The 57,671-nt window shown below is 34.5% G+C and carries 57 protein-coding genes, 1 tRNA gene and 1 riboswitch; of the genes, 43 read left to right on the top strand and 15 right to left on the bottom strand.

The features are described 5' to 3' along the window. Positions 1 to 63 precede the first annotated feature (63 nt). The 5 genes from ADIWIN_RS03235 (at position 64) to ADIWIN_RS03215 (ending at position 5,376) form a co-directional block, all read left to right on the top strand. A complete protein-coding gene (locus tag ADIWIN_RS03235) occupies positions 64 to 987 on the top strand; it encodes a hypothetical protein (RefSeq protein ID WP_040756440.1) in 924 nt (307 codons plus the stop codon). Positions 988 to 992: 5 nt separating this feature from the next. After that, the gene (locus tag ADIWIN_RS03230) at positions 993 to 2,978 is read left to right on the top strand and encodes a TonB-dependent receptor plug domain-containing protein (protein ID WP_040756456.1); all 1,986 of its coding nucleotides are present in this window, start codon (positions 993 to 995) and stop codon (positions 2,976 to 2,978) included. 76 nt (positions 2,979 to 3,054) lie between these two features. Continuing rightward, positions 3,055 to 3,369 carry a hypothetical protein gene (locus ADIWIN_RS03225; protein WP_020896106.1) on the top strand — a complete coding sequence of 105 codons (315 nt, stop codon included), beginning with the start codon at positions 3,055 to 3,057 and terminating at the stop codon, positions 3,367 to 3,369. A 41-nt stretch (positions 3,370 to 3,410) separates the two neighbouring features. Then, the gene (locus ADIWIN_RS03220; protein WP_020896105.1) at positions 3,411 to 4,277 is read left to right on the top strand and encodes an MbnP family protein; all 867 of its coding nucleotides are present in this window, start codon (positions 3,411 to 3,413) and stop codon (positions 4,275 to 4,277) included. A 73-nt stretch (positions 4,278 to 4,350) separates the two neighbouring features. Continuing rightward, positions 4,351 to 5,376, top strand: coding sequence for a cytochrome-c peroxidase (locus ADIWIN_RS03215; RefSeq protein ID WP_020896104.1), 1,026 nt, complete (start codon positions 4,351 to 4,353; stop codon positions 5,374 to 5,376). On the opposite strand, the gene ADIWIN_RS03210 is transcribed toward ADIWIN_RS03215, so the two are convergent. Then, positions 5,373 to 5,747, bottom strand: a complete 375-nt coding sequence (locus ADIWIN_RS03210; protein WP_040756436.1) for a Fur family transcriptional regulator — start codon at positions 5,745 to 5,747, stop codon at positions 5,373 to 5,375. The two genes, ADIWIN_RS03215 and ADIWIN_RS03210, sit on opposite strands and share 4 nt — an antisense overlap. A 123-nt stretch (positions 5,748 to 5,870) precedes the next feature. Between ADIWIN_RS03210 and ADIWIN_RS03205 the strand changes: the two genes are divergently transcribed. The 9 genes from ADIWIN_RS03205 (at position 5,871) to ADIWIN_RS03165 (ending at position 16,324) form a co-directional block, all read left to right on the top strand. Then, positions 5,871 to 6,260, top strand: a complete 390-nt coding sequence (locus ADIWIN_RS03205) for a MerC domain-containing protein (protein WP_081669518.1) — start codon at positions 5,871 to 5,873, stop codon at positions 6,258 to 6,260. A 48-nt stretch (positions 6,261 to 6,308) separates the two neighbouring features. Beyond that, positions 6,309 to 6,602, top strand: a complete 294-nt coding sequence (locus tag ADIWIN_RS03200; RefSeq protein ID WP_152487206.1) for a hypothetical protein — start codon at positions 6,309 to 6,311, stop codon at positions 6,600 to 6,602. Between the two features lie 250 nt (positions 6,603 to 6,852). Next, complete coding sequence (locus tag ADIWIN_RS03195) at positions 6,853 to 9,222, top strand: TonB-dependent receptor (RefSeq protein WP_020896099.1); 2,370 nt, start codon at positions 6,853 to 6,855, stop codon at positions 9,220 to 9,222. Between the two features lie 59 nt (positions 9,223 to 9,281). Beyond that, positions 9,282 to 10,064: a DUF4625 domain-containing protein gene (locus ADIWIN_RS03190; protein ID WP_040756455.1), complete on the top strand. Its 783-nt coding sequence runs from the start codon at positions 9,282 to 9,284 to the stop codon at positions 10,062 to 10,064. 55 nt (positions 10,065 to 10,119) lie between these two features. Next, entirely contained in the window at positions 10,120 to 10,599 is a 480-nt protein-coding gene (locus ADIWIN_RS03185; RefSeq protein WP_020896097.1) for a DUF4625 domain-containing protein, read from the top strand. 250 nt (positions 10,600 to 10,849) lie between these two features. Next, positions 10,850 to 11,080, top strand: a riboswitch (cobalamin riboswitch). A gap of 82 nt (positions 11,081 to 11,162) precedes the next feature. After that, on the top strand, positions 11,163 to 12,950 hold the full coding sequence (locus ADIWIN_RS03180) for a TonB-dependent receptor plug domain-containing protein (protein ID WP_020896096.1): 1,788 nt from the start codon (positions 11,163 to 11,165) through the stop codon (positions 12,948 to 12,950). A gap of 3 nt (positions 12,951 to 12,953) precedes the next feature. Further along, positions 12,954 to 14,042 (top strand): YncE family protein, encoded by a 1,089-nt coding sequence (locus ADIWIN_RS03175; RefSeq protein WP_020896095.1) that lies wholly within the window; start codon positions 12,954 to 12,956, stop codon positions 14,040 to 14,042. Positions 14,043 to 14,066: 24 nt separating this feature from the next. Then, on the top strand, positions 14,067 to 15,353 hold the full coding sequence (locus ADIWIN_RS03170; RefSeq protein WP_020896094.1) for a DUF5074 domain-containing protein: 1,287 nt from the start codon (positions 14,067 to 14,069) through the stop codon (positions 15,351 to 15,353). Continuing rightward, complete coding sequence (locus tag ADIWIN_RS03165) at positions 15,350 to 16,324, top strand: T9SS type A sorting domain-containing protein (RefSeq protein ID WP_020896093.1); 975 nt, start codon at positions 15,350 to 15,352, stop codon at positions 16,322 to 16,324. The genes ADIWIN_RS03170 and ADIWIN_RS03165 overlap by 4 nt, the downstream gene beginning before the upstream one ends. Positions 16,325 to 16,499: 175 nt before the next feature. Here the strand turns inward: ADIWIN_RS03165 and ADIWIN_RS03160 are convergent. Further along, positions 16,500 to 16,574 (bottom strand) — tRNA-Pro (locus ADIWIN_RS03160). Between the two features lie 103 nt (positions 16,575 to 16,677). Here ADIWIN_RS03160 and ADIWIN_RS03155 point away from each other — a divergent pair. The 15 genes from ADIWIN_RS03155 (at position 16,678) to ADIWIN_RS03085 (ending at position 32,493) form a co-directional block, all read left to right on the top strand. Beyond that, positions 16,678 to 17,778, top strand: a complete 1,101-nt coding sequence (locus tag ADIWIN_RS03155) for a PQQ-dependent sugar dehydrogenase (RefSeq protein WP_020896092.1) — start codon at positions 16,678 to 16,680, stop codon at positions 17,776 to 17,778. After that, positions 17,775 to 18,218, top strand: a complete 444-nt coding sequence (locus ADIWIN_RS03150) for a c-type cytochrome (protein WP_020896091.1) — start codon at positions 17,775 to 17,777, stop codon at positions 18,216 to 18,218. The genes ADIWIN_RS03155 and ADIWIN_RS03150 overlap by 4 nt, the downstream gene beginning before the upstream one ends. A 58-nt stretch (positions 18,219 to 18,276) precedes the next feature. Continuing rightward, positions 18,277 to 18,882: a uridine kinase gene (gene udk, locus ADIWIN_RS03145; RefSeq protein ID WP_020896090.1), complete on the top strand. Its 606-nt coding sequence runs from the start codon at positions 18,277 to 18,279 to the stop codon at positions 18,880 to 18,882. After that, on the top strand, positions 18,882 to 19,208 hold the full coding sequence (locus ADIWIN_RS03140) for an FtsB family cell division protein (RefSeq protein ID WP_040756433.1): 327 nt from the start codon (positions 18,882 to 18,884) through the stop codon (positions 19,206 to 19,208). Before udk ends, ADIWIN_RS03140 begins: the two co-directional genes overlap by 1 nt. Beyond that, positions 19,201 to 20,589, top strand: coding sequence for a methylmalonyl-CoA mutase subunit beta (locus tag ADIWIN_RS03135; RefSeq protein WP_020896088.1), 1,389 nt, complete (start codon positions 19,201 to 19,203; stop codon positions 20,587 to 20,589). The genes ADIWIN_RS03140 and ADIWIN_RS03135 overlap by 8 nt, the downstream gene beginning before the upstream one ends. 55 nt (positions 20,590 to 20,644) lie before the next feature. Further along, positions 20,645 to 22,768 carry a methylmalonyl-CoA mutase gene (gene scpA / locus ADIWIN_RS03130; protein ID WP_020896087.1) on the top strand — a complete coding sequence of 708 codons (2,124 nt, stop codon included), beginning with the start codon at positions 20,645 to 20,647 and terminating at the stop codon, positions 22,766 to 22,768. Positions 22,769 to 22,821: 53 nt separating this feature from the next. After that, complete coding sequence (locus ADIWIN_RS03125) at positions 22,822 to 23,760, top strand: alpha/beta hydrolase (protein ID WP_020896086.1); 939 nt, start codon at positions 22,822 to 22,824, stop codon at positions 23,758 to 23,760. Between the two features lie 100 nt (positions 23,761 to 23,860). Continuing rightward, complete coding sequence (locus tag ADIWIN_RS03120) at positions 23,861 to 26,704, top strand: M16 family metallopeptidase (RefSeq protein WP_020896085.1); 2,844 nt, start codon at positions 23,861 to 23,863, stop codon at positions 26,702 to 26,704. A 138-nt stretch (positions 26,705 to 26,842) separates the two neighbouring features. Further along, positions 26,843 to 27,610, top strand: a complete 768-nt coding sequence (locus ADIWIN_RS03115) for a ParA family protein (protein ID WP_020896084.1) — start codon at positions 26,843 to 26,845, stop codon at positions 27,608 to 27,610. Then, entirely contained in the window at positions 27,610 to 28,512 is a 903-nt protein-coding gene (locus tag ADIWIN_RS03110; protein WP_020896083.1) for a ParB/RepB/Spo0J family partition protein, read from the top strand. Before ADIWIN_RS03115 ends, ADIWIN_RS03110 begins: the two co-directional genes overlap by 1 nt. After that, positions 28,502 to 29,089, top strand: a complete 588-nt coding sequence (locus ADIWIN_RS03105) for a DUF5683 domain-containing protein (RefSeq protein WP_040756432.1) — start codon at positions 28,502 to 28,504, stop codon at positions 29,087 to 29,089. Before ADIWIN_RS03110 ends, ADIWIN_RS03105 begins: the two co-directional genes overlap by 11 nt. Before the next feature lies 1 nt (position 29,090). After that, positions 29,091 to 29,792 carry a 4-hydroxy-tetrahydrodipicolinate reductase gene (gene dapB, locus ADIWIN_RS03100; RefSeq protein ID WP_020896081.1) on the top strand — a complete coding sequence of 234 codons (702 nt, stop codon included), beginning with the start codon at positions 29,091 to 29,093 and terminating at the stop codon, positions 29,790 to 29,792. Between the two features lie 63 nt (positions 29,793 to 29,855). Further along, positions 29,856 to 31,460: a signal peptidase I gene (gene lepB, locus ADIWIN_RS03095; protein ID WP_020896080.1), complete on the top strand. Its 1,605-nt coding sequence runs from the start codon at positions 29,856 to 29,858 to the stop codon at positions 31,458 to 31,460. A 21-nt stretch (positions 31,461 to 31,481) separates the two neighbouring features. Then, positions 31,482 to 32,102 (top strand): WbqC family protein, encoded by a 621-nt coding sequence (locus ADIWIN_RS03090; RefSeq protein ID WP_020896079.1) that lies wholly within the window; start codon positions 31,482 to 31,484, stop codon positions 32,100 to 32,102. Positions 32,103 to 32,184: 82 nt separating this feature from the next. Beyond that, a complete protein-coding gene (locus ADIWIN_RS03085) occupies positions 32,185 to 32,493 on the top strand; it encodes a DUF6122 family protein (RefSeq protein WP_020896078.1) in 309 nt (102 codons plus the stop codon). 1 nt (position 32,494) lies between these two features. Here the strand turns inward: ADIWIN_RS03085 and ADIWIN_RS21125 are convergent, their stop codons facing one another. The 8 genes from ADIWIN_RS21125 to ADIWIN_RS03045 all read right to left on the bottom strand — a co-directional run bounded on the left by ADIWIN_RS21125 (position 32,495) and on the right by ADIWIN_RS03045 (position 39,081). Beyond that, positions 32,495 to 32,830 carry an endonuclease/exonuclease/phosphatase family protein gene (locus ADIWIN_RS21125; protein WP_235046990.1) on the bottom strand — a complete coding sequence of 112 codons (336 nt, stop codon included), beginning with the start codon at positions 32,828 to 32,830 and terminating at the stop codon, positions 32,495 to 32,497. Beyond that, positions 32,770 to 33,516: an endonuclease/exonuclease/phosphatase family protein gene (locus tag ADIWIN_RS03080; RefSeq protein ID WP_235046988.1), complete on the bottom strand. Its 747-nt coding sequence runs from the start codon at positions 33,514 to 33,516 to the stop codon at positions 32,770 to 32,772. The genes ADIWIN_RS21125 and ADIWIN_RS03080 overlap by 61 nt, the downstream gene beginning before the upstream one ends. A gap of 5 nt (positions 33,517 to 33,521) precedes the next feature. Beyond that, a complete protein-coding gene (locus ADIWIN_RS03075; RefSeq protein WP_040756431.1) occupies positions 33,522 to 34,394 on the bottom strand; it encodes a rhomboid family intramembrane serine protease in 873 nt (290 codons plus the stop codon). 2 nt (positions 34,395 to 34,396) lie between these two features. Beyond that, entirely contained in the window at positions 34,397 to 35,149 is a 753-nt protein-coding gene (locus ADIWIN_RS03070; RefSeq protein ID WP_040756430.1) for a rhomboid family intramembrane serine protease, read from the bottom strand. Between the two features lie 3 nt (positions 35,150 to 35,152). Further along, complete coding sequence (gene mutL, locus ADIWIN_RS03065) at positions 35,153 to 37,012, bottom strand: DNA mismatch repair endonuclease MutL (protein WP_020896073.1); 1,860 nt, start codon at positions 37,010 to 37,012, stop codon at positions 35,153 to 35,155. A gap of 290 nt (positions 37,013 to 37,302) precedes the next feature. Beyond that, on the bottom strand, positions 37,303 to 37,518 hold the full coding sequence (locus ADIWIN_RS03055) for a hypothetical protein (RefSeq protein ID WP_020896072.1): 216 nt from the start codon (positions 37,516 to 37,518) through the stop codon (positions 37,303 to 37,305). Between the two features lie 288 nt (positions 37,519 to 37,806). Beyond that, the gene (gene ribH, locus ADIWIN_RS03050; RefSeq protein ID WP_020896071.1) at positions 37,807 to 38,313 is read right to left on the bottom strand and encodes a 6,7-dimethyl-8-ribityllumazine synthase; all 507 of its coding nucleotides are present in this window, start codon (positions 38,311 to 38,313) and stop codon (positions 37,807 to 37,809) included. Positions 38,314 to 38,316: 3 nt separating this feature from the next. Further along, the gene (locus ADIWIN_RS03045) at positions 38,317 to 39,081 is read right to left on the bottom strand and encodes a tetratricopeptide repeat protein (RefSeq protein ID WP_020896070.1); all 765 of its coding nucleotides are present in this window, start codon (positions 39,079 to 39,081) and stop codon (positions 38,317 to 38,319) included. Positions 39,082 to 39,221: 140 nt separating this feature from the next. Here ADIWIN_RS03045 and recF point away from each other — a divergent pair, with 140 nt between their 5' ends. The 8 genes from recF (at position 39,222) to ADIWIN_RS03005 (ending at position 46,730) form a co-directional block, all read left to right on the top strand. Continuing rightward, positions 39,222 to 40,301 carry a DNA replication/repair protein RecF gene (gene recF, locus ADIWIN_RS03040; protein ID WP_020896069.1) on the top strand — a complete coding sequence of 360 codons (1,080 nt, stop codon included), beginning with the start codon at positions 39,222 to 39,224 and terminating at the stop codon, positions 40,299 to 40,301. Continuing rightward, positions 40,298 to 40,498 (top strand): hypothetical protein, encoded by a 201-nt coding sequence (locus tag ADIWIN_RS21115; RefSeq protein WP_020896068.1) that lies wholly within the window; start codon positions 40,298 to 40,300, stop codon positions 40,496 to 40,498. The genes recF and ADIWIN_RS21115 overlap by 4 nt, the downstream gene beginning before the upstream one ends. A 271-nt stretch (positions 40,499 to 40,769) precedes the next feature. After that, positions 40,770 to 41,066: a DciA family protein gene (locus ADIWIN_RS03030; RefSeq protein ID WP_020896067.1), complete on the top strand. Its 297-nt coding sequence runs from the start codon at positions 40,770 to 40,772 to the stop codon at positions 41,064 to 41,066. Positions 41,067 to 41,491: 425 nt separating this feature from the next. Next, complete coding sequence (locus ADIWIN_RS03025) at positions 41,492 to 43,903, top strand: penicillin acylase family protein (RefSeq protein ID WP_020896066.1); 2,412 nt, start codon at positions 41,492 to 41,494, stop codon at positions 43,901 to 43,903. Continuing rightward, on the top strand, positions 43,903 to 44,262 hold the full coding sequence (locus tag ADIWIN_RS03020) for a hypothetical protein (protein ID WP_040756428.1): 360 nt from the start codon (positions 43,903 to 43,905) through the stop codon (positions 44,260 to 44,262). The genes ADIWIN_RS03025 and ADIWIN_RS03020 overlap by 1 nt, the downstream gene beginning before the upstream one ends. Positions 44,263 to 44,426: 164 nt before the next feature. Further along, positions 44,427 to 44,726 (top strand): type II toxin-antitoxin system RelE/ParE family toxin, encoded by a 300-nt coding sequence (locus tag ADIWIN_RS03015; protein ID WP_020896064.1) that lies wholly within the window; start codon positions 44,427 to 44,429, stop codon positions 44,724 to 44,726. Between the two features lie 3 nt (positions 44,727 to 44,729). Beyond that, positions 44,730 to 45,059 carry an addiction module antidote protein gene (locus ADIWIN_RS03010; protein WP_020896063.1) on the top strand — a complete coding sequence of 110 codons (330 nt, stop codon included), beginning with the start codon at positions 44,730 to 44,732 and terminating at the stop codon, positions 45,057 to 45,059. A gap of 462 nt (positions 45,060 to 45,521) precedes the next feature. Further along, the gene (locus ADIWIN_RS03005) at positions 45,522 to 46,730 is read left to right on the top strand and encodes an MBL fold metallo-hydrolase (protein WP_020896062.1); all 1,209 of its coding nucleotides are present in this window, start codon (positions 45,522 to 45,524) and stop codon (positions 46,728 to 46,730) included. Positions 46,731 to 46,904: 174 nt separating this feature from the next. Here ADIWIN_RS03005 and ADIWIN_RS03000 read toward each other — a convergent pair whose 3' ends face one another. Both ADIWIN_RS03000 and ADIWIN_RS02995 read right to left on the bottom strand, forming a co-directional pair. Then, entirely contained in the window at positions 46,905 to 48,377 is a 1,473-nt protein-coding gene (locus tag ADIWIN_RS03000; RefSeq protein WP_020896061.1) for a T9SS type A sorting domain-containing protein, read from the bottom strand. A gap of 278 nt (positions 48,378 to 48,655) precedes the next feature. Then, a complete protein-coding gene (locus tag ADIWIN_RS02995; RefSeq protein ID WP_020896060.1) occupies positions 48,656 to 49,588 on the bottom strand; it encodes a peptidylprolyl isomerase in 933 nt (310 codons plus the stop codon). 137 nt (positions 49,589 to 49,725) lie between these two features. Between ADIWIN_RS02995 and ADIWIN_RS02990 the strand changes: the two genes are divergently transcribed. Then, positions 49,726 to 50,184 (top strand): hypothetical protein, encoded by a 459-nt coding sequence (locus ADIWIN_RS02990; RefSeq protein ID WP_020896059.1) that lies wholly within the window; start codon positions 49,726 to 49,728, stop codon positions 50,182 to 50,184. A 202-nt stretch (positions 50,185 to 50,386) separates the two neighbouring features. Here the strand turns inward: ADIWIN_RS02990 and ADIWIN_RS02985 are convergent, their stop codons facing one another. Next, positions 50,387 to 52,588, bottom strand: a complete 2,202-nt coding sequence (locus ADIWIN_RS02985; protein ID WP_020896058.1) for a RecQ family ATP-dependent DNA helicase — start codon at positions 52,586 to 52,588, stop codon at positions 50,387 to 50,389. A gap of 88 nt (positions 52,589 to 52,676) precedes the next feature. Between ADIWIN_RS02985 and ADIWIN_RS02980 the strand changes: the two genes are divergently transcribed. The 5 genes from ADIWIN_RS02980 (at position 52,677) to ADIWIN_RS02960 (ending at position 56,683) form a co-directional block, all read left to right on the top strand. Then, positions 52,677 to 53,642, top strand: a complete 966-nt coding sequence (locus ADIWIN_RS02980) for a KpsF/GutQ family sugar-phosphate isomerase (protein WP_020896057.1) — start codon at positions 52,677 to 52,679, stop codon at positions 53,640 to 53,642. Beyond that, positions 53,642 to 54,484 (top strand): twin-arginine translocase subunit TatC, encoded by an 843-nt coding sequence (tatC, locus tag ADIWIN_RS02975; protein WP_020896056.1) that lies wholly within the window; start codon positions 53,642 to 53,644, stop codon positions 54,482 to 54,484. Before ADIWIN_RS02980 ends, tatC begins: the two co-directional genes overlap by 1 nt. A 3-nt stretch (positions 54,485 to 54,487) precedes the next feature. Further along, positions 54,488 to 54,844, top strand: coding sequence for a carboxymuconolactone decarboxylase family protein (locus ADIWIN_RS02970; RefSeq protein ID WP_020896055.1), 357 nt, complete (start codon positions 54,488 to 54,490; stop codon positions 54,842 to 54,844). 73 nt (positions 54,845 to 54,917) lie between these two features. Beyond that, positions 54,918 to 55,658 (top strand): LPS export ABC transporter ATP-binding protein, encoded by a 741-nt coding sequence (lptB, locus tag ADIWIN_RS02965; RefSeq protein WP_020896054.1) that lies wholly within the window; start codon positions 54,918 to 54,920, stop codon positions 55,656 to 55,658. Between the two features lie 86 nt (positions 55,659 to 55,744). Continuing rightward, positions 55,745 to 56,683 (top strand): carboxypeptidase-like regulatory domain-containing protein, encoded by a 939-nt coding sequence (locus ADIWIN_RS02960; protein WP_020896053.1) that lies wholly within the window; start codon positions 55,745 to 55,747, stop codon positions 56,681 to 56,683. A gap of 267 nt (positions 56,684 to 56,950) precedes the next feature. On the opposite strand, the gene ADIWIN_RS21735 is transcribed toward ADIWIN_RS02960, so the two are convergent. Together ADIWIN_RS21735 and ADIWIN_RS02950 are read right to left on the bottom strand one after the other, a co-directional pair. Next, the gene (locus tag ADIWIN_RS21735) at positions 56,951 to 57,085 is read right to left on the bottom strand and encodes a GIY-YIG nuclease family protein (RefSeq protein WP_020896051.1); all 135 of its coding nucleotides are present in this window, start codon (positions 57,083 to 57,085) and stop codon (positions 56,951 to 56,953) included. Positions 57,086 to 57,400: 315 nt separating this feature from the next. Continuing rightward, the coding region (locus tag ADIWIN_RS02950; protein WP_040756427.1) for a GIY-YIG nuclease family protein at positions 57,401 to 57,671 on the bottom strand (271 nt) is incomplete at its 5' end.

Raw genomic sequence — 57,671 nt, 5'->3', positions numbered from 1 at the left:
AGCGTTTAAGTATTAAAATAGCTGCAGCTACATCTTATTTTTTTAATAAAACACTTATAAGTGATGAAGAAAAGCATTTTTCTCGTGGCTGCAATTCTTGTTGCGGTTACATCGTGTACTCTAGATAAAACCGATTACGAATCTGAAATAAGCACTATAGTTACAGAGCATTTTGAATATCTCGAAGTCATTTCCTTCACTAAAAATGACTATCAGATTAGTATTGAAGCCTTAAACGGAACCTTCTATAAAGGTTACAATGACTTCCGTTTAAAAATTACCAACATTCAAACTAACGAAAGTTTAAATACGTCAGAAATCACATTCTTACCTATTAGCACTAATTATAATGGTAATAATTCTTCGGGTCCACATCGTTATAATTTAAATTATAATTCCACAGAGGATTATTATTCTGGCTACGCTGTCTTCACCAATGAAAGTACCGATTCAGAAAACTGGAAACTATACCTCTCATTTACCGACAATGACCAAACGTATACGGTTGACCAAGATATTATTGTAGAAGCGCAAACTAATATGAATTTAAACATGACCTCCTTTACAGGAAGTGATGGTGAGCAATATTTTATAGCTTTAGTAGCACCACAGAAACCCAAAATTGCACAAAATGAATTGGTTGCAGGCATCTACACATACAATCCACCTAGTAATGAGGCTGATACTTTTCCTGATGCTTCTCAGTTTTCATATTCTGAAGTTGCTGATTACACCTTATTATTAGATCCAAGAATGCCAGAACCCTCAATGGGGAATCATTCCTCTTTAAACAATGAAGATTTAACTCAGCAAGAAGATGGTTTGTACTATGGAATCGTCAATTATACTATGACAGGTAACTGGACTTTAAATTTCAGGTTGCAAAACCAATTTGGTGAAATTATAAAAGGCACAGAAGTATCTACCGAATTCACACCAGGAATTGAAGGAGCAAGAAGCGAACTATATATCGATATATTATTCTAATAATGATGAAATTCCTACCCCTTATACTATTGCTTTTTGCAGGATTATTCGTCCAGGCACAAAACACAGAAAAAAAGAAAGACAGCATTATAGCACTCAGCGAAGTAAAATTAATATCTGTCGTTAAAAAGAAGATTGAAACGGAAATGAAAATGGCCGTTTCTGTTGATGAGTTTTTAGCGTCTTCAGAAAATATCAGTTTCATTAAACGCGGTGCGTATGCTTGGGAACCTTTACTAAACAATATGAGTTCGGAACGCTCTACAATAACCATTGACGGTATGCACGTTTTTGGTGCGTGTACAGATAAAATGGACCCTATAACTTCATATGTAGAGAGTAATAATTTATCTGCGATTGATATTAAATCTGGGCAAGAAGGTAATATGCATGGTGCAACCGTTGCCGGAAGTATTGATTTAAAACGAAAAAGCACACCTTTTGGTTTATCAAAGCAATGGAATGGTGCTTACCAGACAGGTTTTGAATTTAATAATAAGCAGTTTTTCAACCTTGCGAATGCCTCCTATTCTGGTGATAAATTTGTCGTAGATGGAAGTTTAGCATTCCGTAACGCAGAAAATTATAGGGACGGAAATAATGATGATGTTAACCATTCACAATTCACCAAATTCAATGCGTCTTTAGGTTTAGCGTACAAAACAAGTGAGTTATCTTCTGTAAAGTTAGAAGCAATCTATGACCAAGCGAATGATGTTGGCTATCCTGCGTTACCCATGGATTTATGGTTATCGCGTGCCTTAATTACCTCAGCAACATACAAACAAGTCTTTGAAAAGGGTTTATTCAGAGCCTTAGATACTAAGATTTATTTTAATGCTATTGAACATTATATGGATGATACCACACGTCCTGAAAACTTGGTCCATATGGATATGCCAGGCTGGAGTACCACGTATGGTTTGCTCTCTAAAGCCAATATTAAAAAGAATCGTTTTAGCTCTGAAATTCAGCTAAATGCTTATAATAATTTATCTACAGCCGAAATGCGCATGTATCCTCAAGACCGAAGCGAGCGTAGCATGTTTGCTTACAGTTGGCCTGGAGTTACGACGACTTTTGCCGGACTTTCTATCAACAATTCTTGGGAAATGTCTGAGAAAAGTCAACTGAATTTTGGTGGCTCTTTGGGAGTCAATTACAACCATTCGAAATATGTAGAATTCAATTGGATATTTCACCCAGGCACACCACAAGAAAAAACGAGACTACTCCCTAGCCTACACGCAGGTTATCAATTAAACATCAATAAATTTAATTTTTCTGTAGGAGGTGGTTACGGTCACAGAGCACCATCGGTTTCCGAAGGCTATGGCTATTACATTTATAATAGTTTTGATCGTTACGATTATATTGGAAACCCTGATCTTGATAACGAAATATCATACGAAGGCAACGCCAGTGCTGGTTATAAAGATGATAAATTTAGTATTCAAGCTAATGTGAATTATTTCTACATTGAGAATTATATTATTGGTAGAATTTTAAGTTTAGGTAGCCCAATGAACTATCAATCTATTGGTGTTAAAGGCTACACGTCTTTGGATTATTCAACGTTATTCAATTTCTCACTGAATGGAAGTTATTCAATTTTAGATAATTTACATTGGAAAGGGGTTCTAACTTACGCACGTGGAAAGGACGAAAACGAAAGCAACTTACCGTTTATTAGACCTTTAAGTTATCAAACAGCACTTCATTATCAGTATCATAAACTAAGTTTTCAAACATCGATAAATGGAGATTTAGAACAAATCCATTACAGTCCAGAATATGGTGAAGACCAAACACCGTCTTATACCATTTGGAATTTATCTGCAGATTACACCTTCCGCATTAAAGACTATAAAACCGTCGTGCAAGTTGGTGCTGAAAATGTATTGAATGAATATTACAGCACGTATGCCGATTGGGGAAACATTCCGAGAATGGGACGTAATATTTTCACTTCTTTAAAATTCAATTTCTAAAGAGATGCGCAGTGTTTTTAGTTTCATAATGACCTTTATATTTCTGTTTGTTGTTTCGCAGCAAGCCGTCGTTATTATGAACTTTAAACTCAACCAACAAGCCATTATAGAACAATTTTGTATCAATAAAAGCAAACCAGAACTACAATGTAATGGTAAATGTCATTTAACGAAAGAATTACAAGAAACCGAAGATAGCCCTTCAGAAAAAATTATTAATACAAGAAATTTCGATTTGGCATTCAGTTCAAATTTCGAAATTGAATTAAAAATTCCAAAAATCTCAAAGAAGCGAGAGTTGGTGATTTATAAAGAATTTCAGCATACCGAACCCTATTTAGAAATCCTGGTACCACCGCCAATATATACACAGGGTTTTAATCGCACTTAATATTATTTAAAAACAAATTACCAATTATTACAAATTTAAAAATGAAAAATCTTAAAAAATATATTTTATCAGCAGCAGTACTTGTTGCTTTTATGTCTTGTAGTTCTGATGACGACAACCGCGTAGCAAACAATGTGACTTTAGAATTCAGCAATACATTTAACAGTACGCCTATTGTTCTTGGTGCAGCAACTTCTGCAGAAGCTACCGTTAATACTTCGGATGCAGGACAAGTTCACCATTTTTCTGAATTAAAATACGTAGTCAGTAACATTCGTCTTATAAAAGCTGATGGTACTGAAATTCCTTATAACGTCAACAATTTAGATACAGGCGCAACGGTGGTTAACCAAGCAAAACCAGAGACTTTAAGCTACGTTTTAAGTGATATTCCTGTTGGAGATTACACGGAAATCAAATTTGGTTTAGGTGTAAGATCAGACTTAAATACCTTAGACCAAGTTAGTTTCCCAACGTTTTATGATAACGCAGGATCAAATGATACTGAAATGCATTGGGAATGGGGAACAGGATACCGTTTTACTAAAATTGAAGGCTTCTATGATACAGATAATAAAGAATTGTCTTTCCATTCTGGAAGCACCTTAGAAGGTGACGAAGAAAATTATACACAAGGAGTTGATGCTTATAGAGATATTACACTAAGCTTACCTGCTACTGCAACTGTTGGTAATAGTGCACCAACAATTGCTATTAATGCAGATTTTGATTATTTATTAAGTGGAAATAGCCACACAGTAACGTTGGTTTCAACTGAAGATATAACTAACAACGCAACACCAAGTGCTCATACAGCTACTGAAATGATGAAGTTTGTAGAGAATATTGGAGGTAACGGTACAACAGATGTTACAGGAATGTTTTCTATTACATCTGTAGAAAACTAAATCTAAAATTAATGAGTCGGCTATGAGGCCTACCTCTAGCCGACTCTTTTTACTAGTTTCATACTATTTTTTCATGAAAAAACTCATACGACATATCGCTATAGTATTACTAATTACGAGTTGTAATAACGATGATTCAGAGCTTGTTTCTTATAGCAATCCTGAGGTGTCATTAAATATTCCTAGTGATTTCCCTGAACTAAACAGTTCATTTTACACCAATATACCTACAGAATTTGGTGTTGAATTAGGGAAAAAACTATTTACTGATGTACGTTTAAGTACAGATAATACGATTTCGTGCTCTAGTTGCCATATTCAAGAAAGTGCTTTTGCGGATCATAACCCTAAGGGAATCGGTATTGAAGGACGCATAGGACTTCGTAATGCGCCACCTGTTCAAAACATGGCGTTTATGCAGTTTTATAATTGGGATGGTAATAAACTTCAATTAGAAGATCAGCCACTAGTGCCTATTATAACACATGAAGAAATGGATTCTTCAATTTTAGAAGTGATAGGTAAACTTGAAACAGATCCATCTTATATAGAGCTTTTTAATAAGGCATTTGAAGGTGAAGGTATTACCGCTGATGGTATTTATAATAGTATTGCACAATATGAATACACCTTAATTTCGGCAAACAGTAAATACGATAAAGTAAAACGCAATGAAGGTGAAACATTTACAACAAGTGAAGCACAAGGTTATGCTGTTTTTCAAGATAAATGTATCAGCTGTCATAGTACAGAATTATTCACGGATCAAAGTTTTAGAAATATTGGATTCCCTATAAATCCGGATCCCGAAGAAGGCGGACGCACAAGAATTACAGGTCTTGTTGAAGATTATATGCGTTTTAGAGTGCCTAGTTTAAGAAATATAGAATTTACTGCTCCTTACGGCAGCTTCGGACAATTTGCAACATTAGAAGATGTGCTCAATTATTTAGATACTGGTGTTTTAGAAGCCGATAATTTAGATCCTATTTTAAAAGATAATAACAACAGAATACCGCTTTCAACTCAAGAAAAAACAGATTTAATTGCTTTTATGAAGACTTTGAGTGATGCTGAGTTTTTAGGTTTTAACGATTAAGAACACTTTTTACACACTCCTGTTAAAACACAATTTACGTTCTCTACATGGTAACCTCTTGGGATTGAAAAATTAACCTCATTAGGAAGACATTCTAATGTTTCACAAACCGTACATTTAAAATGAAAATGTTGATGCTTTTGATGTGTTTTATCACAACCATCGCATAAAGCAAAATACTGTTTACCATCTTCTGCAATAACTTTGTGCAACACACCATCCTCACAAAAACGATTTAACACACGATAGATTGTTGCCCTATTGATATCAATAGAAATTTCGCCTTCAATCGCATCCTGACTCATGGCTTGTCCGGCTTTAGTAATAACACTTAAAACGGCTTCTTTAGTCGGTGTATTTCTTCTTTTCATCATTAATGCGATTTATTTGCAATAATTTATTGCAACAACATTGCAATATTATAAATAAATAATATATTTGCAAAACCTAATAATGCGACATAGTCGCTTTTAAATCCTTTAACGTTTAGTAAAGTGAATAAAATAAAAAATAATACCCTAGATATAATAGCACTTTCAAGCTCATTAATTTGTGCCATTCATTGTGCTATATTCCCTATTTTACTTTCGTTTTCGTCATTGAGTAGCTTATATTTTTTAAATAATCCAATCATTGAGTGGGTATTCATAAGTTTAGGAATTGTGTTTTTATTAACCTCGCTTTGGCCAAGTTATAAAACAATTCACTATAAAACCAAACCTTTAAAGATTGCTTTATTAGGGTTTTTATTTATAGCTATAGGCAGACTTCACTTCACAAATTTATGGGAGGTTAGTAATACGGTTATAGGGGCAACGTTACTCGCTTTAGCACATTATGCTAATTGGAAATTATTACGCATAGCGACTAAGCAAAACCACTAATTAAAACTTACTAAACAAATTTAAAAACGTAAATATTTTAATTACTAAATGAAAAACAGCATCACATACTTCTTTATTATTCTTTTTCTTTCCTTAAAAATGGTTGGGCTTCACGCCTTAACTCACGATGAGGATAAGGAGCAAGATTTACATTGTGAGGTTTGTGATTATGCTACAATTAATAACGTAACACCTATCCTAACTCCAGAGACACAAGAGTTTTACATTGAAAACACAGAATTGGTCATCGTTAGAGACAACTTTAACGCTTACAGTTTTGTAACTCCTAAGACGATTACTTCTAGTCAACTACTGTCTAGACCTCCTCCCTTTTTGCTATAAGTCTCTCTCTATATACCTTTTAGCTTTTGAAGCATTAGTTCCATTTTTAGAATTATGCGCTTCAATATCGAGATACTCAGAGACCCCATGATTTAATGCGTTTAGACGTTTTCATCTATAGTGAAGTTCTAAAACTTTAACTATTTAAATCATTTGATTCGTTATAGAAAACCCGATTTCATTCAAACCAAATAGATTTTATAATGGATCGTCCGTTTGACGAATCTCACAAATCTTATTGTATCATATTATGTTATACAAAACCCTGAGCTTATGGCTATTTTTTAGCCTAAGCACAATCGCTATTGCACAGAATTCTTTTCAAATAAAAGGATCCGTAATAAGCCAAAACACTTTACAACCCATCGAAGGCGCCACTATTAATGGCGAAAATCTTCATGCGATTTCATCTCCTTCAGGAACATTCACCATTCCTAATGTTGCTGAAGGTACCTACTCCTTTACGATTTCGCATTTAGGTTACGCTTCTAAAACAATCACTATAAAAGCAAGCTCAAATAACGAAAACCTTAAAATTTTATTAGAGGAATCTACCACCGAACTCAACGAAATAAAGGTCAACGGAAAAACTAAAAAGAGAGAACATAAAGAATCGCCTGTCGTTTCTCAATTGGTCTCCAAAGAATTTCTTACTAGCAATAGAGAAAATAGCTTGATGCAAACCCTAAGTAAAATTCCGGGTGTAAGTACTATTAAAATTGGCTCCGGACAATCTAAACCTGTCATTCGAGGTTTAGGATTTAATAGAGTTGCTGTGGTTCAAAATGGTATAAAACACGAAGCACAACAATGGGGAAATGATCATGGTTTAGAAATAGACCAATATGGCATTGAAAATATTCAGATTGTAAAAGGACCAGCTTCTTTGGTTTATGGTTCTGATGCTATTGCTGGTGTTGTAGATATTCAACCGAATAAAATACCACTTGCAAATTCCTTTAGTGGTGAAGTGAATGTCTTAGGAGAAAGCAACAATGATTTATTAGGTATTTCAGCAGGAATCCAAGCCAGAAAAGAGAAATGGTTTTACCATGGACGCGTCACCTATAGAGATTATGGCGATTATAAAGTTCCTACAGACCAAATAAATTACGAAAATTACATTTTTACGCTACACGACAATAATCTACGTAACACCGCAGGAAAAGAAGCTAACGCTAGTATAAGTGTCGGGTATATTTCAAATCGTTTAACGACAGAAACTACAATGAGCAACGTCAATGCTAAAAATGGCTTTTTCGCTAATGCCCATGGTTTAGAAGTGAGAACATCGCGCATTGATTACGACCAGTCTAATAGAGATATTGATCTACCTTATCATAAAGTGAACCATTTTAAAATTACTAATAATACGTCGATAGCTTTAGATAAGCACAGTATTAATCTCGATTTCGGTTTTCAAAATAATTTAAGAGAGGAGCATTCCGAGCCAATACCGCACGGTTATATGCCAACACCTTCAAATAGCAAGGAACGTAGTTTTCAAAAAAACACATTGACCCTAAATGTAAAAGATGCCTTTACGTTAAATGATGATCATCATATCGTTGCCGGTATTAATTTAGAATTTCAAGATAACAACATTGGCGGCTGGGGATTTTTAATACCCGAATTCACCCGACTTACGATTGGTGCTTTTGCTTTTGATCAGTTTGAAATCAATTCAGATTTACATCTTTTAGCTGGAGTTCGTTATGATTTTGGACAAATAAAGAGCAAGTCATATTTTGATTGGTACCCTTCCACCATTAATAATGCCAACGGTTCTACCTCATATGTCTATTTACAAAGAGCTGAAGATAAAACGCTCAATTTTGGAAATGTGAGTGCTTCTGTAGGCTTAAGTTATATTCTAAACAATACCACCTTTAAAATAAACGCAGGAAAAAGTTTTAGAATGCCTTTACCTAATGAATTAGCTTCAGATGGCGTGAATTATCACATGTACCGCTATGAGCAAGGTAATCTCAATTTAGATCCTGAAGAATCCTATCAATTAGATATTGATATCGACCACACCACAAAGGATTTTAGCATCGGAGTTAGTCCATTCGTCAATTTTTTCGAAAACTTTATCTACCTGAATCCGACTTCAAATTATTATGAGACCTTACAAATTTACGAATACACACAAAACAAGGTTTTTAGAGCAGGCGGAGAATTAAGAGCGAGTACAAGTGTTATTCCTAATTTAAAATTAGATGCTTCTGCTGAATACGTTTACTCTAAACAAACCAGTGGACCCAAAGAAGGTTTTACTATTCCATTTTCTCCACCATTATCCGGATTGTTTTCTGCAAACTATCAGTTTAAAGATGCACTCTTTTTTAAACAACCTCAACTAAGGGCCGATTACAGAATTACGGCAGCACAAGATGACATTGTACCACCAGAAGAACAAACAGAGGGCTACCAGGTCCTAAACATGGCATTACTCACACAAATCGATGTCTTTAAAACTCAGACACCATTGGAATTAAAGTTTAAACTCAATAACGTCTTCAATACTAAATATTACGACCATACGAGTTTTTACCGCTTAATCGATGTGCCAGAAGCCGGAAGAAACATCTCTATAGCACTCACACAATCCTTTTAATAACCATAAATAATTTATAAACCATGAAAACAACCATTATGAACACAAAAACAAAACTTATGAAATCAAATTTTAAATTTTTAGCGCTTATCGCGTTTTTCGGAATCCTTTTAAACTCATGTAGCAGTGATGATGACGCTAGTTCTCCTAGTCTTAATGCACCAGAAATAACGAATTTTGAATATGGGGAAGGCAGCGTACACTCTACAGATCAGGTTGCTTTTAAAGGATCAGACATTCATTTAGAAGCCGAATTAAATGCAGAAGCTGTGGTCAGTAGTATTACGCTTTCGATCCATGCTCACGATTTACCTCTAGCTGATGGTGAAGTTGAGTGGGATTTTTTCCAAGAATACTCAGGGAGTAATTATCAAGTCATCAATCCTACATTTCATGAACATGTAGATGTACCAACTAATATTCCTTCTGGTGAATACCACATTGAATTAACTGTTATTGACGAGCTTGGAAATAGCACAGAAATAGAAGGTCATTTAGAGATTTTAGATTCCATCATATTAAGTGGTTTCTCTGTAGATGCTGCTGTAGCTAAAGGAAGCGATTTTCATGCTGAATTTATGATTAATGCACTTAATGGCATTCACAATATTACAGTAGATATCCATGCGCACGGTCTTCCTGTTGGTGCTGGTGAAGTAGAATGGGATTCTGAAATCATATTCTCAGAAGGTTATCATGGCTTAACAGACGTAGAATTCCACGAGCATATTGATGTCCCAGCAACTGCACCTGCAGGGGAATATCATATAACTTTTACTGTTGAAGATGAAAATGGAAACACAAAATCTTACGAAACACATATCGATGTTACAGCATCTTAAACATTAATTATTCCGCATAGTATCGCACATACTATGCGGTTTCAAACTTTTTACCATGAAATGGATTGCCAAATATTTTAATCTAATCTTAGTGATAGTACTTTTTACTTCATGTTCTAGCGACGACAGTAATACTATTGATGAAGAAAAGCCTACTATAAGTATTAATTACGCTGAAGGTTTTCCGCAAGCTTGCGAACAACTCCTAAAAGGGGAAACTTATATCTTTAAAGCACAGGTCGCAGACAACAAAGTAGTGGCTTCATATAGCTTAGACCTTCACCATAATTTTGATCACCATACTCATGATGACCAAGGAGAGACTTGTGATTTAGAATCTTTAAAAGGAGCCGTAAATCCATTCATATACATGGAAAATTTCGAAATCGAAGGAGGATTAACAACTTATGAGATTAACATCAGTATTACTATCCCAGATGATATAGACACAGGAGATTACCATTGCTCATATTCAGTAACCGATGAAACAGGTTGGCAAAGCAGAACTTCTGTTGACATCAAAATCATAGATTAGATATTTACCTATTAAAAGACATAAACAATTACATTAAAATTGGGTTAGATTTTTGATGTTTTTTTAGCAGTGCCAGAAACCACATACTGGCACTGTTTTTTTTATGTGAAAATTCTTCTACTCACGACGATTTACCCATTATAATCGAGATCTAAAAATGCCACCAAAAAGGCATTTAATCTATCATCATACAATTTCAATATTCACACTAAATAAGAAGGTGTTTTCATCTAAATAAGAATACAATTATCTACCTTTGCACTTTATTGGTTTACGTCTATAATTTTATAGATATAATTAAAAGGGAATCAGGTAAAATAGTTATTAACTTAATAATCCTGAACTGTTCCCGCAACTGTAAGTTTAGTCCCTTTTTGGGATGCCTCTAATGAAAATCTTCAACATCCACTGTTCTTTTTAGAATGGGAAGGACCATTAGTAGGACACGAGTCAGGAGACCTGCCAATTTTACCAACAATTAACACAACCGCTTTCGGGTAAAAGGCATCGGGTTTATGAGATATTTTGTATGCACCATTTTGTTTTGCATAGGTTTTTGTTCTATGCTTCATTCGCAAACCGACTCTATAACGGCTTTGAGAGAGGTACGTCTTATTGCTTATCGACTTAAAGATTCTACTTACACCAGAAACGTTATTGTAGTTAAAGACAGTGTTCTAAAACAAAACCAAGCTTCATTAACCAATTTTCTAAACTTTAATAGTACTGTTTATTTTAAGGAAAATGGTTTAGGTATGGTTTCTTCTCCGTCGTTTCGAGGGACTACAGCATCGCAAACCTCAGTGCTTTGGAACGGTATTAACATCAATTCACAAACTACTGGTCAAACTGATTTTAACACTATTAATACACGTGGCTATAACAAAATAGAAATAAAACCAGGAGGTTCTAGTGTTGCTGATGGTAGTGGCGCTATTGGAGGCTCTATTAATTTAGTAAATGAATTGGGCTTTAACAAAGGATTTCATAATGAACTCTTTGCTAATTATGGTGAGTTTAATACCTACGGAATAGATTACCAAACCAATTATTCTTCAAAGAAATTCAGTATGCTTTTAGGTATTACAAGAAATGCTTCTGACAATAATTATCCGTATCCCAAAACCGAACGCATCAATATTAATGGCCAATACCACAATACTAATGTCAGTTTTGCAGCGACTTCAAAATTGAATTTAAATAACACACTTAAAGTTTTTGCTAATGTTTATGATGGTAGACGGAATTTTTCAGTACCAACACCAAATGCTTTAAAAACAAAATATACCGACTTCAACACGCGCTCATTAATAGAATGGGAAAGTCATTTTAGTGCATTTAAATCCAATCTTAAAGTTGCCAGCACCACCGAAGAATACCGTTATTTCGGAAATATTGATAATAACTTCTATACCTATGGAAAGGTCACTAGTTTCATAGCTAAATACGGGCTAGACTACGTTCTGTCTAATAAAATGTTACTTACCGCTGGACTTAATTACACACACAATGATGGTCAAGGTTCTAATATCGCTTCAGAAACCCGCAATTTGTCTGCTGCTTTAGTGAGTTTTAAACATGTGCTTTCAGAAAATTTTCTATACGAATTAGGATTACGCCAAGAAACCAATGAGCAGTATGGGAATCCACTTTTATATTCTGCAGGTTTTAGTGCTAAACTCACCGACGTTTATCAATTAAAGGTTAACACGTCCAAGAATTTTAGAATCCCGACTTATAATGATCTGTATTGGCAAGGCGTTGGAAATACGGATTTAAAACCCGAAACCTCTTATCAAGGTGAAATCAGCAATAATTTCAACTTTAAAAACCTATCCATTTCGTTAACTGGTTATTATAATTATGTCGAAAACTTGTTGCGTTGGGTTCCGGATAGTTCAGGTATTTTTAGGCCAGAAAACACGAATAAGGTTGAAATTTACGGATTAGAATCGGTCGTTACGCTTCAAAAATCATTTGGAAATCATAAATTCACAGGTTCTGCAACCTTTGCATACACGGTTTCAGAGAATAAAGAAACAGGAAAGCAGCTAATTTATGTGCCGTTTTACAAATTCACGTCTTCAGTGGGTTACAATTACAAAAGAATTTCAGCTTATTACCAATACCTCAATAATGATGAGGTATTTACAACTACCGACCATGCTACCGAACATATTTTGGACAGCTATATGGTGGCTAATTTGGGAGCAGAATACACATTAGGAAAAAAACGTGACTATAAACTAGGTGCGCAAATACTAAATTTCTGGAACGAATCTTACGAAAGCGTTCTCAACCGACCAATGCCTGGGCGGAATTTCAACTTCTATTTACATCTAAAATTTTAAAATATGAAAAACCATTTTCACAAATTAGCAAGCCTCTTAATCATAGCGACACTAAGTATAACATCCTGTACTAGTGATGACAGAGACGATCCTATTACTGTACAACCACCCTCTGGAAATTATACGGACGGTATATTTATTTTGAATGAAGGTGGGTATGGCTATTCTAATGCTTCAGTTTCTTTTTTTGCAGAAACAGGAGACGTTTATAATTCCATTTATACTGAAGTTAACAGTATGAATCTTGGAGACACCGCACAAAGTATGGGTTTTAATGGTGACAATGCCTATTTAGTAGTCAACAACTCATCTACCATTGAGATTGTTAATCGCTATACGTTTGAATTTATCGCTACAGTAAGTGATATGATTGTTAACCCAAGATACATTGAATTTAGCGACAACAAAGGCTATATAACTAATTGGGGAGATCCAAATGACGTCAACGATGACTACATCGCAGTTTTAAATTTAGATACAAATCTTATTGAAGCCACAATTCCGGTAGCTGAAGGTCCGGAAAAAATACTATTGAATAATGATAAACTTTACATAACGCACAAAGGTGGCTATGGCTATGGCAATACTGTAAGTGTCATTGATGTGGCATCACAAAGTCTAGCAAATACTATTTCGGTAGCAGATGTACCTGATGGCATGGTAATAGACAACGGATATCTCTACGTCATTTGTTCTGGTAAAGCCTCTTGGACTGGGGATGAAACTCTAGCCAAACTTTTTAAGATTAATCTATCTGACATTAATGGTGTAACGGCGCTCACTTTTTCAGCAGGTCAACATCCTAGTCATCTTGAATTTGAAAATGGAATATTGTATTACACTATGGATAATGCTGTATACAGTTTAGACAGCAATGGTTTTCAACTTCCAGAAACCCCTTCTTTTTCAACAGCAGCAGATGGTGTTGAAATTCTTTATGGTTTTGAGGTGCACGAAGGTGCTATCTATATCGCTGATGCTAAAGATTATGTTTCCAATGGAGAAGCATTTATTTATAATCTTAATGGCGATTTACAGAATCAATTCTCAGTTCAAATCATTCCGAATGCATTCTATTTCAACAACTTATAATAATTATTTAAAAACCATTAAACTATGAAAAACTATTACAAAAAAACACTTTACATTCTATCCGCTGTTTTATTATCTGCGACAACCTACGCTCAAGACTACTCTGATGGTCTGTTTATTTTAAACGAAGGTTTATTTGGCACCAATACGGCTTCCGTTTCACATATTGATGCCAATGGAACATTAGAAAATGATATTTTCACGACTCAAAATCCAAGTATGACATTAGGAGATACAGGACAAGGAATGGGCTTCTATGGCGATTTTGCTTATGTCATCCTTCATTATAGTGACGAAATAAAAGTAATGAACAGTACGACTTTTGCTTTTTCGGCTAGCATTACAGATCAATTAAGTGCCCCACGTAATATCGCGTTTTATGATGGTTATGGTTATGTGACTAATTGGGGAGATCCATCAGATACAACTGATGATTACGTTGCTGTAATAGATTTAGCAACAAATACCATTGCTGAAACTATTCCTGTAGCTGAAGGTCCTGAAAAGATTGTTCAGAAAAACGGAAAATTATTTGTGGCGCACCAAGGTGGCTATGGTTATGGTAATTCTGTTTCTGTAATTGATATAGCAACAAGTGCTGTAGAATCAATCACTGTAGGCGACGTACCATCATCATTAAAAGTTGACAATGATTATTTATATGTACTTGCTAGTGGAAAACAAGCTTGGACAGGTGATGAAACTTTAGGTAGTATTCACAAAATAGATTTATCAGATTATCAAAACCATGTTACCATTGATTTTCAAACGTCAGAGCACCCAAGTTTTTTAGCATTAGATGCTACTGATTTATACTATGTTTTAAATGGAGATATTTATAAAATGGCTACAACCGATACAACACTTCCAACAGTTGCCTTTAATACAACGAGTGACGCACAACTCACTTATGGTTTTGACAAGGTTGACGACAAGCTCTATTTATTAGATGCTATAGATTATGTAAGCCCAGGAAAAGTATTTGTATATGACGAAAGCGGACTTTTACTAACACAATACACCGTAGGACCACTTCCTAATGGAGTTTACAAAAACGAAGGAACTCTAAGCGTTAATAACTATGCTTTTGAAAATACAACTCTATTTCCTAATCCTGCATCAGGAAGTTTTGAATTAAACCTTACAGAAAATGCTACTGTAAAGCTATACGATGTATCAGGGAAATTAGTAAAAGACGTAAAAAACACAAACATGCAACCAATCTCTTTAGAAGGTATAGAAACCGGAATGTATTTAGTTAATGTTGAAGTGGAAGGACATACTACAACTCTAAAACTAATTGTGAAATGATAAAAACGGTTCTTCTCTTTCTGTGTTCTAGCTTTATTTTACAAGCCCAAAGTTACGCTCCTGCCGCAGGTGAACCAGGTTCTACTGCTATTTCTGCTGATAGTCCTGTTTTTGTAGCTTGGGCAACTGGCATAGAAGTACAACGCGGACATGTTGATATTTCTAACCCTACATTTGAACATGAGGGTAGCAACTATGCGACGTATGGAACTGCTGAAGACGCTCTAGGGCCCGCAACCAATAGCGTGGTAAGCTTAGGAGATGCTGGTGAAGCCACCTTAACCTTTGAGACACCAATTACCGATGGTGATGGTTTTGACTTTGCTGTTTTTGAAAATAGTTTTAGTGCTACTTTTTTAGAATTAGCCTTTGTTGAAGTGAGTTCTGATGGTGTGAATTATTTTAGGTTTCCGTCTCATAGCGAAACGCAAACAGAAACACAAGTTGGTGGGTTTGGAACTATTGATCCTACATATATCAACAACCTCGCAGGAAAATACAAAGGGTTATTCGGAACACCTTTTAATTTATCAGACTTAGAAGAGGATGCTTTATTAAACAAAAATAATATTACGCACATCAAGATAATTGATGTTGTCGGAAGTATTGATCCAGCTTATGCCAGATATGATAGTTTTGGCAACGCTATTAATGATCCTTTTTCAACCCCTTTTTATTCTAGTGGGTTTGATTTGGATGGCATCGGAGTTATCAATCAGCAATCATTAAGTATAGATAATGAAGAATATCTAGCGATCTCTATTTATCCTAATCCTGCTTCAAATGAATTACACATCAATTCTACTGAAAAAGTTGATGTAAGTATTTATGACATCCTTGGTAAATTGGTAATTTCAGAAAAAGTTGATTCTAATAATGCTATTGAAATATCAGAGCTTAAAAGTGGTATTTACCTAGTTAGAATTGCACTAAATGGAAAAATAAGTCAACATCGACTCATTAAAAACTAGTAGATAGTTTATAAAATGCTTTCCTTTTTACTTTGGAAAGCATTTTTTTTATATAAAAACGTATTGATTACAAGTAGATTATTCATTAATAATCAACAACTTATAATCATAATTAAAAACAAAAAACTCTGTAAATCTTTAGACTTACAGAGTTTCTTTATTTGGGATAAAGTAGTCGGGGTGGCAGGATTCGAACCTGCGGCCTCCACGTCCCAAACGTGGCGCGATAACCGGGCTACGCTACACCCCGAATTTTGGTTTCCCTATTTCGGACTGCAAATATATAATTTTTCTTTACAATCCAACAACAATTGTCTAACTTTAAACTCTTAATCTTTTTTAGACAATAATCTATGGATACGAAAACTATCATTATCGGATTAATCCTCTCTAGCACACTAGCTTGTGCACAAGATCAAAATCCTAAAAATTTAGAAAACACACACGAAGTTATAGTTTCAGACCTTAATATTCCTTGGGGTTTTGCATTTCTTCCTGATAATTCGATGTTAATTACCGAAAAATCAGGTGAGCTTATTCATTTTAAGAATGGAACAAAAACAAGTATTTCCGGACTGCCAGAAATCTATGTTCGTGGGCAAGGCGGTTTATTGGATGTTATTCTACACCCTAATTACGATAAAAATGGTTGGGTATATTTTTCTTATGCCTCCTCTGAAGGTGATGATTCAGGTGGAAATACAACTATAGCAAGAGCGCAACTAAAAGACAATACCTTAACTAATTTACAAGTTTTATATAAGGCTTCACCCGACACTACCAAAGGTCAACATTTTGGCTCTCGTTTAGCTTTTGACGATGATGGTTATTTATACTTTTCCGTCGGAGACCGAGGAAATAGAGATGAAAACCCACAAGATATCACTAGAGATGGTGGAAAAATTTACCGTCTTAATGATGATGGCTCTATCCCAGAAGACAATCCCTTTATTAATGAATCTGAAGCAAAAACAGCTATTTATTCTTATGGCCACAGAAATCCTCAAGGCATGACAATTCACCCAGATTCAAGACAAATATGGACTCACGAACATGGCCCAAAAGGTGGTGACGAAATAAACATTATCAAAGCTGGCAAAAATTACGGTTGGCCTGTAATTAGTTACGGAGTCAATTATATTGGTACAAAATTTACCGATATTACCGAAAAAGAAGGCATGGAACAGCCAATTCACTATTGGGATCCTTCTATTGCACCAAGTGGAATGGCGTTTATTAAAAGTGACAAGTATGGTGATTGGGATGGAAACCTACTCGTAGGCTCCCTAAAATTTCAATATTTAGACATGTGTACTCTCAAAGATAATAAGGTAATAAAAGAAGAACGCTTGCTAGATGGATTAGGACGCGTAAGATGCGTAGAGCAAGGTCCTGATGGCTTCATTTACGTAGCTATAGAAAATTTAGGAATTGTAAAATTGATAAGAAAATGAAAAACATAATTATTCTCGGAATTTTGATGCTAACTGTTGTATCATGTAATTCAAACACTAAAAAAACGAATACAATAGCTCAAAATTATAATACCGTAAGTCAAGACAATCCTAAACTTACAGCAAGCATTGAACGTGGCAAAATTACCTATAATGATATGTGCATCACTTGTCACTTACCAAACGGTGAAGGTGTGCCTAGGGCGTTTCCTCCCCTAGCCGATTCAGATTTTTTAAGAGAAAACCAAACCGAAAGCATCAAAGCTGCAAAATACGGCATGTCTGGCGAAATTGTAGTAAACGGCATCACTTACAATAGTACAATGGCACCATTAGGCCTTTCAGATAAAGAAGTCGCTGATGTTATCAATTACATCAATAACAGCTGGGGAAATGCTATTAACAACTTTGTAACACCCGAGAAAGTTTCCGAATTATAAATGAACTATACTACATAAATAATTAAATTTGTAGCATTCAAACAAATCAAAATTAAATATGCTTATTATAGGAATTGCAGGTGGTACAGGCTGCGGAAAAACAACAGTCGTAAACACTATTTTAAAAGAATTACCTGAAGGTGAAGTTGGAGTAATATCCCAAGATTCCTATTATAAGGATACCTCGCATTTAAGTTTTGAAGAACGTGTTAAAATTAACTTTGACCATCCAAGGTCTATCGATTTTGAATTATTAGAGCAACATCTCATAGAATTAAGAGCAGGAAACAGTATTAATCAACCTGTATATTCATTTGTAAAACACAACCGAACAGGCGATGTTATTGTTACAAAACCAAGGAAAGTTATGATTGTTGAAGGGATACTAATACTATCTCATGCTGAGATCCGAGATCTTTTTGACATCAAAATATATGTACATGCGGATTCCGATGAACGTTTAATACGACGTTTAAGACGAGATATTACAGAACGAGGCCGTGACATCAACGAAGTGCTTCAACGCTATCAGTCGACATTAAAACCCATGCATCAGCAATTTATTGAGCCAATGAAAGAATACGCTGATATCATTATACCAAACAACAAATACAACACCGTTGCTGTAGATATCGTTAAAACCATAATCAACGAACGCTTATAATGTCTAAATTCAATATTAAATATCTAAAACCTCTTAAGAACATCTATGTTATAGTTCTTGTCGTTTTCATGGTTTGGATGTTATTTTTTGATGCGCATTCATGGTTATTTCATCATGAGTTAAATGGAGATATTAACGAATTAGAATACCAAAAAAAACACTACCGTAAAGAGATGGCTAAAGACAACAAAGCCATTAAAGAACTAAGTACAGACGAAGGTATTGAGCGTACAGCGCGCGAAACTTACTATATGAAGAAATCTAACGAAGATATTTTCATTATTGAATACGAAGACAGTATTCCGAAAAACAAACAAGATGAGTAAATCATTATTTAAAGATTTTGATTCTGTGTCTTCAAAAGCATGGAAACAAAAAATACAAGTCGATCTCAAAGGTGCAGATTATAACGATACACTAATCTGGAAAACCAATGAAGACATCAATGTAAAACCGTTTTACCATGCAGATGAATTTGAAACCTTACCTGAAGTTTCAAAAAGCAAGGCAACCAAATGGAAAATATGTCAATCTATTGTAGTTACAGATGCTAAAGTCGCTAATTTAAAAGCTATAGATGCTATTTATCGCGGTGCTGAAAGTTTAATTTTCAATATTGAATCAGAAACTGTCTCCACTAAAGATTTGTTTCAAAATATTGATTTAACTAAAACAAGTGTTGATGTTAAGTGTGATTTTCTTTCTAAAGACTATATTGAAAACACCCTTTCTGCTACTCGGAGCATGATCACTGAGCCAAGTCAAAGTGAAATTCATATCCACACAGACATCATAGGAAATCTAGCCAAAACAGGAAACTGGTTTAGCAACCTCAATGATGATTTTAGTAAATTTAAAGCGATTGTAAAATCAACAAAACAAATCAGTATAGATTTGGGGTTATACCAAAATGCCGGAGCTACAATTGTACAGCAATTAGCATACAGTTTAGCTCATGTTAATGAGTATTTAAATATCTACGAAGAACATAAAGACACGTCTTTAAGTGAAGTAAACGTGACATTTAACATATCAATCGGTTCAAACTACTTCTTCGAAATAGCAAAAATTAGAGCTTTACGCCAATTATGGTCAACACTAGCTTCCGAATATAGTGTAAATACAGAATGTAGAATCATTGCCACACCGAGTAAACGCAATACAACCATTTACGATTATAACATTAATATGTTGAGAACCACAACGGAATGCATGAGTGCCATTCTTGGTGGTGCAAATGTAATTTGCAACCTACCTTATGATGCTTTATTCCATAAACCAAATGAATTTGGAGATCGCATTGCCAGAAACCAGCTCTTAGTTTTAAAGAATGAAAGCTACTTTGACAAAGTAAATAATCCTGCAGATGGAGCTTATTATATTGAAAGTTTAACTGAACAATTAGCCGAAAAAGCATTAGAACTTTTTAAAGATATTGAAGCGAATGGAGGTTTTTTAAGTCAGATGAAAGAAGGCACCATTCAGCGAAAAATTAAAGAAAGTGCCGCTAAAGAACAAGCCGATTTTGATGCTGAAAAATTAGTCCTATTAGGCACCAACAAGCATCCCAATTCAGAAGACAAAATGAAAGCTGACCTAGAAGTTAGTCCATTTTTAAAAATCGAAAAGCGCAAAACTTTAATTGAACCAATTATTGAGAAAAGATTATCTGAAAAATTGGAAATCAAAAGATTAAGCAAGGAGTAAAACTCACTATAGAAAAAACCTATAGTAGCTTTACACCCTTAAAAACACATTCATAATGTCAAGAAAAAACCTTCAACATATAACCCTAAAGAACGAAGCGAGAAGCATAAATCCTGAAGAAGAAAACGACTTTTTAACAGCCGAAAATATCACCGTAAAATCGTACTATTCAAAAGCTGATATTCAAGATTTAGAACACCTCAATTTTGTTGCTGGCATCGCACCAAATCTTCGTGGACCATATTCAACTATGTATGTCCGCAGACCATGGACGATTAGACAATATGCAGGCTTTTCTACAGCAGAAGAGAGTAATGCTTTTTACAGAAGAAATCTAGCCGCAGGCCAAAAAGGATTATCAGTAGCCTTCGACTTAGCCACACACAGAGGCTATGATTCTGATCACGAACGTGTAGTTGGAGATGTTGGTAAAGCAGGTGTAGCCATAGACTCGGTTGAAGACATGAAAATTCTCTTCGACCAAATCCCATTAGATAAAATGTCGGTATCCATGACAATGAACGGAGCCGTGTTACCCATTATGGCATTTTATATTGTAGCTGCAGAAGAACAAGGAGTTCAACCAGATCAACTCGCAGGAACGATTCAAAATGACATCCTAAAAGAGTTTATGGTGAGAAATACCTACATCTACCCACCTACTCCATCTATGAAGATCATCTCTGACATATTTGAATACTCTAGCAAGAATATGCCAAAGTTCAACAGTATTAGCATATCAGGCTACCACATGCAAGAAGCAGGAGCCACTTGTGATATCGAATTAGCATACACCTTAGCAGATGGCCTAGAGTATATAAGAAAAGGGCTTGAAGCAGGTATGGACATTGACACTTTCGCCCCGAGATTATCCTTTTTCTGGGCAATTGGCATGAATCACTTTATGGAAATCGCCAAAATGCGTGCTGCGCGAATGTTATGGGCAAAACTCGTAAAGCAATTCAACCCAAAGAATCAGAAGTCGTTAGCACTAAGAACCCACTGCCAAACGTCTGGCTGGAGTCTTACCGAGCAAGACCCTTTTAACAACGTAGCAAGAACCTGCATTGAAGCCTCAGCAGCAGCCTTTGGCGGCACACAAAGCTTGCACACTAACGCTTTAGACGAAGCTATTGCTTTACCAACAGACTTTTCTGCTCGTATCGCAAGAAATACACAGATATATTTACAACAAGAAACGCAGATCACAAAAACTGTAGATCCCTGGGCTGGTAGTTATTATGTTGAAAAACTGACTGACGACATTACGAAAGAAGCGTGGAAACTTATACAGGAAGTCGAAGAACTAGGTGGCATGACCAAAGCTATTGAGGCTGGCATACCCAAACTACGCATCGAAGAAGCTGCGGCTCGCAAACAGGCCAGGATAGACTCAACACAAGACATTATTGTTGGAGTTAACAAATACCGCTTAGAACAAGAAGACCCAATATCCACTCTCGAAGTAGACAATCAAACCGTAAGACTACAGCAAATTGAGCGCTTAAACAGCATAAAAGCAAGTCGTGATAATACCGCCGTCACAGAGGCATTGTTAAAACTAACAGAATCCGCAAAGACAAGTGAAGGAAATTTATTAGCTTTAGCAGTAGATGCTGCAAGAAAACGTGCAACTTTAGGAGAGATAAGCGATGCTCTAGAAGTTGAGTTTGGCAGATATAAAGCACAAATTAAATCATTTTCAGGCGTGTATAGCAAAGAAATAAAAGACGACAAAAGCTTTCAAAAAGCAAGAGAATTAGCAAATCAATTTGCAGAGCAAGACGGACGAAGACCTCGAATTATGATTGCCAAAATGGGACAAGATGGACACGACAGAGGTGCTAAAGTTGTTGCTACGAGTTATGCAGATGTAGGGTTTGATGTAGACATTGGACCACTCTTTCAAACACCAAAAGAAGCCGCAAAGCAAGCCGTTGAAAATGACGTTCACATACTTGGCATATCTTCCTTAGCAGCAGGACATAAAACTCTAGTGCCTCAAGTAATAGAAGAACTAAAAAAATACGGTAGAGATGATATTATGGTCATCGTTGGTGGTGTGATACCGAAACAAGATTACCAATATTTATTCGACGCTGGTGCTGTTGCTGTCTTTGGGCCGGGAACTAAAATTAGTGAAGCCGCTATTCAGATTTTGGAAATACTGATTGACTAGTATATCGCTTTTCTTTTCAAATTTCATACCCCACTAAATAGCTCCAATCCTGCATGAAAAAAAACAGAAAAACAAAATTCATAAAACGTGTTTTACTAATTCTAACTATAGCAGGATTAATACTTATACATTTTGTTTTCCCTCGTTTTATAATGCAAACAAGAAATCCTATTGCTCAACTGTTTAAAACAGAAAAAGTTATAAATGCCCAATTAGAATCTAACGACAACTCTAAATTCAAAAGAAAGAAGTTAACGATTATAACCTTTGACAACCTTAAGCTATCTGCCCTATTAACATACTCGAGCTTACAAAACACTAAAGGCACAATAATATTATTGCATGGTAGTAGCCATAATAAAGATCATTTTCTCGGGTTAAGTGAATTTTTAGCTACAAATGGCTTTAACTCGGTAGCGTTAGATTCTAGAGGGTTTGGCGAAAGCGAAGGTCAGTTTCTTACGTATGGAGTTAAAGAAACAAAAGACATTCAGACACTAATTAGCCAATTAATTAAAGATGAAAATTTAGGCAACATCGGTCTTTGGGGACAATCCATAGGAGGTGCGTTTACATTACAAGCAATGGGAATGGATAAGCGTATTAAATACGGCATTGCAGAAAGTTCATATAAAAACTTAAAAACAAATATTCAATATTATTTTAAGCGTCACGCAGGGTTCAACCTAGAATTATTCAGTAATTATTTAGTTGACAGAGCAGGACGTATTGCCGATTTCAATCCCGATGACGCTAACCCATACAAATACAGTGAAAATATTACACAACCGATACTAGTTGTTCACGGCGGAAAAGACAAACCAATCCCAATCACAAATGGCAAAGCGAACTTCTCTAGGATTAAAAGTATTGATAAAGAATTTATAGAAATAGAATCAGCTGGCCATTCAGATCTTTGGGAAACTGGAGGCGAAGATTACTTTAATTCAGTTCTAAAATTTTTGAACAGACAAGCTCTATCTTCAAACTAAGTGTTTAGTTAAAATATCGTTATTCCTTTAACTTTCATGATTTTATGTTTAAATTAGTGGAAATTTCTTATAAACACTAATCCATTAAATCCAGCAATCAATGAAAAAATTTAGTATTGGTACATTAGTAATAATGTGTCTAACCTTTGTATTTCCCTTAAATGCTCAGGTTGTAGCCACAACACCAGATTCAAAAGTTACTTACAATCCATCAGATCTCATTCCCACAGACCCTAATGTAAAAACAGGCACTTTATCAAACGGTCTCACTTATTACATTCAAAACAACCCAAAACCTGAAAACAAAGTCGAACTGAGACTTGTTATTAATGCTGGTTCTATTCTAGAAGACGAAGACCAATTAGGCTTAGCACACTTTATGGAACATATGTGCTTTAATGGCACCAAAAATTTCAAAAAAAATGAGTTAGTTGATTACCTTCAAAGTATTGGTGTAAAGTTTGGAGCGCACCTAAATGCTTATACTAGTTTCGATGAAACTGTTTACATCCTCCCTATTCCTAGCGATGATCCGGAAAAACTTGAAAAAGGTTTTCAAATCATAGAAGATTGGGCGCACAACGCGCTTTTAACCGATGAAGAGATAGACAATGAACGTGGTGTTGTTTTAGAAGAATACCGTTTAGGTAAAGGAGCTGACGAACGCATGATGCAAGAATACTTACCAAAAATGATGCATGGTTCCATGTATGCAGAACGACTTCCTATTGGCACAAAAGAGAATTTAGAAACTTTTAAATACGAAAGCCTAAAGCGTTTTTATAAAGATTGGTACAGACCAGATTTAATGGCCGTAATTGCCGTGGGAGATATTGATGTATCAGTATTAGAAGAAAAAATAAAGTCACATTTCGGACATATAAAAAATCCGAAAAACCCAAAACCAAGACCATCATTCGATTTACCTAACCATAAGGAAACCTTTGTTGCCATTGAATCCGATAAGGAAGCACCATTTTCAAACGTACAATTAATGTTTAAAGATAAAGTAAACTCTAAACCAGATGTTACTTACGCTGATTATAGAAAATCTATGGTTGAGAATTTATTCTCTCAAATGATAAATAATCGACTAGATGAAATTAGAAATGGAGACAATCCTCCTTTTGTATATGGCTTTACTTACTACGGCGGCACGTATGCACGTACTAAGAATGCTTTTCAATCTTCTGCTATGACGAGTCCGACCGGACAATTAGACGCATTAAAAACACTTTTAGTAGAAAATCAACGTGTTCTTCAACATGGCTTTTTTGAAGGAGAATTTAATCGTGCTAAAAAAGACATCATTGCCAATATGGAACGCGCCTTTAAAGATAGAGACAAAATGGAATCTAACAGAATTGTCGGCCGTTACGTTAGTAATTTCTTAGAGCAAAACCCTATTCCTAGTATGGATTGGAGATTCGACTTTATGAATGCACAATTACCAACTATTACATTAGATGAAGTTAACGCATTGATTAAATCTTATATCAAAGAAGACAACCGCGTTATTATACTTACAGGTCCAGAAAAAGACGATTTAGAACAAGTTAAAGAAGCGGAAGTATTAGAATTATTAGATTCTGTTAATGCAATGGATTTAAAACCTTATGAAGACAAGGCTGTTGCTTCATCTTTAATGACTAAAATGCCATCAAAAGGCAGTATCGCAGACTATAAAACAGATGAAACACTAGGCACAACCACGTTATTATTAAGCAATGGAGCTACAGTAACTTACAAAAAGACTGATTTTAAGAATGATGAAATTTTATTTGACGCGTTTAGCTATGGAGGAACTTCGTTATATACTGATGAAGACTACAAAGCAACTTCTAATGCTAATGGAGGTTTAACAGAAGCTGGAGTTAATGGTTTTGATAAGATTGAATTAGGAAAAATGATGTCTGGTAAAATTGCAAATGTAAGATTGTCAATTGGCACTTATAGCGAAGGGTTATCAGGCAATACAACACCTAAAGATTTAGAAACACTATTTCAATTAACGCATCTACACTTTACGGCTTTAAATAAAGATGAAAACGCCTTTAAAAGTTTTGCTGATAAACAAAAGGCGTTTTTAGGCAATCTTCTATCTAGTCCACAATTTTATTTTCAAGATCAATTGTCAGAGTTTATTTATGGAAAAAACCCAAGATATACCGGATTCCCAACTGCTGAAGACATGGATAACGCAGATTATAATTTAGCATACGAAAAATACAAAGAACGTTTTGCCGATGCAGGTGATTTCCATTTCTATTTTGTAGGTAATATTGACGAAACTAAGTTTGTTGAATTATGCGAAACTTATTTAGCTAGTTTACCTTCAACTAAAAGCAACGAATCTTATAACGTAAGCGATTTTAGACCCTTAACAGGTTCTCATAAAAAGATTATTGAGAAAGGCGAAGATCCAAAAAGCTCAGTAAGAATAACTTATCACGGTCCAACCGATTACAGTGAAAAAGAAGCTCATGCCTTAAAAAGTTTAGCTGAAGTTTTATCAATTAAATTAATTGAAAAGTTACGTGAAGAAGAAGGAGGCGTATACGGAGCTGGTGCCAATGCGAGTATTAGTAATATGCCTTATGATTGGTTTAGGTTTAACATTAGCTTTCCTTGCGGTCCGGAAAATGTTGATAAACTTATAACAGCAACGATGAAAGAAGTCGATCTTTTAGTAAAAGAAGGCCCAACAGAAAAAGATTTAGAAAAAGTAAAAAAAGCTCAAATCTTAGATTATAAAGAAGATTTAAAAACCAATAGATTTTGGTTAGGGCAGCTTAAAAATGCAGACTACCTCAAAAAAGATGCACATAACATTTTAAAATTTGAAGATGCTGTAAATAGCTTAACCGTAGCCGACCTGCACGATGCGGCAAAAAAATATTTAACTCAAGGTTATATCACTGGTATTCATAATCCAGAAAAATAAAATTATCCTCTTAATATTAAGCAGCCTTTTATATTTCTATAGAAGGCTGCTTTTTTTTATAGAACTGTTAACAACTTCAATTTCTTAAAGTCGTAAATAATCGTAATTTTAAGCCCTTATATTTAACCAAATCATTTAATGGGTAAAATCATTGCGATAGCAAATCAGAAAGGAGGAGTTGGTAAGACAACAACCTCAGTAAATTTAGCCGCTTCACTAGGTGCCCTAGAGAAGAAAGTGCTGCTTATAGATGCCGATCCTCAAGCCAACGCAAGTTCGGGTTTAGGTATTGATGTAGACGCTGTTGAGATAGGCTCCTACCAGGTTTTAGAACACACTGCTTTAGCAAAAGACGCCATTGTAGCTTCTAATGCACCCAATGTAGATATTTTACCTGCTCATATCGATCTTGTAGCTATAGAAATTGAGTTAGTAGATAAAGAAGAGCGTGAATACATGCTTAAAAAGGCTATTACCGATTTAAAAACGGAATATGATTACATTTTAATTGATTGTGCGCCGTCCCTAGGATTACTTACGTTAAATGCCTTAACAGCCGCAGATTCAGTAATTATACCTATTCAATGTGAATATTTTGCATTAGAAGGTTTAGGTAAACTGTTAAATACTATTAAAAGTGTACAGAAAATCCATAATGAAGCGTTAGACATAGAAGGTTTATTATTAACAATGTTCGATTCTCGTTTACGCTTATCTAACCAGGTCGTAGAAGAAGTTCAGAAACACTTTAGTGATATGGTGTTTGATACGATTATTCAAAGAAACGTACGCTTAGGTGAAGCACCAAGTTATGGAGAGAGCATTATTAATTATGATGTAAGCAGCAAAGGAGCAGTAAATTATTTGAGCCTAGCAAAGGAGCTGATAAAGAAAAATGAATTATAATGGCGAAAGCGACAAAAAAACAAGCATTAGGACGTGGTCTTTCTGCCTTACTAAAAGATCCTGATAACGATATAAATTCTGCCGAAGATATCAATGCAGATAAAGTGGTTGGTAATATTGTAGAACTCGATATTGAAAGTATTGAGGTCAATCCATTTCAACCAAGAACTAATTTTAATGAAGAAACATTAAAAGAACTTGCGTCTTCCATTCGCGAGCTTGGAGTTATTCAACCTATAACGGTTAGAAAATTAGCATTTAACAAATACCAATTAGTATCTGGTGAGCGTCGTTTTAGAGCTTCAAAACTAATTGGATTAGAAGTCATTCCGGCATATATAAGAATTGCTAATGACCAAGAGTCATTAGAAATGGCTTTGGTAGAGAATATTCAACGTCAAGATTTAGACCCAATAGAAATTGCTTTATCGTATCAACGTTTAATTGATGAAATTCAACTAACACAAGAGCAAATGAGCGAACGTGTTGGAAAAAAACGTTCTACAATTGCAAATTATTTACGTTTATTAAAGCTAGATCCAATCATACAAACAGGTATGAGAGATGGTTTTATTAGCATGGGTCATGGGAGAGCTATGGTCAATATTGAAGACCAAGTAGATCAACTAGAAGTTTACGAAAAAATCATTACCAATAAATTATCCGTTAGAGCTACGGAACAATTAGTAAAGAACTTAAATTCTGATGCACCAGCTAAAACAGAAGAACCTACTTTCGAAATTCCCAAGCATATTAAAAAAGGGGTAAGAGACTTTTCAGAATACTTCGGTCATAAGATAGACGTTAAGGTTACTAAGACAGGAAGCGGAAAAATAACAATACCGTTCCATTCTGAAGAAGATTTTAACCGAATTAAAAAATTAGTTCAACGTGACAAATAGAGGGTTTTACAGTCTTTTAGCCTGCTTGTTTTCTGTACTTTTTTCATTTTCACAAATAGAAAAAGACAGCATTAGTATTGCCATAGAAGAAAGTCCAATTATTGCGAACGAAACCTTAATTAAAAAAGAAATAGATCCTTTAAGACCTTCTAAGGCTGCTTTTTACTCTGCAGTACTTCCTGGTTTAGGTCAGGCTTACAATAAAAAATATTGGAAAATTCCGATTGTTTGGGGAGCCATAGGTACAGGAGTATATTTCTTTATTAATAATGATAAGCAGTTTGACCGTTATAGAGATGCTTATAAAAGTCGTTTAGCAGGTTATACAACAGACGAATTTTATGGTTCAATTTCTGATGAGGGACTTATTAGAGCACAAGAACAGTTTAGGCGAAATAAAGAAATGTCTGTTTTAATAACTTTAGGCTTATATGCTCTAAATATTATTGATGCTAATATAGACGCACATTTACTTCAATTTAATGTCGACGAAAACCTAAGTCTTAGTCCACATTATCAGTATAACCAAATGGAAAACACTTCGGATTTGGGACTAACGTTTAATTTTAAATTTTAACATGAAAATAGCTTTACTCGGTTATGGAAGAATGGGCAAAAGTATTGAGGCTATCGCAGTAAATCGCAGTCACAGTATTGTATTGAAAGTATCAGATGCAGATTCTAATTATGATTTTGCCGATGCTGATGTTGCCATAGACTTTAGTATTCCATCAGTTGCCGTCGCTAACATAAAAAAAGCTTTGGATGCTGGCGTTCCTGTAATATCAGGAACAACAGGTTGGTTAGATCATTACGATGAGATTATTGACTACTGCAACTCTAAAGAAGGTACTTTTCTTTATGCTTCAAATTTTAGTTTAGGTGTTAACCTTTTCTTTGAACTCAACAAAAAATTGATTGAATTAATGTCTGGCTTTTCTGAATACACAACAGAAATAGAAGAAATTCATCATACACAAAAATTAGACGCACCAAGTGGAACTGCAATCACGTTGGCAGAGCAGATTATAGAGCATACCAATTATAACAATTGGACTTTAGACGAACCAAAGCCTACCGAAATTCAGATTGATGCTAAACGCATTGAAGGAGTGCCTGGCACACATGAGATTACCTATAATTCTGAAGTAGATGCTATAAGCATTAAACATACAGCGCACAGTAGACAAGGTTTTGCTATGGGAGCTGTAATCGCTGCAGAATGGATTAAAAACAAAAAAGGCATCTTTAGTATGAAAGATGTGTTAAACATTGGTTAATTTGCCAATGTATTGCAACGAATTAAAATAATTTTCAACCTACACTAGACAAAATATAAGGTTATGACCTGGACACAATGGTTTATTTTTATACTCATTTTACAAATTATACATGGACTAGCGACATGGAAATTATATATTAAAGCCGGCAGAAAAGCTTGGGAAGCATTTGTGCCAATTTATAATGCAGTGGTATTAATGAAAATTATCTCACGCCCTTGGTGGTGGGTAATTTTAATGTTTTTACCAATTGTAAACCTTATTATGATTCCTGCAGTTTGGGTAGAAACCGCTCGTTCTTTTGGAAAAGACAGTAAAATCGATGCCCTTTTATGCATTGTTACTTTAGGTTTTTACCTGTTCTATCTCAATTATGTTGCCGATGTTAATTATATTGAAGACAGACAACTTAAGCCAAAAACATCATCAGGAGAATGGATTAGCTCTATTCTTTTCGCTGTAGTAGCCGCAACGATTGTACATACGTATTTCTTTCAACCTTTTGTGATTCCTTCATCGTCTTTAGAAAAGTCTTTATTGGTTGGTGACTTTCTAATTGTGAGTAAGTTTCATTATGGTGCACGTACTCCAATGACCACAGTTGGCGCACCAATGGTACATGATACGATTCCTGTTTTAGGAAAGAAATCATACCTATATAACGATAATTTCGAAGAACGCAACACCTCTTGGATTAATAAACTCCAACTGCCTTTTTTAAGATTACCAGGATTTGAAAATGTAGAACGTAATGATATCGTCGTTTTTAATCAGCCAGCAGATACCTTGCTGAACATGAATGATTTTAATCCAGACCGAAATTATTACAAGCCTATCGATAAAAAAACCAACTTAGTAAAACGCTGTGTTGGTGTCGCTGGTGATACTTTAGAAATTAGAAATGGGTATGTCTTTATTAACGGGAAACAAAATAAGTTACCACCAAGATCTCATCTTCAATTTTCTTACGACATTACGTTTAAGAGGCAATTACAACCCATGCGAATTATTGATATTTTAAAGAAATATGATATTACAGATGGTTTAGGTTATGGAACTACTGAAGGCTCTTATTCTATACCTGCTGCAACGGATGATGCCATTGCTAAATTAAGATTACATCCTGAAGTCGCATCTATTGTACCTACAAAACAAGAAAAAGGCGTTGATGGCAATATTTTCCCTAAAGACAAGAATTACCCTTGGAATTCAGATTTCTTTGGACCAATGTGGATTCCTAAAGCTGGTGGTACTGTAAATTTAACTACTGAAAATATTTCTATATATAAACGTGTGATTGGAGAATACGAAGGTCACAACGTTGTGACTAGAGGTGATCAAATTTTTATTGACGACCAACCGGCTACTTCATATACTTTTAAGCAAGATTACTATTGGATGATGGGTGACAACAGACACAATTCTATTGATAGCCGTTATTGGGGATTTGTGCCTAACGATCATATTTTTGGTAAACCTGTATTCATTTGGATGAGTATTGATGGTATTAACGATGGTATTAAAAACTGGAGTTTCCGTTGGGACCGAATATTCACAACTGTCAGTGGTGGTAATGAACGTACGTCTTATTTAATTCCGTTTATTGTCCTTGTTTTAGGAATCACATTCTTTAACAAATGGAGAAAGAAGAAAAAGGCAACATCATAAAAACAGACTAAATTAGTCGCTATGACAGGTCTTATACATCCGACATATTTCCCAAATATTGCACACTTTTGGGCTGTTGTGAATGCGGATTCGATACATCTTGAGGTCTTTGATAATTATCAAAAACAATCCTACAGAAACCGGACCGAAATTTATGGTGCTAATGGTAAGTTGGCTTTAACAGTTCCTGTGAGTTACACACAGAAGAACAGACAGCTTTATAAAAATGTGAAGATTGCCAATGAAGAACAATGGCAACTCCTCCATTTAAAGTCGCTACAATCGGCTTACAGTATGTCACCGTTTTTTGAGTTCTATATCGATGACTTCATGCCGCTTTTTGAAAATAAATTCGATTACATATTAGACTTTAATTTGAAATGTTTAGATATTATAATAAGCAGTCTTCAATTAAACATCAGACCTATTCAATCGACTGTATTTGAAAAAGAACCTATTAATAAAACAGATTATAGAAATTTAGTAAAGCGAAATTCTGAAGTCAAAACCTTTGAGTCATACACCCAAGTTTTTACTGAAAAGCATGGGTTTATTCCTAATCTTAGTATTTTAGATCTGTTATTTAATGAAGGACCAAACACAGAATTGTATTTAAAAAAGCAGGAATTACTAATCATTTAACTGAATTATTTTTTTTGCAATTTTCAATAGTGAAAGAACGTTGTCTAAGTCTTAACTAAAACAGTACTCAATAAAATAAATAATGCTTCAATCCTCTATTCATTACGGCATACACTTTGGCTTACCTTTGGTAGTCGCTATCGTGTTTTATAAGACGTATTGGTTAAAGGCTTATGGCATTATGATTTTAGGCATGTTAATAGATTTAGATCACTTATTAGCAAATCCTATTTTTGACCCTAACCGTTGCAGTATTAACTTTCACACACTCCACTCCTACTATGCTATTGTGGTTTATATAGCGCTACTAATTCCTAAAAAGGTACGATTGGTTGGTCTTGGATTGGTAATTCATATTATTGCAGACACCGCAGATTGCTGGCTAATGTAGTTTACTCTAAACTAAGCGTGGTTTTTATAGGGTAATGATCAGATAATTTTACATCAAAAGTTTTAAAACCATTAACTGTAAAATCTTCATCCGCTAAAATAAAATCGATTCGCATTGGAAAAAATTTAAAATCGTAAGTTCTACCAAAACCATTACCAGCAGCTTCAAACGTATCTTTTAAGTCATCACCTTTTATCATTCTGTAGATATAAGAATAAGGCGTGTTGTTAAAATCACCAGTTACTATCGTTTTATATTTTGTTTTTGACTTGTGCTCTAAAAACAATTCCACTTGATCTTGTTGTGCTTTAAACGTCGCACCAACTTGCTTAAACAAATGACTAGATGTTTCCTTTTTAGTTTTTCTACATCAGTTTCAATACCTGACGATTGCAAGTGAAATGTATAAACTCTAATGGTATCTTTTTGTTTTACAATATCGACAAAAATAGCATTGTTATAGGTATTAGGAAATTCTAACGAACCCGAATTAACAATTGGAAATTTGGAGTAAATAGCTTGACCACCTTTAACACCTTTATTGTAAGTAGCATTAAAGTCATTGTATCCTTCAAGTTTTACTTGTTCGCTTCTTGGGTATTCTTGAAGACACAAAACATCTGGCTGCTCTCTCTTTATAAAATCGAGAATAGTCTCCTTTACTGTTTTATCCTTCAACCAATCATATTTATTAAAAAGTCTGACGTTAAACGACATCACGGAAAAACTAGCTTCATCTTTAGTATCTTCTGATGCTGAAAACTTATACATTGAATTTATATAATTCCAGCCCAACAACAACACAATTAACGATAACAGCATTTGTTTCTTTACACGAAGTAACCAGTAAATAAAGAAAACAATATTGAATAAGATCAATAAAGGAACACCTAAACTCAGAACAGATAGTGACGCAAAACTTCTCGGTGAAACATAAGGTAAGATATAAGATATGAGCAATAAAAATGCCACCAACGAATTGATGATAAACACAATTTTACTACCAAATTTTAAACCTTTCACGCGTTTTAGTCTTTACCTACTTTAAATAAAAATGCTTTTTCGTCGGCTGTTAAACTCTCATAACCACTTTTACTAATCTTATCGAGAATAGTATCAATCTTCTTCTGTTTATCTAACGTATCAGAAGGATTTTTAGTCTTCTTAGTCGTTGTACTTTTAGATTTATTTTTATGAACCGTTTTTAAGTTAGACTTAGGTTTAAATAAATTCATGAAACCATCCATAGTCCGCTCAAACCCTTTTCCTATATCTGTCCCTTTAAGCAGTTTAGTCGCATAAACATAACCTAATAAATACCCTCCTAAATGCGCAACATAACCACCTTGATTAAGTCCTAAAGACATTCTAAACACATCTAAACCAACGATAACCATAGCGATATGTTTCCATTTCACATTAAAGGAATTAAACAATCTAATTTCGCTATTAGGCATATAAGCAGCCACAAAAAGTAATAACGCACTGACTCCTGCAGATGCACCTACGAGTACTCCTGAAGCATTAAAGAAACTCAGTGGCACCAAATTAGCAACCGCTAAATAGGCTAAACCACCAAAAATAATTCCTAAGAAATAAATATTAAGAACCATTTTTTGGCGAAATAGATTTGTTGTCACTCTAGATAGATAGTAAAGAAACAACATATTAAACGCCAAGTGCAACAATCCATTATGTAGGAAGCCATATGTAATTAAGGACCATGGTTGCATTATAAAATCTAGGATATCTGATGGCAATTCAAAATAGCTAAACAGATTAAATCGCAACAATGATTTAAAAATAAGACCAATAAAAAACACAACAACGTTAATGGCAATGATCTTACCAAAAACATCGAGGTTCTTAAACTTGTATTTTAAATCTTGAATCGTGCTCATAATTAGTTCCAACGGTATTTATCCATTTCATTTTTCTTCCAGAAATACATCAATAAAAATCCTGTAAGTGCGCCACCAACGTGAGCCATATACGCTGTATTACTTGGGCTAAAAATGGATTGCCCTGTTAAACCAGAAAACAAATCTAACGCAATAATCGCAGGAATAAAATACTTCGCTTTAATTGGTATAGGTAAGAAAATAAGCATTAATTTATTTTCAGGAAATAGCATTCCAAAAGCTACTAAAACTCCCATAATAGCACCAGATGCGCCCACCATAGTACCGTTAAATGCACCAATAAAGCTATCAAAATGATCACCTAAAAGTGGAACCCAAGCCGTACTATACTTACCTTCACTTAAAATGCTTACCACTTCTGTTTGAGAGATCCCAGAGTCTATTAACGTTGTTAAACCTGTATTGTACTGAAAATACAAAAATGCAAGTTGTATTAAAGCAGCACCAAAACCTGAAAGCAAATAGAATACTATAAATTTTTTCCATCCAAAAACCTGTTCTACAGCTGTACCAAACATCCATAATGCAAACATATTAAATGCGATATGCATAAAATTACCGTGCATAAATATATGAGTCAAAATCTGCCAAGGTTGGAAATTTGGATTCTGAGGAAAATAAAGCGCAAACCATTGATAAAAGGCTTCTCCATTACCAATTACCAAAGTACCTATAAACATGACTACATTTATAATCAATAAATGCTTTACGGCATCCGTTATTCCTTGTCTCATAAACTACATGAATTTTTTTTCAATATCATCAACTGCCATCGTAATAAACGTTGGTCTATTGGTTGGTGATACATTTGGTTCCTTACAGGCAAACAAACTATTTACCATATGTTCTTGTTCTGTGCTGTTTAATGATTGACCATTTTTAATCGCTAAACTCTTTGCCATAGATTTAGCTAACAAATCTGCAGCACTAAAGTTAGTGTCTGGCACATCATTTTCTACATCACTAATTAACTGTTCTAAAATAATAGAGACCTCACTTTCTGGCACTCCAACTGGCACACCTTTAATAGTAATCTCTTTTGTACTTAATTCAGAAAACACAAAACCTGTATGTTCTAAATCAGCTTTTAAGTCTTCTATAATTTTTATTTCGTTAGGTGTAAAATGCAATTGTAAAGGAAACAATAACTGCTGACTTGTCGCTTCCTTTATCGTAATATGCCTTAAAAAGTTCTCATATAGGATTCGCTGATGCGCCCTATTCTGGTCAATAACTAACATACCTGATTTTAAGGTACTCACAATATATTTTTGTTGCAATTGAAACGTCGTTTTTCTAGTTTCAATAGACGAATCACTAAAAATAGACTCGTTTTTAGATTCACTTTCAAAAGTCACCTGACTAAAATCGGATTGCGAATTATTACCTTTCGATTCCAAACCTACATACAAGCTTTCCCAAGATGCTGTTGGCGCAGACTTAAATCCAGTATTATGACTTGTGGTCTTTTGTTTTATACCTGAATCTTCTGCAAACGGATTAAAACTGCGATCCACTTCTATTGCAGGGGTGGATGCTTTTTTATCCTTATAATCATACGGAGTATTTAAACTACTCTGATGTTCAAAATCTAAAACTGGTGCAATATTAAATTGTCCTAAACTATGTTTAACAGCTGAACGCAGAATCGCATAAAGCGTGTGCTCATCATCAAACTTAATTTCAGTTTTTGTGGGGTGAATATTAATATCTATCGATTTCGGATCGACAGTAAGATTTAAAAAATAACTGGCGTGATAGCCATCTTTTAATAAACCTTCGAATGCCGATTTAATCGCGTGATTCAAATAAGGACTCTTAATAAAACGTTGATTTACAAAAAAGAATTGTTCCGATTTCGTTTTCTTAGAAAAGTTAGGTTTACCAACAAATCCTGAAATTTTTAACACTTCCGTTTCCTCTTCAACTGGTACTAATTTTTCATTGGTTTTAGTTCCAAAGATATGCACCACACGTTGTCTGTAGTTTTCTTGTGGTACATTAAACAAATCACTACCGTTATGGTAAAAAGCAAAAGCGATATTAGGATGCGCTAAAGCCACACGATGAAACTCGTCTGTAATATGGCGAAGTTCAACAGTATCGGACTTTAAAAAATTTCGTCTTGCAGGAATATTAAAAAATAAGTGTTTTACGGAAACCGAAGTTCCTGTTGGAATTACGGAAACCTCTTGTGATTTCACCTCACTACCTTCAATAACAATGACAGTTCCTAAATCGTCTTCGTCTTGTTTCGTTTTAAGCTCAACATGCGCAATCGCCGCAATACTCGCTAATGCCTCTCCTCTAAAACCTTTGGTGTTGAGTTGAAATAAATCTTCAGCGGCTCTAATTTTTGATGTGGCATGACGCTCAAAACTGAGACGAGCATCAGTAACACTCATACCCTTACCATTATCAATAACTTGTACTAAGGTTTTACCAGCATCTTTAATAATGAGTTTAATTTCTGTAGCATTAGCATCTATGGCATTTTCCATGAGTTCTTTAACTACAGAAGCTGGACGCTGAACGACCTCACCTGCTGCAATTTGGTTAGCAACATGGTCTGGTAAAAGTTGAATAATATCTGACATTAGCTTTGTGGAAGAAAAATAGATAAATCGAAACCAATAATAAACAAAAACAGCAAGATTAAAACTGCAACAATAATAATTACACGTTTATTAACATTATCATCTGGATTGTGCTTGTAATCATCAATAGCAGCACTAAATTTTCCTTTAATACCTTTTGCAGGAGATATTGAAGTTCTATGCTCATCAAACTTATGCTTAAGTTCAAACGGATTACCATCCCCTTTGTAATAACGTGGTTGATAATTAAACTTTTTATTTTTTTCAATTTCATGAATCCCATAACATTCTTATCTAATATATTCTTCAAGAATATAAATTAAAACAAAAATCAAAACTAATAATATGATTAAAGCTGGTAAAGTAGAGCGCAATTTACCTCTACTTTTGTCTCCACCTTTGGTATCATTCCATTTTGCTTCGAAGTCGGCTCTCGACTTTTTTTCTTCGGAATCCTGAAAACGAGGTTTATAGTTAAAACGTTTATTTTTTCTTTGTTTAAACAAGTGGCTCTTAAATTAAACTTGATTAATCTCAAAAGTACAGAAAATACAAGGAATTATACCTTAAGGATTCCTTAAAATTATTAACAAAAAGGATGCCAGAGTGGGTTGGCAGTGTGCAGTGTGCAGTGTGCAGTGTGCAGTGTGCAGTGTGCAGTGTGCAGTGTGCAGTGTGCAGTGTGCAGTGTGCAGTGTGCAGTGTGCAAAATTAAATTTTAGCCTATCACAAAATATAAGTATGTATTATTTTAAGGCGATGTGACTGCCAACTGAGGACTGAGGACTGAATACTTATAACGTCTCCTTACGTAAAGCCGCCATTTTTATTGCCGCAATTGCCGCTTCGGTACCTTTATTACCGTGTATACCTCCAGAACGGTCAATAGATTGTTGTTGTGTATTATCTGTAAGCACGCAGAAAATAACAGGAATATCTCCTTTTACATTAAGATCTTTAATGCCTTGAGTCACTCCTTCGCATACAAAATCGAAATGTTTTGTCTCACCTTGAATCACACAGCCAATGACTATAATAGCATCTAACATTCCGGAGTCTGCATAAATACTTTTACTCATCCTGGCTGCACCGTAAGTTAACTCAAAAGCACCAGGAACATTCCAACGGACAATATTTTGCTTAATTGCTCCGCAATCTAAGAGGGCATCAAAAGCTCCTTGCCACAACCCTTCGGTAATGGTGTCATTCCATTCTGAAACAACAATCCCAAACCGAAAATCTTTCGCGTTTGGGATTGTTGCTTTATCGTAAGCCGATAAATTATGATTTACTGTAGCCATAGACTATAAGCTTGCTTCTACTTTTCCGATTAAAACATCTGCATTCTTAGCTTCAGTTGAAGTAGAAAATTCAGATTTAATACGCTTTAAATATTCTAAAGCTTTAGCGTTTTCTCCTAAATCAATAGCAACACGTGCTGCTTTCATTAAATATAAAGGAGTTGTAAATTCATTAACGTTAGCTTTAAAAGCTTTTTCGTAATAGCCTAAAGCATCCGATTTTTGATCGAGTTGCGCAAATGCGTCACCAATACCACCTTTAGCAATAGGGTTTAACATTTTATCGTCACTAGAAAAATTCCCTAAATGCTCTACAGCATTCTGGTAATCTTTTAAATTTAAATATGCCATACCAGCATAATAGTTTGCTAAATTGGCAGCAGGACTTCCTCCATACTCATTAATAATATCTAGCATACCGTATTTACCTTCACCTCCATCTAAGGACATTCTGTAAAGTGAATCTGAAGACATACCACTAACAGCATCATCAAAATACTTTTTAGCCGTATACATTTCGTTCATAGCATCCTTTTGTTGTGGCTCTGCTACTAACTTATTATAACCTAAATATCCAAGAACCACTAAAGCTATAGCTCCAACAACACCTAAAATATATTTTTGATTTTTAACAGCCCATTCCTCTGTTCTCGAAGCTCCTTCGTCTAAAGTATTAAATACCTCAGCAGTTGTTGAGTTTTCATCAACTACTTCTTCCTGCTCCTTTTTCGTTTTTGGTTTGTAGCCTCTTTTCTTATACGTTGCCATAACTTGTCATTTTGTGCGTCCGCAAAAATAAAATTTTTATTGGGATTTAAAAGCCTATTTATTTGTTATTTTTGAATTATTAATTACACGTTGAAAATACCTTGCTACATCAGTAAAATTAGGCATAATGTTATCTTTTCATGAATCTAAACACGCTATCTTTAGTTAATTATAAAAATTTTGAAAGTCAGGTTTTCGATTTCGACGTCAAAATCAATTGTTTTGTTGGAGCCAATGGTATTGGAAAAACGAATGCCTTAGATGCTATTTATCATCTGGCTTTCGGAAAAAGTTACTTTAATCCTATTGCGGTTCAAAATATCAACCACAATGCAGAGTTTTTTGTGGTGGATGGTAATTTCTCTAAATATGAACGCACCGAAAAAATCATTGTATCCTTAAAACGTGGTCAGAAAAAAGTCATTAAAAAGAATGGCAAGGCGTACGAAAAGTTTAGTGAGCATATTGGTTTTATTCCGCTCGTTATTATTTCTCCTGCAGATCGCGATCTCATTATTGAAGGTAGCGATACCAGACGTAAATTTATAGATAGTGTTATTTCGCAGAGTGATAAAAGCTATTTAACGGAACTCATTAATTATAATAAGGTACTCTCACAGCGTAATGCATTATTAAAATATTTCGCAGTCAACAATACCTTTAATAATGATACGCTGTCTATATATAATGAACAACTTCATAACTACGGTACCGAAATATTTAAAAAACGAGACGCTTTCTTAAAAACGTTTATTCCTATTTTTAAAGCACGTTACGAAGCCATTAGCCAAAGTAAAGAAACCATCGATCTACAATATAAAAGTGATTTATTTGATGATGAATTAATAGATTTACTTAAAAAGTCGATTAATAAGGATAGAGCGATTCAATATACCACTGTAGGCACACACAAAGACGATTTAGTCTTTTTGATTGACGACTTTCCTATTAAAAAGTTTGGAAGTCAAGGACAGCAGAAATCCTTTTTAATTGCGTTGAAGTTGGCGCAATTCGATTTTATAAAACTACAAAGCGGGGTCTCTCCTATTCTCTTATTAGATGATATTTTTGATAAGTTAGATGAAAACCGCGTGGCGCAAATCATCAATCTCGTAGATGACGAGCATTTTGGACAAATATTTATAAGCGATACACATGCCGAACGTACTGAAGATGTGATAAAGCAAACCCACCAATCCTATAAAATTTTCAAATTATGAAAAACTGTTTTTGGCTACTCTGTCTTTTTATATTTAGCTGTTCTCCAAACCCAGAAATCTACATTGAGCACGTAGAAGGATATTGGGAAATTGAAGAAGTTACCATGGCAGATGGTAGTAAGAAAGAATACAAGTTCAACGAAACTATAGATTATATCAGCGTAAATGATAGCTTAAAGGGTTTCAGAAAAAACTAAAGCCAGGCATAAATGACACCTATTTTACATCTGATGATGCGGAGACTATTCAACTAAAAATTGAAGGTAACAAACTAAACATTTACTATACGACCCCTTATGCGAATTGGAATGAGACAATTTTAGAAGCCACTCCAACCCAACTTAAAATCGTTAATGAGGATGAAAATGTGTATCTTTACAAACGTTACACTTCTATAAAATTAGATTTAGAATAATTTCAATTACCTGAGCAAAACAGAGCGATTAAAATACGTAAAGACAATTAGAAATGGCAAAACGAAATAACGATAACCAACCCATACAAGACATTCTAAAAGAGTTTGTACAAACCAACAATTTACAGTCCGGTTTAGATAAAGTAGATGTGCGTGAAGCTTGGGCAAATCTTATGGGAAACGGAGTTAATAATTACACAACCGCAATTGAACTAAAACACGATACACTTTATGTGCAACTCAGCTCTAGTGTGCTACGTGAAGAATTGAGTTACGGTACAGATAAAATTATAAAGATGCTTAATGAATCCTTGAGAAAGGAAGTTGTTAAGAAGTTGGTGCTTCGATAGTTTTCTGCCTTTAGTCTTTAGTCTTTAGTCTTTAGTCTTTAGTCTTTAGCCTTTAGCCTTTAGCCTTTAGTCTTTAGTCTTTAGCCTTTAGCCTTTAGCCTTTAGCCTTTAGCCTTTAGCCTTTAGCCTTTAGCAAATTAATTTTTCATTTTAAATTTAGGTATTAAAATTCAAATTTTCTTCTTTTTCTCTGTGCAATATCCGTGTAAACTCTATGTAAAACCTTCGTGTACTTCAAGGAAAAACCTCAGATACCACTATAATCTATCGCGTATAACCGTTAAGTCGCAAAGCTTCTACCCCTTCGTATTTCGTGCTAATTTCAATGTAACTAATTCTTATTCAACACAACTAATAATTAGTGCAGTCCGTGTCTCACATTAATAATAATTTTCCTATTTTTAAATTCTCTATAATTTAACTTCATGAAGTATTTTAAACTAATTCTATCCTTCGTTCTAACGATAGGCATTTTCTTTGCGCTAAACACTAAGTTCGGATCCATTCCGCCTATTGGTAAATTCTTAAATCCTTACACAGGAGTCTGGCAAAATGAAACCGACGAATCCATTACTGGAGAGATTTCGATTCCTGATTTAAAAGATAAAGTCACCGTGCATTATGATGCGGAATTAATTCCACATGTATTTGCTCAAAACGATCTCGATTTATACAGAGCACAAGGCTACATAACCGCAAAGCACAGGTTATGGCAAATGGAATTTCAGACGTTTGCAGCTTCTGGTCGTTTATCTGAAATTATAGGAGACGCCGCACTTAATTACGACCGACAAGAACGTAGACGAGGCATGGGTTATGGAGCAGAACAAACCCTAAACAAAATGGCGGACGATGACACCACCTCAGCCATGGTACAAGCCTATGCAGATGGTGTAAATAGCTATATCAATCAATTAGAGCCAAAAGATTTACCGGTTGAATATAAATTATTGGATTATAAACCCGAAGCATGGACACCTAAAAAAACGGCTTTACTATTAATGTATATGACTAAAATGTTGGCTGGTGGAGATGACGACATGGAAAACACGAATGCCTTACGATTGTTTGGTAAGGAACGATTCGATTTATTGTTTCCAGATTTCTTCGACATTACAGATCCTATAATATCAAAAGACACTGATTGGAGTTTTATTGACGTGCCACAAACTCCAACCCCAAATAGCACGCCTGTTTTAGATTCTATTTCCGAAACTATCGATAAACCGAATCCAGATAACGGTAGTAATAATTGGGCTGTTTCTGGTAAAAAATCAACTACCGGAAATGCTATTTTAGCTAACGATCCACATTTAGGTTTAAACCTACCTTCCATTTGGTTTGTTATGCAATTGAGCACTCCAGACCACAACGCCTTTGGTGCCACATTACCTGGTGCATTAGCTGTTATTTCTGGTTTTAATCAACATATTGCTTGGGGCGAAACCAACGCCACAAGAGATGTTATTGATTGGTATAAAATTGAATTCAATGCCAATAGAACACAATATAAATTCGACAATCAATGGAAAGATGTGTCTGTACGCGTTGAAGAGATTAAAATAAAAGGTAAAGAAACCTACAAGGATTCCGTACTCTACACACATCATGGTCCTGTGGTCTATGATAAAAACTTTAAGTCTGACCAAGAATTAGCGGGTTATGCGATGCAGTGGACAGGTCATATTCCTGGGAATGGTCAAAAGACCTTTACCGAATTAAACAAAGCCAAAAACTATGATGACTATACGGAAGCTTTAAAAAACTGGATTGCCCCTGCTCAGAATTTTGTGTTTGCATCTACTGAAGGAGATATTGCGTTATGGATACAAGGTTTACTGCCAAATAAATGGGAAGGTCAAGGTAAGTTTATTATGGACGGTAGCAAATCTGAAAACGACTGGCAAGGATTTATTCCACAAGAGTTTAATGCACACACTAAAAATCCGGAACGTGGTTTTGTAAGTTCTGCAAATCAGCACCCTGTTGATGAAACCTATCCGTATTATGTCTTTAATGATGGTTATGAAACCTATAGAAATCGTGTAATTAATGATTTCTTCAATTCTAAGGATAAGTTTAGTGTTCAAGATTTCAAGGATTTACACAACAATAACTACAACCTTAAAGCTGCTGAAATTGTACCATACATGTTAGAGCACATGGATAATTCTAGTTTAACTGAAGAAGAAAAAGCCATCTATGATGAAATAAAGACTTGGCAATTTAATAACGATATTAACGAAGTTGGACCTAGTATTTTTAGACAATGGTATGGAAAACTTTACGATATGGTTTGGGATGAGTTTGATGTAGAAGATACAGCCTTAGAACAACCATTCGCCTACCAAACCATTTATTTATTAAAAAACAAAGGCGATGATGCCTTTATGGATATTGTAGACACACCTGAAACAGAAACCGCAAAAGACTTATTTTTATTAGCCTTTAAAGCAGCTGCCGCACGTCTTATAGAAATTAAAGCCGAAAAAGGCGACTACACTTGGCTAACTTATAAAGCCACTCATGCAAGTCATTTACTACAAGGTTTACCTGCCTTTTCTGTTTTTGATATTCCGATTGGTGGAGATCGCAGTATTGTTAATGCGACTTCCGAAGACCATGGCCCATCTTGGAGAATGATTGTAGAAATGACCTCACCTCCTACTGCTTTTGGTATTTATCCAGGTGGACAATCTGGAAACCCAGGAAGTAAATATTACGATAATTTTATAGACGATTGGGCTGCCGGAAAATACCATAGTCTTAATTTTCTACAAAGCAATACGGCAACCGACGCTATTATTGGCACACAAACACTAACACCATCGAACTAATGAGCAAAAATATCATCAATTTTATAGTCACTATAGTCTTAGCATATGTATTATCCTTATTTCTACCATGGTGGTCTGTAATGACAGCCGCATTAGCAACAGCTTTATTTATACCCTTAAGAAAAGCAGCCGTGTTTTTTATTCCGTTTTTGGCCATTCTTATATTTTGGTTTGTAATGAGTTATTTTATAAGTAGCGGAAACGATTTTACGTTAGCGAAGCGTATCGCTGTGCTCTTACCATTAGGTGGTAATCCTTATGTTTTAATGTTAGTTACAGGTGTTGTTGGTGGCTTGGCTGGCGGAATTACTGCGATTTTCGGAAAGCAGTTAAGTTTAGTTTTGGCTGGAAGGAAATGAGGTTGAAAGTTTTGCTTATTCAAAAATAAGGATGAGATGAAGTTTATCTTAATATTGTTGTAACTAGTTGAGGTGCATAAAAATTCACTCTGCTGAAAACTCAATCTGAATTGAATATATTCAAATATTTTTCTTAACTTTGTATCCAAGTAGATACAGTGCTTATGTTCTTTATTGAAAAAACAGATGAATTTGACAAATGGCTGAGAAAGTTAAAAGACTTTAAGGCAAAAGCAAAAATTTTGTTTAGGATTCAGAAATTAGAAACTGACGAACATTTTGGCGATTGTAAAACAGTTGGCGATGGAATTCGTGAAATGCGAATAAATTTTGCGAAAGGTTACAGAGTTTACTTTAAAGAAAAAGACGGAAAAATAATTGTTTTACTAATTGGAGGAGATAAATCTACGCAACAAAAGGATATTGCAAAAGCGAAAGAAATTTGGAAAAAATTGAATAAATAGAAAATGGGAACTTCAAGATTTGAAATAGCGGATTATTTAGAAAGCAAAGAAATGATTGCGGAATACCTCAATACCGTTTTGCAAGAAGGAAATAATGCGGATATAATTAATGCAATTGGACATATTGCAAAAGCCATCGGAATGACAAAAATTGCGGAAGAAACAGGATTAAGCAGACCGAGTTTATACAAAGCTTTATCTGATGGTGCGAAACCACAATTTTCGACAATTATGAAAGTATTGAAAGCAATCGGGGGACAAATACAAGTGAATCCAATGTCTGCGTCAAAAAATTACGCACCGCAACAAAGTACTGTAGTAAAAACTCATTAACTTTTAACTAAAGCACTTTTACAGTTTCCATCAAACATTAATGCTATTTTATTACATCCTATTTCCTATTTAAAAATACTAGCGCACAATCACACAGCAATGTGGTGACCGTTAAAAAACACCGTTTCATTACTTACGTCAACTTAAACGACCGTATCTTTCATAGTATCATGAATGAAACCTCCTTACGAAATAACAACTTCTATTTTTAAATAAGTACATCTATTTCGGAGAAAAAGTAAGACTAGTTATCGCTCAAAATAACTGAGGGCAAGAGAAATACTCACTACCTTTTCACTAAAGCACTTTTCTAATCTCCATTAACTATTTTCTCCAATGTACCTATAGCAAAATAAAACCACAACTCATCATACCGAAGCCCCTTACCAATTTAAATACCTTTATTTCCTTCTTAAATTAAACCTTTAAGAAAACGAAGTGTCAAAGAAAGAAATATATAAAATGAAAAACCACTGGGTTTTAATACTGCTTTTTTTAGGAACACAACTATTCGCTCAAGAAAACAATTCGCAATTAACCGCAACCATAATTGGTTCAGGATCTCCCAAATATAATACTGAACGTTCAGGGCCTTCGGTATTAATTTCTTATAAAAATACCCGGATTTTAGTAGACATGGGCAATGGTACTCAAGCCAATTTAGATAAGATTGACACAAAAATTAAAGACATAGACGGTTTGCTTTTTACACACCATCATTTAGACCATAATGAGGAGTTGGCTCCTATTTTTATTCAATCACTTCTTGGTGGTAACAGGACAATTATAGCAGGACCAGAACAAACCACTTCCATTATAGATCACATCCTTAGCATTTATAAAGAAGACATTGATTATAGATTATCAAAATCAGGAAGAACTCTAACCGATGTAACATCTAAGTATGAAGCTAAAAACTTAACAGGAAATAATACCTTTCAAATTGGAGATATTACCGTGTCGTATACTCCCGTAAACCATACTATTGCAACGCTCGCCTATCGTTTTGACGCAGGTGATACGTCCATTGTGATTTCGGGTGATTTAACCTACTCTGAATCCTTACCTATTTTGGCTAAAAATGCGGATTATTTAATAATGGATTCTGGTGGTGCCATTGCGCTTGGTTCAAAACGAAAAGAAACTAAAACTAATGGGAAAAATAACGGAGCAAAAGAAAAAGCACACGTTAATTTAGCGGAAAGCTCTCAAATGGCTAAAGAGTCCAATGTTAAGACTTTAGTTTTAACACATTTCAACGTTACAGATATAGATGAAGACGCCACAACTGCAGAGCTTCGAAAAAACTACTTAGGCAATATTATATATGGAGAAGACTTAATGACTTTACAAAGCTCTCACAATAGTACGTCTAGCGAGAACTCAAATAGCGGCGTTAGAAATACAAACAACTTAGAAAATACTGAGACTACACAACAATCAGTACCTAATACCAAACCTGTAAAACAAAACCAACAAGAATCTAATAGTCAAAAGACAAAAAATACAGCTCCTTCTTTCCGTAAAATGCTAGAGAATATGGATACCAACAATGATGGCAAAATCTCAAAATCTGAAGCCAAAGGGAAATTAAAAGAGAACTTTAATATGCGTGATAAAAATAAGGACGGTTATATTACCGAAGATGAATTAACAAAAAGAAATCGATAAATCGGCGACACACGTTTTAACATAGCTTACTAAATGTTAGTCTAATTATGTTTTACCCTGTTGATCTGAAATATTACCGTTGTTATCAATAAGCTAAACCAAGTATACTTTAAACCACAAAAAAAAGCTCTACCAACTACGGTAGAGCTTTTTTAAAATTTTATAAGTCTTAAATTATTTAATCACTAACTTTTTAGTTGCTTTTGCATTTAATCCGTTAAATTCTAATAGATATAAACCTGTATTTAAATCTAGATATAAGTCATTAGAACCTAATTGAAGCGTTTTTTGCATGATAAGTTTTCCATCAATACTATAAACGTTCATCTGATCAAACAACGTATTGTTTGTTAAACCAAATTGACCAGAAGTAGGATTAGGATAAATAGCCATCTCATTATAAGCAAGTTCATCTAAACTTAAAAAACCACAATTCACCGGATCAAACGTTACCAATCCTAAAGTTGCAATATCATTTTGATGTACAATTACAGCTTCAGCATCAGCTAATGTATTTGGAACATTAGTTTCATCCCAACAGTTATGCATCGCTGTCAATGGGTTATCTGTATTATTGTAAACTGCATATATCGCTCCACCATTACCATTTTCAGAAAATACATTTTGTCCAATGTTATCAACATCGTCACCTAAGTTAATCATAGACTCGCCCTGAAGTGTAATTCCCCATAAATTTCTACGAATCTCATTACCACTAGCCACAATAACATTGCCTTCTAACGCAGCAACCAATGAAATACCACTTCCACCAAGATTAGGATTATTTTGAGTATTATTGTCTTCAATCACATTATTTCTAATAAATGCAGACACATTGTTACTTTGTATTACCATACCATAACGGTTGTCAGTTATAATATTATCATCGATTACAGCATTCACGACACCTGCACTTATTAAGTCAGAAACAGAAATCCCTCCTACTTGTGATAAACTGCGATCACCTTTAATAGTATTCTGAATAATTTGTGTAGGATCTTCTAATGTCGGTCCTAAATTAATCTGAGGACGGTTAGAATTGTCTTGGTTATTCCCTTCAATATAATTATTAAATATATAAGGAGAAACTTGGTTTGTAGCGCCAGACCCAATAGCAGTCGTTTGATTAAATATTATAGTATTATTAGTAATTTGAGGTTTACCTCTTGAAACTCCAATAACACCACCTGTAGAAACTCCCGAAACATTATTGGTTATTAAACAATTATCAATAGTAAATGTTTCTGTAAGCACACGTAGACCACCTCCGTATTGTATCGTGGCATTTTGAATCGTAATATCTGAAAATTCTTGAAAACGAAAACCATCATAAGGAGCTGTAATATCAATAGCAGTAAAAACAGCATTATCCGCATTTACATTAAAAACTCCATAAATAGTTATTAGTATATCTGCACCAATCTCTAAAGTGACATCCTCACTGATATTAAAAGTGTCACTTGCAGAGATTGTAAGATCTTCCACTAAGGTATACGTCGTTCCGCTCACCGAAATGGTAGACGGACTCGCTGATACAAGGTCATCTAAAGTAAAAGTACTATTTGTATCTGGTGTTGTGTAACCTTGAGCAGTTACCATACCAATCATACCGATTGTTGCAAAAAAATTGAGTAATAGTTGTTTCATAAATTATATGTTTTGATTTTCTCTAAAATTAAATAATAATGTAAGAAATTACTGTTAAAAAAGAAGATTTATCGTAAAAAATGCGTAACCCTTCCAAAATAACTAGAGATAAACCAATTACAATCTTATAGCTAGTTCAGATGTTCAATTACAATTAATACTATTAAAGCTTTAGATTTCATCTTGGTTTAATTAATTATAAATAAGAGCAAAAAAAAAGCCTCACTATTAAGTGAGACTTTTTTAATTTTATTAAGTATGTATCTAATACAATGTGATTATTTCACACCCATTAATTCTACATCAAATACTAAAGTTGCATTAGGTGGAATAACTCCTCCAGCACCAGCAGCACCATAACCTAAATCACTAGGAATTACCAAACGTGCTTTATCTCCGACATTTAAAAGACAAATACCTTCATCCCATCCTGCAATTACCTGACCTACTCCAACTTGAAAATCTAGTGGAGAATTTCTTTTGTAAGACGAATCGAAAACCGTTCCGTCAGCTAACTGACCTTTATAATGTACAGAAACTGTATTTCCTTTTTCTGCTTTTTTACCATCTCCTTTTTGGATGATTTGGTAACGTAAACCAGATTTCGTTTCATCAAAACCTACAGCTAATTTATCTAATTCTGCTCTTAAAGCTTCGCGTTCTTCAGCGATACGCTTTTCACGAGACCCTTCAAAGGTTCTAAACGCCTCAATAGCATTAAACTTTTCAGCAGCATCACCTTGTCTTATGATTTCAATAGTCTCAATTTTATCACCTTGTGCAATAGCGTCAACAATATCTTGTCCTTCTACTACATTTCCAAAAACAGTGTGCTTATTATCTAACCAATCTGTTGCAATATGCGTAATGTAAAACTGACTTCCGTTAGTACCAGGACCAGAGTTTGCCATAGCTAAAACACCAGGACCACTATGTCTTAAATCTGGATGAAATTCATCATCAAATTTATAACCTGGATTCCCAGTTCCTGTTCCTTGTGGACAACCACCTTGTATCATAAAATCTGGAATAACTCTATGAAATTTTAATCCATCGTAGTAAGGATTTCCTTGTGGCTTAACTGAATTTTCTAAATTTCCTTCTGCTAAAGCAACAAAGTTACCAACTGTTCCTGGAGCTTTCTCGAACTCTAAATTTACTAAAATTGCACCTTTTGTAGTGTTGAATTTTGCGTATATACCGTCTTGCATTATCTTTTAATTTGTTTAAGGGTGCAAAGATAAGAAAGTTAACTTGAAATCGAATCTGAAATTGAAATCGAAATAAAACAACTTCAAATTCGATTTCGGGTTCTGATTCTTTTTTTAGTTTTGAAAAAACAAATCACATGGCATTTTCGTTATCTAAACTCTTTGGTTCTAAAAATTCTGAAACAACATCTCAGTCTGGTGATACTATTGAAGCTATCATTAATGATGTTGAAAACAGACCTTTTGGTGTCTCTGAAAATAATGTCCTGTTCGCAGGCTTAAATGAATTGGGAGGCTATTTCTTTTTTCAAACCGTTATTGTTGGTGCGCTCAATGTGAAATCTAAAAATGGAGCACAATTATACTTTGTTGGAGATGACTTCAAATTAAAATTAGAAGCTGATATGCCAGAATTTGAATCAGAGAACTCAGATACTAAAGGTAGAAATGTTACTAAAATTGATTTTCAGATTGAAGAAAGTGATGTTAAAAATTTAGAAAGTGCCACACTTAGAAGCATTCAAATAAAAGTAAAGAAGCATGATATTCTATTTAGTAAATATGTGGTTATTGAGGCGACTGATGAAGAAGAATAAAAATTGTGTTTGTCAGTTCGAGTGGAATTAAAATTGAAACGTAGTGAAAAATTTAATTTTGTATCGAGAACTTTAAAAAGATTTTCTCGATACAAAATATATAATTAACAGTCACTAAATTCGCTCAAACTGAGAAAACTCATAAACGGAGAGTTCTTACTTCATACTGAACACTGCTTACTGAAGACTGCCCACTGAACACTTAATTCGCCACTTCACTCATAAACTTTATTCGATACAAGCGTAATTCTTCATCGTCGTAATCACCATCAAACTCTTCAATAGCATCATCTATTTTATCGCTTTCAGTTTCCATAAAATACTCATGGATTTCTTCCTGTTGATCTTCATCTAAAATGTCATCAATCCAATAATTGATATTCAACTTTGTTCCAGAAAACACAATAGATTCCATTTCCTTTATAAAAGCAGACATTCCCATACCTTTAGAAGAGGCAATATCACTTAAAGGTAATTTTCGATCTACATTTTGAATGATATATAATTTTATAGCAGAATTAGTTCCTGTAGACTTCACTACCATATCCTCTGGTCGTAAAATATCATTGTCTTCTACGTAATCTGCAATTAAACCGACAAAGTCCTTTCCGTATTTTTTTGCTTTACTCTCACCTACTCCATGGACATTAGATAATTCCTCTATATTAATAGGGTACTTTAAAGACATATCTTCTAATGATGGATCTTGAAAAATCACAAATGGAGGCACTCCTAACTTTTTAGCATTACGCTTACGTAAGTCTTTAAGCATACTCATTAACTTTTCGTCTGCAACGGCTCCTCCTCCTTTAGAGTTAGTAACGATACCGTCGTTTGATTCTTCATCAAACACGTGGTCCTCAGCCATCATAAAAGATGTTGGATTATTTATAAAATCTTTTCCTTCGTTACTTAACCTTAAAACACCATAGGTTTCAATATCCTTCTTTAAAAAACGCGCCACTAAAACCTGACGGATTAATGCCATCCAATATCTAGGATCTTTAGCTTTACCAACTCCAAAGTGCTTTTGTAAATCCGTTTTATGCGAAGAAATAAGTGCATTTGAATTGCCAACAAGTACTTGTACTAAATCTTTAGCTTTATATTTTTCATTCGTTTTAGCAACAGTATCTAAAAGAATTTTAACATCATCTTGAGCTTCAACTTGCTTTTTCGGATGACGAACATTATCATCCATATCACCACCATCACCAGTTTCATTATCAAATTCTTCACCAAAATAATGAAGAATAAATTTACGTCGAGATACCGAAGTTTCCGCGAAAGCGACCACTTCTTGTAGTAAGGCGTGGCCAATTTCTTGTTCTGCAACAGGTTTACCTGCCATAAACTTTTCAAGTTTCTCTATATCTTTATAAGCGTAATACGCCAAACAATGACCTTCTCCTCCATCACGACCAGCACGACCCGTTTCTTGATAATAACTTTCTATACTTTTAGGAATATCATGATGAATTACAAAGCGGACATCTGGTTTATCAATACCCATCCCAAAGGCTATAGTTGCTACAACAACATCAGTATCTTCCATTAAGAACATATCTTGATGTTTCACTCGTGTTTTAGCATCTAAACCAGCATGATACGGCACTGCTTTTACTCCATTGACTTGAAGAACTTGTGCTAAGCCTTCAACACGTTTCCGACTTAAACAATATATAATACCAGATTTACCATCGTTCTGTTTTACAAAACGAATAATATCGGCATCTACTGTTTTAGTTTTTGGTCGTACTTCATAATACAAGTTAGGTCTATTAAAGGACGCTTTAAAAGTTACGGCATTTGGCATCCCTAAACTCTTCAAAATATCCTCTTGAACCTTCGGAGTTGCTGTTGCTGTAAGTCCAACAATTGGAATATTATCGCCAATACGCTTAATAATCGTCTTAAGATTTCTATATTCTGGTCTAAAATCGTGTCCCCATTCACTAATACAATGGGCTTCATCGACAGCCATAAAAGAAATTTTTACGGTTCTTAAAAAGTCAACATATTCTTCTTTTGTCAACGACTCTGGTGCTACATATAGCAACTTTGTAATGCCATTTGTAATGTCGTCTTTAACACGTTTTACTTCAGTTTTGTTCAAAGAAGAGTTTAAGACATGTGCCACACCTTCGTGCTCAGACACAGCCCTTATAGCATCTACTTGATTCTTCATCAGAGCAATAAGAGGAGATACTACAATAGCAGTACCTTCAGCAATTAAAGCTGGTAGTTGATAACATAAAGATTTTCCACCACCTGTTGGCATAATAACAAAAGTGTTATTACCGGCTACGACGTTCTTTATTACTTCTTCTTGAAGGCCTTTGAATTCTGAAAATCCAAAGTACTTTTTTAATGCGGAGTGTAAGTCAATTTCTGCAATACTCATTAATCCCTATTGGTATTTTATATACATTTGCAACAAGTTTAAAGATAACAAATTCTTTAAACCTAGAAAACTCAATAAATAATAAGTTTTGAACACTAAGCAAACTATCTTAAAAACTGCAGCGTCTACCATAAAATTAGAAAGCAAAGCTATAGACCATTTGGCTGAATTATTAACAGAAGATTTTGCTGATGCAGTAGAATTAATCTACAATTCTAAGGGTCGTGTTATTATCACCGGAATCGGCAAAAGTGCCATTATTGCTAACAAAATCGTTGCTACATTAAATTCAACTGGAACTCCAGCGGTTTTTATGCACGCTGCTGATGCCATCCATGGAGACCTCGGATTAATTCTCCAAGACGACGTTGTAATTTGCATTTCAAAAAGTGGAAATACTCCTGAAATTAAAGTTTTAGTACCACTTATTAAGAATGCAAATAATAAAATGATTGCGATTACAGGCAACATCGACTCCTTTTTAGGGCAACAAGCCGATTTTATTTTGAATGCTTTTGTCGCACAAGAAGCTTGTCCTAATAATTTAGCACCTACAACAAGTACTACTGCACAGCTCGTAATTGGAGATGCTTTAGCGGTTTGCTTATTGGAATTAAGAGGGTTTTCGAGTAAAGATTTTGCAAAATACCATCCTGGTGGTGCACTTGGTAAACGTTTATATTTAAGAGTAAATGATTTATCCTCTCAAAATCAAAAACCACAAGTTGGTCTTGAAGCGTCATTAAAAGAAGTGATTGTTGAAATCACTGAAAAAATGTTAGGAGTGACAGCTGTAGTTGAAAATGATAAAATCGTAGGAATTATTACAGATGGAGATTTAAGACGAATGCTGAGCAAAAGTGATGATCTTACAGCTTTAAAAGCTAAAGATATAATGAGTAACAACCCAAGACGGATTTTAGAAGACGCCATGGCAGTTGACGCTAAGGAAGTTATGGAAGAATTTGGTATTTCTCAATTATTGGTAGAGCACGATGGTAAGTATTGTGGTGTAGTTCATCTTCACGATTTAATAAAAGAAGGCATTATATAATGGCAAAAAAGAATGTAGATGAGATGTCTTTTTTAGACCATCTCGAAGAATTGCGATGGCATTTAGTTAGAGCTGTAGCTAGTATTATGGTTGCAGCCATCTTAGCTTTTATTTTTAAAGATTTTATTGTTGGAATTATAATGGCTCCAAAGCACATGGATTTTCCAACATACGTTGCACTGTGTGAAATGTCTAAATTCTTTGGAATGGACATGTCGTTTTGCGCCAGTGAGTTACCCTTTGTTATTGAAGTAAGATCTGTTGGTGGGCAGTTTTCTGCACATATCTGGACATCAATTTATGCAGGTTTAGTCATTGCTTTCCCTTATGTATTATATCAATTATGGAGTTTTATTAGTCCTGGGTTGCAAACAAATGAACGTAGAAATTCTAGAGGATTTATAATAATTGCATCATTACTTTTCTTTTTAGGTGTTGCATTTGGATATTATGTCATTACTCCTTTATCATTAAACTTTTTAACGAACTATACTTTTGCCGAGGAGGTTTCAAACGCTTTTGATTTAAGTTCCTATAATTCTATAGTGAGATCATCATCTTTAGCCGCTGGTTTTGTTTTTGAATTACCTATACTTATTTATTTCTTAACCAAAATCGGATTGGTAACACCTCAATTCTTAAGACAATATAGAAAATACGCCTTAGTTATTGTACTGATTTTATCTGCTGTGATTACACCTCCAGATATTGCGAGTCAGGTTATTGTGGCGATTCCTATATTATTATTGTACCAAATAAGCATTTATATTTCGGCTTTAGTTATTAGAAAACAAAAGCGAAGAGCTGCAAGAGAAAATAAAAAATCAAAAGTTAAGTCCTAAATTATGTCTGATATTGTAAAGGAATTCAATGATTATCGTGCTAAAATGAACGATAAAATATTAGCTGATAATAATAAAATTGTAAAACGAATTTTTAATCTAGATACCAATGCCTTTCAAGCAGGAGCGCTAGATAAAAAAACCAAAGAGCTTTTAGGTTTGGTAGCCTCAACCGTACTACGATGTGATGATTGTGTAAAATACCATTTAGAAGCCTCTTATAATGAAGGTATAACCAAAGAAGAAATTAGTGAAGCACTAGGTATTGCAACTTTGGTTGGCGGTACTATTGTGATTCCTCATTTAAGACGCGCTCATGAATATTGGGACGCCATAGAACACCACAATTCACAAGGTTAAACTTTTAATAAATGATAGCCAAAGCGAATAGAATCTATATGATTTTGTTATTTTTAGCGTTCTTACACCATATATGAAGTTACGAGCAGAACATTTAATGAAGTCCTACAGCGGACGAAAAGTAGTAAAGGATGTCTCTTTAGAGGTGAATCAAGGAGAGATTGTTGGTTTATTAGGCCCTAATGGAGCTGGTAAAACCACGTCTTTTTATATGATTGTTGGGATTATTAAACCCAATGGTGGTAATATTTTTTTAGATGATACCAATATCACAAAATACCCAATGTACAAGCGTGCTCAAAACGGAATTGGCTACTTAGCTCAAGAAGCGTCTGTATTTAGAAAACTGAGTATTGAAGACAATATTTTAAGCGTATTACAACTTACTAAACTGAGTAAGAAAGAACAGCACTTTAAAATGGAATCGCTTATTGAAGAATTTGGTTTAAGTCATATTAGAACTAGCAGAGGTGATTTACTTTCGGGAGGAGAACGTCGTAGAACTGAAATTGCACGTGCGCTAGCAACCGATCCTAATTTTATATTATTGGATGAACCTTTTGCAGGAGTCGATCCGGTAGCGGTAGAAGATATTCAGCGTATTATTGCAAAATTGACGAAAAAGAATATCGGTATTCTTATTACCGACCATAACGTACAAGAAACTCTTGCGATTACAGATAGAACATATTTAATGTTTGAAGGTACCATTCTTAAAGCTGGTAAACCTGAAGAATTAGCGAGTGATGAAATGGTACGTAAAGTTTACTTGGGTCAAAATTTTGAGTTGCGTAAGAAGAAGTTAGAATTCTAATTACTTATCGTAAGGAGAACCATCAAGGCTCCTGAAACTCTCATCTATTATAAATGAACTCCAAATATTTTATTTTAAGCTTATGTTTGCTTCTCAAGCTTAGTCCTATTATTGGGCAAAATGAAACTATTATTACTGTTAGTGATGAATTAACAGCGCTACCTATTGCTTATGTAAACATCTCCTTTGGAGATAAAGACGGCATTTATACAGATAAAAATGGGCAATTTAACTTAAGTCTCATCGCGTCTGATAGTATGCAACTCTCTGCATTAGGCTATGAAACAAAAATCGTTTTTGTTAACTCCATAAAAGAGCAACTTATAGTTTTAAATCCTGTTGCGACACAATTAGAGGAAGTTGTTTTATCTGATAAAAAGCGAAAGTTTAAAACAGAAAAAACGAAACCCATTAACGATAAGGATTTCTTAAACTCTTACCGAAATCCTATAGGAAGTGAAATTGCTTGCCTAATTGAAAATAATTTTGGTGATAAAGAGGTTCAGGTAAAATCTATCACCATTCCAAGCTATAATAAAACTATGGATTTTTCGGGGAAGAAAAAGCAAGTTTTAAAGCGACATCCATTTACTACGTTGTATAGCCTGAGTTTTTATACTAATGAGAATGGTTTACCTGGGAAAGAGATCACAACGGAATCAATTGTTATCCTCTTCAATGAAAAAACGGATAAGTTAAACGTCAATTTAGAACAGCATCAAATTTACTTACCAAAAAATGGGTTTTACCTATCGTTATTAAACTTAGGTCCTGCAGATGTTGAAGGCAACCTCATTCCAACGTCACCATTTCATGAAAAGGAAACTACAGAAGGTCTATATAAATTCCCAAAGCATATTAAACCCTATTTTCCTGTAAATTATAGTGAAAGCAAAAATAACACCTATAGTCGGTCTCGCTTTGAAAATGACAAAACATGGACTTTATTTTATCTTAATGAATCAAAAAAAGACAGAATTAACAACATCACTTTAGGAACTGAATTAAAAGTATTTGAAGACTAAATATCGTTATTTTTGATCCCTACTTATTTCTTGACGTATACAGGAATCCACACCATAAAAAAATAGCCATAAGCTCCCTAATACCACTTCTAATCATCAAAAACCTTCCAATCTTTAGATAAGTCAACCCAATTGAAATTCTTTTTTTCAATACGGTCTATTTTCCATTGCCTTTTCCATTTTTTCACATTCTTTTCACGGGTAATAGCATCATTAACATACTGAAAGCTTTCAAAATAAACTAGCTTATATAAGCCATACTTTTTACTAAAAACCCTCAACTAATTTATTCTTGTGTTCAAACATACGACGCTCTAGGTCATTAGTGACTCCAATATAAAGCGTACCATAAGTTTTATTAGTAATAATATAAAGGTAATATTGATGAATGGTTTTAAACATGAATGGACATTTGATTTTAGCTAAATGAAACACGAGTGGATTCCTGCCTTCGCAGGAATGACAAAACAGGAATCTTTAATAAATATAATAATTATCAAAACTAAAAACCAACCATTTACATTTCAACAATGCTATTACAGAAAACTGAAATAAAACATACTGTCTTCTTAAAAACGTATAATTCAGAAGAGCGCTGTCATGCCTGCAAAAGCAAAAATCCACAGACCATAAACAAAACTCTAGCGCCGCTGTCATTCCTGTGAAGGCAGGAATCCACACCATAAAAAAATAGCCACAAGCTCTCTAATAACAGTTCTAATCATCAAAAACTCTCCAATCTTTAGATAAATCAACCCAATTGAAATTCTCTTTTTCAATACGATCTATTTTCCATTGCCTTTTCCATTTTTTCATATTCTTTTCACGGGTAATAGCATCATTAACATACTGAAAGCTTTCAAAATAAACTAGCTTATATAAGCCATACTTTTTACTAAAACCCTCAACTAATTTATTCTTGTGTTCAAACATACGACGCTCTAGGTCATTAGTGACTCCAATATAAAGCGTACCATAAGTTTTATTA

The sequence above is a fragment of the Winogradskyella psychrotolerans RS-3 genome (genome assembly GCF_000427335.1).
Taxonomy (GTDB): Bacteria; Bacteroidota; Bacteroidia; order Flavobacteriales; family Flavobacteriaceae; genus Winogradskyella; species Winogradskyella psychrotolerans.
Note: the sequence above shows the minus strand (reverse complement) of the source record. Positions and strands in the feature narration are given on the sequence as shown.

Coding starts and splice junctions, on each gene's coding strand:
- ADIWIN_RS03235 (WP_040756440.1), top strand. CDS start 64: ATGAAGAAAAGCATTTTTCTCGTGGCTGCAATTCTTGTTGCGGTTACA.
- ADIWIN_RS03230 (WP_040756456.1), top strand. CDS start 993: ATGAAATTCCTACCCCTTATACTATTGCTTTTTGCAGGATTATTCGTC.
- ADIWIN_RS03225 (WP_020896106.1), top strand. CDS start 3,055: ATGAACTTTAAACTCAACCAACAAGCCATTATAGAACAATTTTGTATC.
- ADIWIN_RS03220 (WP_020896105.1), top strand. CDS start 3,411: ATGAAAAATCTTAAAAAATATATTTTATCAGCAGCAGTACTTGTTGCT.
- ADIWIN_RS03215 (WP_020896104.1), top strand. CDS start 4,351: ATGAAAAAACTCATACGACATATCGCTATAGTATTACTAATTACGAGT.
- ADIWIN_RS03210 (WP_040756436.1), bottom strand. CDS start 5,747: ATGAAAAGAAGAAATACACCGACTAAAGAAGCCGTTTTAAGTGTTATT.
- ADIWIN_RS03200 (WP_152487206.1), top strand. CDS start 6,309: ATGAAAAACAGCATCACATACTTCTTTATTATTCTTTTTCTTTCCTTA.
- ADIWIN_RS03195 (WP_020896099.1), top strand. CDS start 6,853: ATGTTATACAAAACCCTGAGCTTATGGCTATTTTTTAGCCTAAGCACA.
- ADIWIN_RS03190 (WP_040756455.1), top strand. CDS start 9,282: ATGAAATCAAATTTTAAATTTTTAGCGCTTATCGCGTTTTTCGGAATC.
- ADIWIN_RS03185 (WP_020896097.1), top strand. CDS start 10,120: ATGAAATGGATTGCCAAATATTTTAATCTAATCTTAGTGATAGTACTT.
- ADIWIN_RS03180 (WP_020896096.1), top strand. CDS start 11,163: ATGCTTCATTCGCAAACCGACTCTATAACGGCTTTGAGAGAGGTACGT.
- ADIWIN_RS03175 (WP_020896095.1), top strand. CDS start 12,954: ATGAAAAACCATTTTCACAAATTAGCAAGCCTCTTAATCATAGCGACA.
- ADIWIN_RS03170 (WP_020896094.1), top strand. CDS start 14,067: ATGAAAAACTATTACAAAAAAACACTTTACATTCTATCCGCTGTTTTA.
- ADIWIN_RS03165 (WP_020896093.1), top strand. CDS start 15,350: ATGATAAAAACGGTTCTTCTCTTTCTGTGTTCTAGCTTTATTTTACAA.
- ADIWIN_RS03155 (WP_020896092.1), top strand. CDS start 16,678: ATGGATACGAAAACTATCATTATCGGATTAATCCTCTCTAGCACACTA.
- ADIWIN_RS03150 (WP_020896091.1), top strand. CDS start 17,775: ATGAAAAACATAATTATTCTCGGAATTTTGATGCTAACTGTTGTATCA.
- udk (WP_020896090.1), top strand. CDS start 18,277: ATGCTTATTATAGGAATTGCAGGTGGTACAGGCTGCGGAAAAACAACA.
- ADIWIN_RS03140 (WP_040756433.1), top strand. CDS start 18,882: ATGTCTAAATTCAATATTAAATATCTAAAACCTCTTAAGAACATCTAT.
- ADIWIN_RS03135 (WP_020896088.1), top strand. CDS start 19,201: ATGAGTAAATCATTATTTAAAGATTTTGATTCTGTGTCTTCAAAAGCA.
- scpA (WP_020896087.1), top strand. CDS start 20,645: ATGTCAAGAAAAAACCTTCAACATATAACCCTAAAGAACGAAGCGAGA.
- ADIWIN_RS03125 (WP_020896086.1), top strand. CDS start 22,822: ATGAAAAAAAACAGAAAAACAAAATTCATAAAACGTGTTTTACTAATT.
- ADIWIN_RS03120 (WP_020896085.1), top strand. CDS start 23,861: ATGAAAAAATTTAGTATTGGTACATTAGTAATAATGTGTCTAACCTTT.
- ADIWIN_RS03115 (WP_020896084.1), top strand. CDS start 26,843: ATGGGTAAAATCATTGCGATAGCAAATCAGAAAGGAGGAGTTGGTAAG.
- ADIWIN_RS03110 (WP_020896083.1), top strand. CDS start 27,610: ATGGCGAAAGCGACAAAAAAACAAGCATTAGGACGTGGTCTTTCTGCC.
- dapB (WP_020896081.1), top strand. CDS start 29,091: ATGAAAATAGCTTTACTCGGTTATGGAAGAATGGGCAAAAGTATTGAG.
- lepB (WP_020896080.1), top strand. CDS start 29,856: ATGACCTGGACACAATGGTTTATTTTTATACTCATTTTACAAATTATA.
- ADIWIN_RS03090 (WP_020896079.1), top strand. CDS start 31,482: ATGACAGGTCTTATACATCCGACATATTTCCCAAATATTGCACACTTT.
- ADIWIN_RS03085 (WP_020896078.1), top strand. CDS start 32,185: ATGCTTCAATCCTCTATTCATTACGGCATACACTTTGGCTTACCTTTG.
- ADIWIN_RS03075 (WP_040756431.1), bottom strand. CDS start 34,394: ATGAGCACGATTCAAGATTTAAAATACAAGTTTAAGAACCTCGATGTT.
- ADIWIN_RS03070 (WP_040756430.1), bottom strand. CDS start 35,149: ATGAGACAAGGAATAACGGATGCCGTAAAGCATTTATTGATTATAAAT.
- mutL (WP_020896073.1), bottom strand. CDS start 37,012: ATGTCAGATATTATTCAACTTTTACCAGACCATGTTGCTAACCAAATT.
- ribH (WP_020896071.1), bottom strand. CDS start 38,313: ATGGCTACAGTAAATCATAATTTATCGGCTTACGATAAAGCAACAATC.
- ADIWIN_RS03045 (WP_020896070.1), bottom strand. CDS start 39,081: ATGGCAACGTATAAGAAAAGAGGCTACAAACCAAAAACGAAAAAGGAG.
- recF (WP_020896069.1), top strand. CDS start 39,222: ATGAATCTAAACACGCTATCTTTAGTTAATTATAAAAATTTTGAAAGT.
- ADIWIN_RS21115 (WP_020896068.1), top strand. CDS start 40,298: ATGAAAAACTGTTTTTGGCTACTCTGTCTTTTTATATTTAGCTGTTCT.
- ADIWIN_RS03030 (WP_020896067.1), top strand. CDS start 40,770: ATGGCAAAACGAAATAACGATAACCAACCCATACAAGACATTCTAAAA.
- ADIWIN_RS03025 (WP_020896066.1), top strand. CDS start 41,492: ATGAAGTATTTTAAACTAATTCTATCCTTCGTTCTAACGATAGGCATT.
- ADIWIN_RS03020 (WP_040756428.1), top strand. CDS start 43,903: ATGAGCAAAAATATCATCAATTTTATAGTCACTATAGTCTTAGCATAT.
- ADIWIN_RS03015 (WP_020896064.1), top strand. CDS start 44,427: ATGTTCTTTATTGAAAAAACAGATGAATTTGACAAATGGCTGAGAAAG.
- ADIWIN_RS03010 (WP_020896063.1), top strand. CDS start 44,730: ATGGGAACTTCAAGATTTGAAATAGCGGATTATTTAGAAAGCAAAGAA.
- ADIWIN_RS03005 (WP_020896062.1), top strand. CDS start 45,522: ATGAAAAACCACTGGGTTTTAATACTGCTTTTTTTAGGAACACAACTA.
- ADIWIN_RS03000 (WP_020896061.1), bottom strand. CDS start 48,377: ATGAAACAACTATTACTCAATTTTTTTGCAACAATCGGTATGATTGGT.
- ADIWIN_RS02995 (WP_020896060.1), bottom strand. CDS start 49,588: ATGCAAGACGGTATATACGCAAAATTCAACACTACAAAAGGTGCAATT.
- ADIWIN_RS02990 (WP_020896059.1), top strand. CDS start 49,726: ATGGCATTTTCGTTATCTAAACTCTTTGGTTCTAAAAATTCTGAAACA.
- ADIWIN_RS02985 (WP_020896058.1), bottom strand. CDS start 52,588: ATGAGTATTGCAGAAATTGACTTACACTCCGCATTAAAAAAGTACTTT.
- tatC (WP_020896056.1), top strand. CDS start 53,642: ATGGCAAAAAAGAATGTAGATGAGATGTCTTTTTTAGACCATCTCGAA.
- ADIWIN_RS02970 (WP_020896055.1), top strand. CDS start 54,488: ATGTCTGATATTGTAAAGGAATTCAATGATTATCGTGCTAAAATGAAC.
- lptB (WP_020896054.1), top strand. CDS start 54,918: ATGAAGTTACGAGCAGAACATTTAATGAAGTCCTACAGCGGACGAAAA.
- ADIWIN_RS21735 (WP_020896051.1), bottom strand. CDS start 57,085: ATGTTTAAAACCATTCATCAATATTACCTTTATATTATTACTAATAAA.